The 48,006-nt window shown below is 59.2% G+C and carries 43 protein-coding genes and 4 pseudogenes; 35 read left to right on the top strand and 12 right to left on the bottom strand.

Annotated elements, in window-relative coordinates; genetic code table 11:
• Positions 1–262 precede the first annotated feature (262 nt).
• Positions 263–433, bottom strand: coding sequence for a hypothetical protein (locus AC1DPR_RS25120; protein WP_477817370.1), 171 nt, complete (start codon positions 431–433; stop codon positions 263–265).
• A gap of 39 nt (positions 434–472) precedes the next feature.
• Positions 473–607: pseudogene (locus AC1DPR_RS25115) on the bottom strand (helix-turn-helix domain-containing protein); the annotation flags it as partial.
• An 82-nt stretch (positions 608–689) separates the two neighbouring features.
• Between AC1DPR_RS25115 and AC1DPR_RS25110 the strand changes: the two are divergent.
• From AC1DPR_RS25110 to AC1DPR_RS25035, 16 genes and pseudogenes are all read left to right on the top strand, one after another.
• A pseudogene (locus tag AC1DPR_RS25110) lies at positions 690–1,337 on the top strand (LysR family transcriptional regulator); the annotation flags it as partial.
• Between the two features lie 138 nt (positions 1,338–1,475).
• The gene (locus AC1DPR_RS25105; protein ID WP_062369244.1) at positions 1,476–1,730 is read left to right on the top strand and encodes a type II toxin-antitoxin system Phd/YefM family antitoxin; all 255 of its coding nucleotides are present in this window, start codon (positions 1,476–1,478) and stop codon (positions 1,728–1,730) included.
• A complete protein-coding gene (locus tag AC1DPR_RS25100) occupies positions 1,730–2,164 on the top strand; it encodes a type II toxin-antitoxin system VapC family toxin (protein WP_113164193.1) in 435 nt (144 codons plus the stop codon). Before AC1DPR_RS25105 ends, AC1DPR_RS25100 begins: the two co-directional genes overlap by 1 nt.
• 379 nt (positions 2,165–2,543) lie before the next feature.
• Positions 2,544–3,299 (top strand): FadR/GntR family transcriptional regulator, encoded by a 756-nt coding sequence (locus tag AC1DPR_RS25095; RefSeq protein ID WP_018858188.1) that lies wholly within the window; start codon positions 2,544–2,546, stop codon positions 3,297–3,299.
• Positions 3,300–3,358: 59 nt separating this feature from the next.
• A complete protein-coding gene (locus AC1DPR_RS25090; RefSeq protein WP_477817369.1) occupies positions 3,359–4,867 on the top strand; it encodes an ABC transporter substrate-binding protein in 1,509 nt (502 codons plus the stop codon).
• Positions 4,868–4,941: 74 nt separating this feature from the next.
• Positions 4,942–5,889, top strand: a complete 948-nt coding sequence (locus tag AC1DPR_RS25085; RefSeq protein WP_477817368.1) for an ABC transporter permease — start codon at positions 4,942–4,944, stop codon at positions 5,887–5,889.
• Entirely contained in the window at positions 5,886–6,758 is an 873-nt protein-coding gene (locus tag AC1DPR_RS25080) for an ABC transporter permease (protein WP_477817367.1), read from the top strand. Before AC1DPR_RS25085 ends, AC1DPR_RS25080 begins: the two co-directional genes overlap by 4 nt.
• 21 nt (positions 6,759–6,779) lie before the next feature.
• Positions 6,780–8,561, top strand: a complete 1,782-nt coding sequence (locus AC1DPR_RS25075) for a gamma-glutamyltransferase family protein (RefSeq protein WP_477817366.1) — start codon at positions 6,780–6,782, stop codon at positions 8,559–8,561.
• A gap of 5 nt (positions 8,562–8,566) precedes the next feature.
• Positions 8,567–9,328: a DUF1028 domain-containing protein gene (locus AC1DPR_RS25070; RefSeq protein WP_477817365.1), complete on the top strand. Its 762-nt coding sequence runs from the start codon at positions 8,567–8,569 to the stop codon at positions 9,326–9,328.
• A 20-nt stretch (positions 9,329–9,348) separates the two neighbouring features.
• Positions 9,349–11,199 carry an ABC transporter ATP-binding protein gene (locus AC1DPR_RS25065; protein WP_477817364.1) on the top strand — a complete coding sequence of 617 codons (1,851 nt, stop codon included), beginning with the start codon at positions 9,349–9,351 and terminating at the stop codon, positions 11,197–11,199.
• A gap of 628 nt (positions 11,200–11,827) precedes the next feature.
• On the top strand, positions 11,828–12,568 hold the full coding sequence (locus tag AC1DPR_RS25060; RefSeq protein ID WP_477817363.1) for a helix-turn-helix domain-containing protein: 741 nt from the start codon (positions 11,828–11,830) through the stop codon (positions 12,566–12,568).
• 145 nt (positions 12,569–12,713) lie between these two features.
• The gene (hemA, locus tag AC1DPR_RS25055) at positions 12,714–13,928 is read left to right on the top strand and encodes a 5-aminolevulinate synthase (RefSeq protein WP_018858180.1); all 1,215 of its coding nucleotides are present in this window, start codon (positions 12,714–12,716) and stop codon (positions 13,926–13,928) included.
• A gap of 51 nt (positions 13,929–13,979) precedes the next feature.
• Positions 13,980–15,236, top strand: coding sequence for a condensation domain-containing protein (locus AC1DPR_RS25050; RefSeq protein WP_477817362.1), 1,257 nt, complete (start codon positions 13,980–13,982; stop codon positions 15,234–15,236).
• A 119-nt stretch (positions 15,237–15,355) separates the two neighbouring features.
• A complete protein-coding gene (locus AC1DPR_RS25045) occupies positions 15,356–16,306 on the top strand; it encodes a catalase family peroxidase (protein ID WP_477817361.1) in 951 nt (316 codons plus the stop codon).
• Positions 16,307–16,347: 41 nt separating this feature from the next.
• Positions 16,348–17,244: a helix-turn-helix domain-containing protein gene (locus AC1DPR_RS25040; RefSeq protein WP_018858177.1), complete on the top strand. Its 897-nt coding sequence runs from the start codon at positions 16,348–16,350 to the stop codon at positions 17,242–17,244.
• Positions 17,245–17,427: 183 nt separating this feature from the next.
• Entirely contained in the window at positions 17,428–18,147 is a 720-nt protein-coding gene (locus AC1DPR_RS25035) for a helix-turn-helix domain-containing protein (protein ID WP_477817360.1), read from the top strand.
• A gap of 71 nt (positions 18,148–18,218) precedes the next feature.
• On the opposite strand, the gene AC1DPR_RS25030 is transcribed toward AC1DPR_RS25035, so the two are convergent.
• On the bottom strand, positions 18,219–18,458 hold the full coding sequence (locus tag AC1DPR_RS25030) for a hexameric tyrosine-coordinated heme protein (protein WP_018858175.1): 240 nt from the start codon (positions 18,456–18,458) through the stop codon (positions 18,219–18,221).
• A 218-nt stretch (positions 18,459–18,676) separates the two neighbouring features.
• On the opposite strand from AC1DPR_RS25030, the gene AC1DPR_RS25025 reads away from it, so the two are divergent.
• Complete coding sequence (locus AC1DPR_RS25025; protein WP_477817359.1) at positions 18,677–19,678, top strand: catalase family peroxidase; 1,002 nt, start codon at positions 18,677–18,679, stop codon at positions 19,676–19,678.
• A gap of 576 nt (positions 19,679–20,254) precedes the next feature.
• On the top strand, positions 20,255–20,680 hold the full coding sequence (locus tag AC1DPR_RS25020; protein WP_113471654.1) for a pyridoxamine 5'-phosphate oxidase family protein: 426 nt from the start codon (positions 20,255–20,257) through the stop codon (positions 20,678–20,680).
• Between the two features lie 197 nt (positions 20,681–20,877).
• Here the strand turns inward: AC1DPR_RS25020 and AC1DPR_RS25015 are convergent.
• The 7 genes and pseudogenes from AC1DPR_RS25015 to AC1DPR_RS24985 all read right to left on the bottom strand — a co-directional run.
• Positions 20,878–21,006 (bottom strand): annotated as a pseudogene (locus tag AC1DPR_RS25015) (IS30 family transposase); the annotation flags it as partial.
• Positions 21,007–21,077: 71 nt separating this feature from the next.
• Entirely contained in the window at positions 21,078–21,614 is a 537-nt protein-coding gene (locus AC1DPR_RS25010; protein ID WP_477817358.1) for a cytochrome b, read from the bottom strand.
• Positions 21,611–22,657: a catalase family peroxidase gene (locus AC1DPR_RS25005; protein WP_477817357.1), complete on the bottom strand. Its 1,047-nt coding sequence runs from the start codon at positions 22,655–22,657 to the stop codon at positions 21,611–21,613. Before AC1DPR_RS25005 ends, AC1DPR_RS25010 begins: the two co-directional genes overlap by 4 nt.
• Positions 22,658–23,167: 510 nt before the next feature.
• Positions 23,168–23,998, bottom strand: coding sequence for an alpha/beta hydrolase (locus tag AC1DPR_RS25000; RefSeq protein ID WP_026371920.1), 831 nt, complete (start codon positions 23,996–23,998; stop codon positions 23,168–23,170).
• A 14-nt stretch (positions 23,999–24,012) separates the two neighbouring features.
• Positions 24,013–25,500 (bottom strand): NAD-dependent succinate-semialdehyde dehydrogenase, encoded by a 1,488-nt coding sequence (locus AC1DPR_RS24995; protein ID WP_018858170.1) that lies wholly within the window; start codon positions 25,498–25,500, stop codon positions 24,013–24,015.
• An 18-nt stretch (positions 25,501–25,518) separates the two neighbouring features.
• Positions 25,519–26,745: an iron-containing alcohol dehydrogenase gene (locus tag AC1DPR_RS24990; RefSeq protein WP_018858169.1), complete on the bottom strand. Its 1,227-nt coding sequence runs from the start codon at positions 26,743–26,745 to the stop codon at positions 25,519–25,521.
• The gene (locus AC1DPR_RS24985; RefSeq protein ID WP_477817356.1) at positions 26,742–27,776 is read right to left on the bottom strand and encodes an Ldh family oxidoreductase; all 1,035 of its coding nucleotides are present in this window, start codon (positions 27,774–27,776) and stop codon (positions 26,742–26,744) included. The genes AC1DPR_RS24990 and AC1DPR_RS24985 overlap by 4 nt, the downstream gene beginning before the upstream one ends.
• Positions 27,777–27,865: 89 nt before the next feature.
• Here AC1DPR_RS24985 and AC1DPR_RS24980 point away from each other — a divergent pair, with 89 nt between their 5' ends.
• From AC1DPR_RS24980 to AC1DPR_RS24955, 6 genes and pseudogenes are all read left to right on the top strand, one after another.
• Positions 27,866–28,567: a GntR family transcriptional regulator gene (locus AC1DPR_RS24980; protein WP_112648121.1), complete on the top strand. Its 702-nt coding sequence runs from the start codon at positions 27,866–27,868 to the stop codon at positions 28,565–28,567.
• A 10-nt stretch (positions 28,568–28,577) separates the two neighbouring features.
• Positions 28,578–30,158, top strand: a complete 1,581-nt coding sequence (locus tag AC1DPR_RS24975; protein ID WP_245267970.1) for a sugar ABC transporter ATP-binding protein — start codon at positions 28,578–28,580, stop codon at positions 30,156–30,158.
• Positions 30,155–31,147: an ABC transporter permease gene (locus tag AC1DPR_RS24970; RefSeq protein ID WP_018858165.1), complete on the top strand. Its 993-nt coding sequence runs from the start codon at positions 30,155–30,157 to the stop codon at positions 31,145–31,147. Before AC1DPR_RS24975 ends, AC1DPR_RS24970 begins: the two co-directional genes overlap by 4 nt.
• 57 nt (positions 31,148–31,204) lie before the next feature.
• The gene (locus AC1DPR_RS24965) at positions 31,205–32,155 is read left to right on the top strand and encodes a substrate-binding domain-containing protein (RefSeq protein WP_037089991.1); all 951 of its coding nucleotides are present in this window, start codon (positions 31,205–31,207) and stop codon (positions 32,153–32,155) included.
• A gap of 58 nt (positions 32,156–32,213) precedes the next feature.
• The gene (locus tag AC1DPR_RS24960; protein WP_018858163.1) at positions 32,214–32,828 is read left to right on the top strand and encodes a DJ-1/PfpI family protein; all 615 of its coding nucleotides are present in this window, start codon (positions 32,214–32,216) and stop codon (positions 32,826–32,828) included.
• 398 nt (positions 32,829–33,226) lie between these two features.
• A pseudogene (locus AC1DPR_RS24955) lies at positions 33,227–33,439 on the top strand (PIN domain-containing protein); the annotation flags it as partial.
• 85 nt (positions 33,440–33,524) lie between these two features.
• On the opposite strand, the gene AC1DPR_RS24950 reads toward AC1DPR_RS24955, so the two are convergent.
• Positions 33,525–35,117, bottom strand: a complete 1,593-nt coding sequence (locus AC1DPR_RS24950) for an ABC transporter substrate-binding protein (protein ID WP_477817355.1) — start codon at positions 35,115–35,117, stop codon at positions 33,525–33,527.
• A gap of 230 nt (positions 35,118–35,347) precedes the next feature.
• Between AC1DPR_RS24950 and AC1DPR_RS24945 the strand changes: the two genes are divergently transcribed.
• The 8 genes from AC1DPR_RS24945 (at position 35,348) to AC1DPR_RS24910 (ending at position 43,997) form a co-directional block, all read left to right on the top strand.
• Positions 35,348–36,163 carry an NAD-dependent epimerase/dehydratase family protein gene (locus AC1DPR_RS24945; protein ID WP_477817354.1) on the top strand — a complete coding sequence of 272 codons (816 nt, stop codon included), beginning with the start codon at positions 35,348–35,350 and terminating at the stop codon, positions 36,161–36,163.
• A 6-nt stretch (positions 36,164–36,169) separates the two neighbouring features.
• A complete protein-coding gene (locus AC1DPR_RS24940) occupies positions 36,170–37,249 on the top strand; it encodes a mandelate racemase/muconate lactonizing enzyme family protein (RefSeq protein ID WP_018858160.1) in 1,080 nt (359 codons plus the stop codon).
• Between the two features lie 422 nt (positions 37,250–37,671).
• On the top strand, positions 37,672–39,267 hold the full coding sequence (locus AC1DPR_RS24935) for an ABC transporter substrate-binding protein (protein WP_026371916.1): 1,596 nt from the start codon (positions 37,672–37,674) through the stop codon (positions 39,265–39,267).
• Between the two features lie 67 nt (positions 39,268–39,334).
• The gene (locus AC1DPR_RS24930) at positions 39,335–40,351 is read left to right on the top strand and encodes an ABC transporter permease (RefSeq protein ID WP_018858158.1); all 1,017 of its coding nucleotides are present in this window, start codon (positions 39,335–39,337) and stop codon (positions 40,349–40,351) included.
• A gap of 67 nt (positions 40,352–40,418) precedes the next feature.
• A complete protein-coding gene (locus AC1DPR_RS24925; RefSeq protein ID WP_112667743.1) occupies positions 40,419–41,261 on the top strand; it encodes an ABC transporter permease in 843 nt (280 codons plus the stop codon).
• A 10-nt stretch (positions 41,262–41,271) separates the two neighbouring features.
• Positions 41,272–42,123, top strand: a complete 852-nt coding sequence (locus tag AC1DPR_RS24920; protein WP_018858156.1) for an ABC transporter ATP-binding protein — start codon at positions 41,272–41,274, stop codon at positions 42,121–42,123.
• A complete protein-coding gene (locus tag AC1DPR_RS24915) occupies positions 42,120–42,878 on the top strand; it encodes an ABC transporter ATP-binding protein (protein ID WP_018858155.1) in 759 nt (252 codons plus the stop codon). Before AC1DPR_RS24920 ends, AC1DPR_RS24915 begins: the two co-directional genes overlap by 4 nt.
• Before the next feature lie 60 nt (positions 42,879–42,938).
• Positions 42,939–43,997: a dienelactone hydrolase family protein gene (locus AC1DPR_RS24910; protein WP_018858154.1), complete on the top strand. Its 1,059-nt coding sequence runs from the start codon at positions 42,939–42,941 to the stop codon at positions 43,995–43,997.
• Positions 43,998–44,025: 28 nt separating this feature from the next.
• Here the strand turns inward: AC1DPR_RS24910 and AC1DPR_RS24905 are convergent, their stop codons facing one another.
• The gene (locus AC1DPR_RS24905) at positions 44,026–45,174 is read right to left on the bottom strand and encodes a mandelate racemase family protein (RefSeq protein ID WP_018858153.1); all 1,149 of its coding nucleotides are present in this window, start codon (positions 45,172–45,174) and stop codon (positions 44,026–44,028) included.
• A gap of 275 nt (positions 45,175–45,449) precedes the next feature.
• On the opposite strand from AC1DPR_RS24905, the gene AC1DPR_RS24900 reads away from it, so the two are divergent.
• The 3 genes from AC1DPR_RS24900 to kduI form a co-directional block, all read left to right on the top strand.
• On the top strand, positions 45,450–46,190 hold the full coding sequence (locus AC1DPR_RS24900) for a FadR/GntR family transcriptional regulator (protein WP_026371914.1): 741 nt from the start codon (positions 45,450–45,452) through the stop codon (positions 46,188–46,190).
• Between the two features lie 93 nt (positions 46,191–46,283).
• Entirely contained in the window at positions 46,284–47,195 is a 912-nt protein-coding gene (gene kdgD / locus AC1DPR_RS24895) for a 5-dehydro-4-deoxyglucarate dehydratase (protein WP_018858151.1), read from the top strand.
• A gap of 62 nt (positions 47,196–47,257) precedes the next feature.
• A partial coding sequence (kduI, locus tag AC1DPR_RS24890) for a 5-dehydro-4-deoxy-D-glucuronate isomerase (RefSeq protein WP_477817353.1) occupies positions 47,258–48,006 on the top strand: 749 nt, incomplete at its 3' end.

The following is a 48,006-nucleotide window of genomic DNA, read 5'->3' as shown; positions in this document are numbered from 1 at the left end:
TGCGCAAAGGGTTCTGCTTTTTTACGAACGAAAGTTCAGGCCCGCTAGGACCAACCGCTCTGCGCATCGTCACTGCGGTGTTGCAATCACCTCAATGGCAAACGAGGCCGGTGCATCATAACCGATGCACCGGCCTCGCAATGTATAAGGTCGCGCTGTTGGATAATCCCGGAGGTCGATTGTAGAGAATACAAGTACCCCGAGTTCGCTGCATATAATCGTCTGCTTTGCCGGATCGACTTGCCATTAAGGTGGCATATCGTTACCGCGAGCCAAATGTGCCGTTTGCTTTCGCCAGCGCTTCGATCATGACAACCAATCTGGAAAGGTCCTCTTGATGCAGTGCTTTTAATGCTGCCGATATCCGTTCTTGAAAAACCTCGTCGGCGCTTCGAACGCGTTCCTCGTTACCAAGCCCGAGCAGTTCGTCCACGGAGGTCCCCAAAATAGTCGCGATCCGGACAAGCGTTGCAAGATCAGGCTCGCGTGCCCCGCTGACGTAGTTCCCGTACCGTCGGTCGCTCAGGCCAGTTCGCCTTGCTACTTCAGCATTTGAGATTCCGAGCTGTTCGGCGCGTCTTTTAAGATTCGCGGAAAATGGTTCCATACCACATTTTGTTCATGACAAGCCCAACGGGTCTATGTACGATATGTTGATATACAATAGAACAATGTGTGGATTTAATTCCATGGAACTACGCCAACTCTCCTATTTCAAAGCGGTGGCCGAGGAACTGCACTTCGGCCGGGCGGCAGCCAGGATGCACATTGCCCAGCCGGCGCTCAGCAACCATGTGATGTCGCTGGAAAGGGAGCTTGGCTGTCCGCTGTTCATCCGCTCGACGAGAAGGGTGGAACTGACCAGGGCAGGGGAAACCTTCTACGATCGCTGTGTGCGGATCTTGAGCGACATCGACCTGACCACCGAACTGACCCGGGCTGCCGGCGGCAGCCGCATCCGCCAGATCCGGATCGGCAGCATCTATCCGGCCACCATGGGCATGCTGCCAACCTTCCTTGCCAAGATCGCCCGCAAGTATCCCGATGTCCGCATCCACATCGCGTCGGGCAATACCGGCGAGATCATCCGCGGCCTGGAGACCGGCCAACTCAATCTAGGCTTCATCCGCCCGGTGGAAAACATCGGCTCGTTGCGCTTCGTCTCGCTTGCGCATGAGCGCTACTACCTGGCAGTTGACCATGCCAATCCGCTGGCAGCCAAAGACGAGATCAGCATCGACGATCTGCGCACCCAGAAGATCATCGCCTTCAACCGGCAGAACCTGTCGTTTTCGGAACGCTACTTCAATGAGAAGTTCGCGGAATACGACCTCACCGCCGTTGCCGACTTTTCCGCTGCTCCGGCGGATTGCCGAGTTTGGCTGTTTTAGTTTAGCCCGAGTGGCCTGCCCCTTGCAATTCCAGTTTACGCGAGCTACATGTGGTTACGTAACCACAAAGTTTGGAGGCTCGTCATGACCGTTACCATGCTTTCAGGCCGAGAACTCAATCAGGACCTTGGCCGCGCAAAGCGCGCCACCAGGGATGGACCTGTGATCATCACCGACAGGGGTCGGCCTGCGCATGTCCTCCTGTCGTTCGATGAGTACAAGCGGCTTATCGGTAAAATGCGGACGCTCGGTGACATGCTGGCCGCGCCCGGAGCGGATGATGTTGACTTGCCGCTCCCGCAGCGCACGGAACATGCCCGGTCGGTTGACCTATCCTGATGCTGTTGCTCGATACCAATGTCGTGTCCGAACTGCGCAAAGTCGCGAGTGGCAAAGCTGATCCCAATGTCGTCGTTTGGAACGAAACGGTCGATCCGGCCGAGACCTTCATTTCATCCGTAGTCCTGCACGAGCTGGAGATCGGCGTTCGGTTGGTGGAGCACAATGATGCCGTCGCCGGGAAGGTGCTGCGCAACTGGTTGGAAAATACGGTTCTTGCGGCATTTTCCGGCCGCATCCTGCCTCTGGACGAGGCGACGGCCGTTCATGCGGCCCAATGGCATGTTCCCAATCCCAAACCAATCAATGACGCCTATATTGCGGCGACAGCCTTCACGCGGCGGATGACGCTTGTCACGCGCAACGTCAAGGATTTTGAAAGCATGGGAGTGGCGCTCGTAAATCCGTGGGATCTCCCGACACAGCATTCTTGAGAAACCACTTTGGCTAGCATGTAGCTCAGGATTAGCCCGCGATCGCGGCGGCGTTCGAACGACTTTATGGCCGCCGCAGCATCGAACGGCGTGCCATCTTGGAACTTTGACACCGTCTGCCTGAGCGAAAGGTGCGTCCGAGACCTAAGCTGCGTGCCCCGAAATCCTCTGTATGGCGTAGACGGTTAGCTCTCGACGGCTCAAGTTGCACGTGATCGGGCGCCCTTCGCTGCCCGCAGGTGAAATGCCAGCTTACGAGCGTAACTACTGCCTTACGAAGTCAAGAAAATTGCGACTTTCATGAATTTTGGCATTGACGCCACCGCGGATTGCGGGGCAGTTTGAACCACTTGGAAATTGGTTCGAACCAATAAGCAAAATGGCAGTACAAGGACTACCCGAAAATTCAACTTATGCTCTCGAGAAGCTCCGAGAGCTGCTGAGCTCTTCCGATCTTCCTGCGGACGGCAAGCTGCCGACCGAGCGTGCTCTCTCCGATCTGTTCGGCGTCAGTCGCCGCGCTATTCGCCGGGCGCTGGAAGTCCTTGATGCCGAGGGCAGGATTTCTCGCCGCCAGGGATCCGGGACTTACGCGGGTCAGCGAGCCGAAGGGCTCAGCCGGCACGTCGGCGCTATCGTCGCCGGAACCAATTTTCTTGAAATCATGGAAGTGCGGCTGCGAATAGAACCGCAGCTGGCGCAACTTGCTGCCGTCCGTGCCAAGCCAGCCGACATCGAGCGCATGCGTGAATTGACGAAGAAGATCGTCGCCAGTGAGGATGCCGACGCACGCGAATTGTGGGATGGCGCGCTGCACCGGCTGATCGCCCAAAGCGCCGGCAATCAGTTCTTTCTGGAAATCTTCGACGTCATCAACCACGTCCGCCAGGACGACGCCTGGCAGGCGATCCGCGAAATGGCGCGCCGCAGCCATAAGACGGAGGAGCGCGCTTATGCGCAGCACGCCGCCGTGATCGACGCAATCGCCGAACGGGATCCGTTACGCGCTGCCGAAGCGATGCGCCAGCACCTGCTGATGCTGCAGGAAAGCCTCATCCGCGTCACCTCCTTCGATCTGCCGGAAGAGGGAAGCGAAGAGAAACGAAAAGCGGACGGAGCCGCTTTGGACGCCTGACAATCGGCCGGCCAGGGAAGCCGGCCCGGAAAACTGGTTCAAACATAAGAGGGAACGAGATGAAAACTGCCAACTTCCTTGCTACTCTTGGCGCAAGCGTCCTGTTAGCGCTACCGACCTTTGCCGCCGAACTGAAGATCGGCCTTGCCGATGACGCTGACGTCTTGGATCCGGCGCAATCGCGTTCGTTCGTCGGCCGTATCGTCTACACGGCGCTATGCGACAAGCTGTTCGACGTCACTCCCGATCTCAAGATCGTCGGGCAGCTGGCAACGGATTACAAATGGTCCGCAGACGGCAAGGAACTGACGCTGACGCTGCGACAGGGCGTGAAATTCCAGGATGATACGCCCTTCAATGCCCAGGCTGTCGTCGACAATATCACCCGCGCGATGACCCTGCCGGAATCGCGCCGCAAGAGCGAGCTTTCCTCCGTCTCCAAGGTCGAGGCGACAGGGGACTACGAGGTGAAGTTCACGCTGAAGGCTCCGGATGTTACGCTGGTCGCAAAGCTTTCCGACCGCGCCGGCATGATGATCTCACCGAAGGCCGCCAAGGAACTCGGCGCCAAGTTTGGTGATCATCCGGTCTGCTCCGGCCCGTTCAAGTTCGTCGAACGCGTGCAACAGGACCGCATCGTGCTCGAAAAGTTCCAGGACTATTGGAACAAGGACAACATCTTCATCGACAAGATCACCTATCGGCCGATCCCGGATAGCGCGGTGCGGCTCGCAAACCTGCGCTCGGGCGACCTCGACCTGATCGAGCGCGTGGCGCCGACGGATGTCGAGACCGTGAAGGGCGATTCCAACCTGGACATGGTCGACAAGGTCAATATCGGCAACCTCGGCATCTACTTCAACGTCGGCAACGGCGCCCGCGCCGACAATCCCCTCGGCAAGGATAAGCGGCTTCGCAAGGCTTTCTCGCTGGCGATCGACCGCGAAGCAGCAATGCAGATCGTCTATGACGGGACGGGTGTCGCCGGCAACCAGCCGTTCCCGCCCTCGAGCCCATGGTTCAACAAAGATCTTCCGGTTCCGGCCCGCGACGTCGACAGGGCCAAGGCCCTGATCAAGGAAGCGGGCTTCGACCGCGTTCCGGTCGAGCTCAACATGGCCAACGATCCGATCATCGCCCAGATGATGCAGATCATCCAGTCGATGGTCGCCGAAGCCGGGTTCGACGTGACCTTGAAGGCCACCGAATTCGCCACGCTGCTCAACGACCAGACCGCCGGCAACTATCAGGTCAGCCGGTCAGATTGGTCCGGCCGCGTCGATCCTGATGGCAACACCAACCAGTTCTACACCACCGGCGCGGGCCTCAACGACATGCACTACAGCAACACCGACGTCGACAAGCTGCTTTCCGAAGCCCGCCAGTCGCAGGACGATGCCGTGCGCAAGCAGAAATACGATGCGGCCGGCAAGATCCTCGCTGAGGACCTGCCGATCGTCTACATCGGGCATCAGGCCTGGATCTGGGGCTACAACAAGAAAGTCACCGGCTTTGTCCCGTCACCGGACGGCATGATCCGCCTCGTGGGCGTGAAGAAGGCCGACTAACAGAAAACGCCGCGCGGGGGCTGTCTCTCCCGCGCGGCGCCTGCAACGCGACTGACAAGCATCGGGATCTCCTCATGTACACCTACATCGGAAAGCGGCTGCTGCTTGCCATACCGACGCTGCTGATCATATCCGTCTTCGTCTTCTCGCTGCAGAAGCTTCTGCCGGGTGATCCGGTCCTGGCCATGGCCGGCGAGGACCGCAGTCCGCAAGTGCTGGAGCTCTTGCGCGAAAAATACCGGCTGAACGATCCGGTGGTCTACCAGTACGGCTACTGGCTGGCGGGTGCGGTGAAGGGCGATCTCGGCATCTCGCTGAGGACGAACCAGGAAGTGACGACGCTGATCGCCGAGAAGCTGCCGGTGACGATCCAGCTCGCCGTGATGTCGATCGTCTTTGCACTGTTGATCGGCATCCCCATGGGCATACTCGCTGCAGTCAAGAAAAACACCGCGCTCGATCTCGTCGCCAATTTTATCGCGCTCTGCGGCCTGTCGATCCCGAACTTCTGGTTCGGCATCATGCTTATCCTCTTCATCTCGGTAAAGCTCGGCTGGCTGCCGGCCTTGGGCTACGCACCCTTTTTCGAAGATCCACTGCATTCGATCGAAACAATGATCATGCCGGCGTTCGTTCTCGGCAACGCGCTCGCAGCCACGCTGATGCGCCATACGCGCTCCTCGATGCTGAGCGTGCTCAGCGCCGACTATATCCGCACCGCCCGTGCCAAGGGTCTGTCGGAGGGGGCGGTCGTATTGCAGCATTCCTTCCGCAACGCACTGCTTCCCATCGTCACCGTCACCGCACTTCTCTTCGGCGAGCTGCTTGCCGGTGCTGTTCTGACCGAGCAGATCTTCACCATTCCAGGCTTCGGCAAGCTGATCGTCGATGCCGTGTTCAACCGAGACTATGCCGTCGTGCAGGGCATCGTGCTCTGTACCGCGACAGGCTTCATCCTGATGAATCTCGTCGCCGACGTGCTTTACGTCCTGCTCAACCCGCGCATGAGGACCGCCCTATGACCGCCATCGAGCAGTCGGCCACTGCAGTCGAGCCGCGTTCGCAAAACCGTGCCTGGCGCAAGATGAAGGCCAACAAGGGCTCGCTTGCGGGCCTTGTCATCGTCCTCTTCTTTGCGGTCGTCGCGATCTCCGCGCCGCTGCTGCCGATACCCGACCCAGCGGCGACGAGCTGGTCGGCGATCCGCAAGGCGCCGTCGCTTGCCCATCTTCTCGGCACCGACGATCTCGGTCGCGACATCCTTTCTCGCATGGTCTGGGGTGCCCGGGCATCGCTGCTGGCCGGCATCTTTTCGGTGGCGATCGCGGTTGTCGTCGGCGTGCCCTTCGGCCTGATCGCCGGCTATTTCGGCGGTTGGATCGACCATGTGATTTCGCGCATCATCGAGGCGTTCCTGGCGATGCCGTTCCTGATCACGGCGATCGCGCTCGCCGCCTTCCTGGGGCCAAGCCTCTCCAACGCGATGATCGCGATCGGGCTTTCGGCCATGCCGATCTTCGTGCGGCTGACGCGTGGCCAGACGCTCGCCGTCAAGACCGAGGAATTTGTGGAAGGCGCGCGCGCCATCGGGCTTCGCCACTTCAATATCATCAGACGCTACATCCTGCCGAACGTCTTTGCGCCTATCCTCGTGCAGGCGACGCTGACGATCGCCACCGCCATTATCGCCGAGGCAAGCCTGTCCTTCCTCGGTCTCGGCCAGCAGCCGCCTGCGCCGAGCTGGGGTTCGATGCTCAACGTCGCCAAGAACTTTCTCAACCAGGCGCCCTGGATGGCGCTGTGGCCGGGACTGGCGATCTTTCTCGTCGTCATGGGTTTCAATCTTCTCGGGGACGGCCTGCGCGATGCGCTGGACCCTCGGGAAACGTAATTTCTTCGAAAGGAAATTGAGATGAGTACGTTCACGACCCGCCCCGAAATTCTCGGCACCTTCGGCGTCGTCACCTCGACGCACTGGATCGCCTCGGCCGTCGGCATGAGCATCCTGGAAAAGGGCGGCAACGCCTTCGACGCGGCGGTCGCGACCGGTTTCGTACTCCAGATCGTCGAGCCGCATCTGGTCGGCCCTGGCGGCGACCTGCCGGCGATCATCTATTCGAAGAAGAAGGACAAGGTCGAGGTCATCTGCGCCCAGGCGCCGGCGCCGGCCGGAGCCACGATCGAGCACTATACGAACGAGGGACTGAAGATGATCCCCGGCGACGGTCTGCTCGCGACCGTCATTCCGGGCTCCTTCGATGGCTGGATGCTGATGCTGCGCGACTACGGTCGCTTGAGCGTCCGCGATGTTCTCGAACCGGCGATCTATTATGCTGAGAACGGCCATCCCGTGCTGCCGCGCGTCTCGGCCACCATCGCCGGCCTTGCCGACTTCTTTGCAAAGGAATGGCCGACCTCGTTCGAAACCTGGTTGCCCGGCGGCTCTGCGCCGGCACCCTGGTCCAACTTCAAGAACCCCGTGCTTGCTAAGACCTGGAAGCGCATCGTCTCGGAATCCGAGAGCAAGTCCGGCCGCGAGGCGCAGATCGAAGCCGCGCGCGACGCCTTCTATCGCGGTTTCGTCGCCGAGGCGATCGACACTTACCTGCGCAAGGCGGAAGTGATGGATGCGAGCGGCAGCCACCACAAGGGCGTGCTGAGCGCGGACGACATGGTGAACTGGCAGGCGACCGTCGAGGCGCCCGTCACCTATGACTATCACGGCTGGACGGTCGCAAAGACCGGTCCGTGGGGACAGGGGCCAGTACTCCTGCAATCGCTGTCGCTGCTGAAGGGTTTCGATCTTGCCTCCATGGATCCGGCCGGTCCAGATTTCGTACACACCGTCGTCGAGGCGATGAAGCTCGCCTATGCCGACCGCGAGGTCTATTATGGCGATCCTGATTTCACCGACGTACCGCTTGATGAGCTTCTGTCGGACGCCTATGCCGCCGAGCGCTGCAAGCTGATAACGAACGAAGCCTCCTTCGATCTGCGCCCCGGCCGTCTTTCCGGCTTCGAGGCACAGTACGATGCCACCATGGCGCTGCTTGAAGGCGCCAAGACGGGTGCTGTCTACGAGCCGACCATGGCGCATCTGAGCGAGAAGCGCGGCGACACCGTGCATATCGACGTCATCGACAGCGAAGGCAACATGGTGTCGGTGACGCCTTCCGGCGGATGGCTGCAATCCTCGCCGATCGTTCCCGGCCTCGGCTTCTGCCTCAATTCGCGCGCTCAGATGTTCTGGCTGAAACCGGGTCTGCCGTCGTCGCTCGCCCCGGGCAAGCGTCCACGCACGACGCTAACGCCTTCCATCGCCCTCCATGAAGGCCGGCCGACACTCGCCTTCGGTACGCCGGGCGGCGACCAGCAGGACCAGTGGCAGCTCGCTTTCTTCCTGCGCTATGTCCATCATGGCATGAACCTGCAGGAAGCGATCGACCAGCCGCTCTTCCACACCGCGCATTTCCCGGGCTCCTTCTATCCGCGCACCCGGGCGCCGGGCGACCTGACGGCCGAAGCCAACTTTCCCGCGGCAGCGCTCGAGGCGCTGCGCCAGAAGGGCCATCAGCTCACGGTTGCCGATCCATGGACCGTCGGGCGCCTGACAGCGGCGCGGCGCGATGCCGACGGACTGTTGCGCGCGGCCGCCACGCCGCGCCTGATGCAGGCCTACGCGGTCGGGAGATAATCGCCATGACCTGGTCCATCGTTGCCCGCGAAGCGGAAACCGGCCATCTGGCGATCGCGGTCGCCACCCGCTTCTTCGCCGTCGGCGGCGTCGTGCCGCACATTCGCGGCCGTGTCGGTGCGGTCGCGACGCAAGCCTTCGTGAGCCCGCTCTACGGCACCGATGGCCTCGCCATGCTCGCCGCCGGCAAGTCGCCGGAGGAGATCATTCCAGCTCTGACTGGGCGCGACGAGGGGCGGGACCAGCGCCAGCTGCATCTCGTCGATGCCAAGGGCCGCAACGCGGCCTTCACCGGCGCCAAGTGCATCGACTGGGCCGGCCATCTGGTCGACGACAACGTCTCGGTCGCCGGCAACATGCTGGCGGGGCCGCAGGTGATCGCCGAAACGCTCTCCACCTTCAAGAAGACAGCGGGCAGACCCCTGGCCGAACAGCTGCTCGAAGCCATGCAGGCCGGCGAGGACGCCGGCGGCGACAAGCGCGGCAAGCAGTCGACAGCGCTCATCATCTATCGCGATCAGGATTTTGCCTGGCTCAATCTGCGTGTCGACGACCACGCCGATCCCTTGGGCGAACTCAACCGGCTCTATGCCGTTGCCCAGGAGCGCTACCTGCATGTCGCCGAGACCATGCCGACCCGGGACAATCCGAGCGGCATGATCGACCGGCGCGCAATCGACGAGCGGATCGCAGGGCTGGAGGCGGAACGCGTGGCGGCCGGAAGACCGTCCGCCTCGTTCGCCACGCCGCTCAAACCCGCGACCTGATGCAAATGGAAGGTGAGCCCATGACAACCGCAGCCGCCGTCAAGCCCGCCGCAGGCCTGGCACCCGTCCTGTCGGTCTCCGGCCTGACGACGTCGTTCAGGGTGGATGGCGCCTGGCGGCCGGTCGTGCGCGACGTCTCCTTCGACGTGATGCCAGGCGAGACCGTCGCCATCGTCGGCGAAAGCGGCTCAGGCAAGAGCGTTACGTCGCTCTCGATCATGCGGCTGCTTGCGAAAGGCAGCAGTCGGGTCGAAGGCCGCATCCTGCTCAATGGGAGGGATCTCCTTTCGCTCTCCGACAAGGAGATGCGCGGTGTCCGCGGCAAGGACGTCGCGATGATCTTTCAGGAGCCGATGACCTCGCTCAATCCGATCTTCACCATCGGGCGGCAGATCTCCGAAGCACTGACCTGCCATGGCAATCTTTCGGCGGCGGAAGCCAGGGCTGAGACGATCCGTCTGCTCGAAAAGGTCCGCATTCCGAATGCGGCCTCCCGCTTCGACGAATATCCCCACCAGTTTTCCGGCGGCATGCGCCAGCGGGTGATGATTGCCATGGCGCTGGCCCTGCGTCCGAAGTTGTTGATTGCCGACGAGCCGACGACCGCGCTCGATGTCACCATCCAGGGCCAGATCCTCGATCTCATAAAGACGCTGCAGGAAGAGGAGGGTATGTCCGTCCTTTTCATCACCCACGATATGGGCGTGGTAGCAGAGATTTCGGACCGCACCGTCGTCATGTATCGTGGCGAAGCCGTTGAAACAGGAAAGACGGAAGAAGTTTTCCACCGCGGTCGGCATCCCTATACCCGCGCCCTGCTTTCAGCGGTGCCGCGTCTGGGTTCGATGACGGATCGTGCAAGCCCGCTTCCATTCCCGGTAGTCGACGCTGCGACCGGCCAGCTGAAAGAGGCCGCAGAGGCTTGCCGAACCGTTGACGATAACAGGAAGCCGATCCTCGAAGTCAAAGGGCTCGTCACCCGCTTCGACATTCGCGGCGGCCTGCTCGGGCGCAAAACCGGTGCGATACACGCGGTCGAGAACGTTTCCTTCGACCTTCACCAGGGCGAAACACTCTCGCTCGTCGGTGAATCCGGCTGCGGCAAGTCCACGACCGGCCGCTCGATCATGCGCCTTCTCGATGCGCGGGCCGGCAGCGTCCGCTTCGAGGGAAAGGACGTGCTGAAACTCGACGGCGCCAGCCTGCGTACCATGCGCCGCAACATCCAGATGATCTTTCAGGATCCCTTTGCCAGCCTTAACCCGCGCATGAGCGTCGGCACCTTGATCGCCGAACCCTTCAGCGAACACGGCCTTGGAACGCGCGCTCAGGCACGCGACAAGGCAGCCGACCTCATGGAACGGGTCGGGCTGAAGGCGGAGATGATGAGCCGCTATCCGCACGAATTCTCCGGCGGCCAACGCCAGCGCATCTGCATTGCCCGTGCACTGTCACTTGATCCCAAGGTCATCGTGGCGGACGAGAGCGTTTCGGCGCTCGATGTCTCGATCAAGGCGCAGGTCTGCAATCTCCTGATGGACCTGCAGAAGAGCCTCGACCTGGCCTATCTGTTCATCTCGCACGACATGGCCGTCGTCGAGCGCCTCAGCCACCGGGTCGCAGTCATGTATCTTGGCGAGATCGTGGAAATCGGGCCGCGTCCGGCGGTCTTCGGCAATCCGCAGCACAGCTATACGAAGAAACTAATAGCTGCAGTGCCGGTCCCCGATCCCGCCCGCCGCGGTATCCGGCGAAACCTCGCGGCTGACGAGCTGAAAAGCCCGGTTCGTCCCCTCGACTACGTCCCACCCACACGCCAGTATCGCGAAGTCAGCCCCGGCCACCTGGTTAGGATCGACCAAGACGCTTAGGACCGAGGTTTGTGCCCTTACGGTCGTGTTCTTCGACGTTTGGTCGGGGATCGCGGGCGGACGGAGCGGGATGCGAGATTCCCACCGGTCTGTGGCCCGCTTCTGTCCGGAAAAACTCCTTAGCCTGCATCAGCAGGATATAGGCGATCGCTTCGCTGGAAATACTAGATCCGAGGCCCTTCATGGACACCATTGCCGATTAATGGAAGGATGACGGCAAGCAAAGTCGTTTTGGGATGGATATGTTGGTCATACGCATGAAAATCCTTGCAAACGGGGCTTCATGCCGCAAATGGATCACAACCTCACGCGTGATTGACTGGTCGGCCAATGACGGCCGTGCACCCTGGCAAAGTGAGCGATCCGAGCGTTTGCGATAGGCACATTCTTTTACGACATATTGCATCGCCGAATGGCTGTCATATTATGCGCATCCATTCGAAGTGATCGTGGTGACTAAATGCGCGATAGCGGTGGCTACGGGGAAGGCTTCGGCAAAAGGCTTGGCGCGCAGGCAACGTCCTTTGTCAGCAGAGCGCTTCGAAAATCGACGATCGCCGCAACCGAACTCCGATATGATAGTCCGAGCTTTGAACTCTCCACTCCTCCAAAGGAGGAAGATGCGTTCATGGTCGGGCACTATCTTGTCGACTGTCCATCCTATCTTTACTGGGAGAGTGGTCGTCCCGCTCCGGCCTCGGCAATAGGTCAAGGGCAGACCATCATTTATGACCTCAAGCGACAGCCGACATTTCTCCTGAATCACGGCTTCCACACTGTTCACTACTATTTCTCGCGTGCTGCCCTAAGCGCCATCTCAGAGGAAGCAGGTGCTTCTCCTATCGATGAGCTGCAATACAAGCCGGCATTGGCCACCGATGATCCTGTTATGCGGAATATGTCAGCCGGATTGTTGCCGTTCTTTGGGCGCCCCGAAGAAGCGAGCGTGCTCTTTATGGACCATGTGATGCTTGCGATCGGAATCCACGTGGCCGCTCGCTATGGCGGCATGAGGCTTAGGCGGGAAGGCGCGCGCGGCGGGCTTGCACCTTGGCAGGAGAAGCGGGCTAAGGAAATGATCGTGTCTAGACTTGGTGAGGATATCTCGCTCGCCGCAGTCGCCAGCGAATGCGGGGTGTCGGCCCGTCATTTTTCCCGGGCGTTTCGACAATCGACCGGTATTTCGCCGCACCAGTGGCTGACGCAGCAACGCGTGGAGACTGCGAAGCGGCTTCTCGCCGCCAACGAACTGAACCTCACCCAGGTGGCCCTGGCTTGCGGCTTTGCTGACCAGAGCCATTTCACACGAGTTTTCGTGGCGCTAACCGGAACGAGCCCAGGGTTATGGCGGCGGAATAACGCCATATGAGCGTTGTCAGGGCCGAGAGAACAGCGATCCGCCCTTAAACTTATTCCTGTCCGAATCAAACAATAGATGACCCGTCGCTTCCAGCGGCCTTCCAGTTCATCGCTTAGGATGATCCCGTCTTCAGTCGGAAACGCGGGAGAAAAAGATGGACTACGAGGCATTTTTCAATGAACGGTTGTCAGACCTTAGGTCTGAGGGCAGGTATCGGATTTTCGCCGATTTGGAGCGCACCGAGGGCACATTCCCCCGAGCTATGATTCATTCGCCGGACGGATCACGTGAAGTGATCGTGTGGTGCTCCAACGACTATCTCGGCATGGGGCAGCACCCTGCTGTCGTCTCCGCTATGAAGGAGGCCGTGGATGCATATGGGGCTGGAGCCGGGGGCACCCGCAATATCGCCGGTACCAATCACCTTCATGTCCTTCTTGAGAGCGAACTTGCCGCCTTGCATGGCAAAGAGGCGGCTTTGACATTCAGTTCCGGCTATATGTCGAACTGGGCCACTCTGACGACATTAGGCACGCATATACCCGATCTTATTGTCTTCTCGGACGCAGCTAATCATGCTTCGATGATTGAAGGCATCCGCCATTCGAGGTGTGAGCGCATTGTCTGGCGGCACAATGACGTCCGCGATCTGGACGACAAGCTCCGTGCAGCCGATCCTCACGCCCCAAAACTGATTGCCTTTGAATCTCTCTATTCGATGGATGGTGACATTGCTCCCATCCGTGACATCTGCGACCTCGCCGAGAACTATGGTGCGATGACCTACCTTGATGAGGTCCATGCCGTCGGAATGTACGGGCACACCGGCGGCGGTATTGCCGAAAGTCAGGGTTTATCAGACCGTCTGACGATTATCGAGGGAACGCTGGCCAAGGCGTACGGGGTCATGGGCGGTTACATCGCCGCGTCGGCAGCGCTCTGTGATTTCATTCGCTCGTTCGCCTCTGGCTTCATTTTTACGACAGCGTTGCCACCGGCGCTTACCGCCGGGGCATTAGCCTCGATAAGACATCTTAAAAAGAGTCCATTCGAGCGCGTCCGGCATCAGGATCGGGTCGCCCGATTGCGCGCGCTTCTCGATCGAGCCGCCATTCCTCACATTGATAATCCCAGCCACATTATCCCGATCGTCATTGGCGACGCGGCCAAATGCAAGTGGGTATCCGACCTTCTCGTTCGGGATTTCGGCATTTACGCGCAGCCAATCAACTATCCGACTGTCCCCCGTCGGACCGAGCGTCTCCGGATCACGCCTACACCACTTCACACCGATGCGGACATCGAACACCTCGTTGGCGCACTCTCGTCCTTGTGGTCGCAGTGCGCGCTTTCCAAAGCGGCAGCCTGAGCCCGAGTATCCCGGCAATCGTTGCTGGCCGTCCGAACAAAGGAATTCGTCATGGAACAGCAGGTAAAGCCATCAGTCGCCCCACAATCCAGCATTCCACTTCGTCCCTTAGGCGCTGTGGAGCAATACTTCTGGCTTAGCGACCAAAATAGTCCCAAACACTTCTGCATGACGCTGCAGGTGTCGGGTGAAACGACAATTGAATCCTGGAAGAGCGCTCTCGAGGCTACCCGGTTGCGGCACCCACTCCTGCGTTCGAAGATCGCAAGGAATGAGTTCGGCGTTCCAAGTTTTTACATGGGCAGTGGTCGCCCGATCCCGCTAGAAGTCATCAGGTCCGAGCCGCCACATGCGTGGAAGACAGTGGTGTCGGATGAACTGATGAAGCCGTTCGAACAAACCGATGCGCCGCTCGTTCGCGCAGTTTTGTTTCACTCACCTCGCTATGCGACACTGGTCGTCACTGCGCATCACGCAGTAGCTGACGGCATGTCGATCGCATTTGTATTGCGAGACATGCTAGAGGTGATGAGTGGCGGTCACCGCGGACAGCTCGGGCTGGCCCTCGCGCAAGAGAGCATCGCCTCTGAATGGGACGTTAATTCCGTCGGGGCAGCCCAGTCCGCAACGGCGATCCCGGCGCGAATGCTTGATAGGTCAAAGGGCTGGCCCGTCATTTCGAGCCTGCAACTGTCGCAAGAATTCTCAGCGCAGCTTAGGGTGGYTGTGCGGCGTCATGCGACGACCGTCCATGGCGCGCTCCTGTCGGCCATCATTCTGGCAGGTCGGCGGCTTTCAAAAGCATGGTTCGACGCGACAATCCGCGCCGTATCCCCGGTCAATCTCAGGCCGACGCTCGGTATCACAGACGACTGTGTTGTCTCCATCGTCTTCCCGATCGGCGGATACGCGCCGGGCATCGCGACCGGGCTCTGGGATCTGGCCAGGGATATCCGCCAAGACCTGATGCCGATGAAGACTCGAGAGGCAATTGTCGAGTCCTTCGGTGCGTTTCAGCGTATCTTCGACGCTTCGCCCTCGGTCGAGGAGCTCGCCGCCATCGAGTTGCAGGCTTGTGCTTGCGAAATGATGCTCTCGAACCTTGGGGAAGCGCCCTTGTCTGACGCGTACGGCGCTGTCCGTGTCGAAGCCCTTTGGGGACCATCGGTTTTTGTCGGCATCGAGGGCGAGCAGATGATCGGTGTAGCGACAGTCGGCGGCCGCATCCATTTGCTCCACACGAGCTTCACACCGATTCCCGGCCTTCTGAAGGCTGCCGAGAACCTGCTCCGGGAAGCCGTTGATTGATCATGAAGCGCAGACGATTTTGTCCTTTTTAGACAAAACATCGCCGCCCAGTTCACGACACCCGAGATGCCGCTACTAAACTCAACGAACACCAACGCGGTTCGCCGGAGGTATAGGCGATGTCTGATGTGATCGAAAACACCGAATTTGTCCCGACCGAGGGAGCCGCGACGCCGGCGTCGATTGTGGCGGCCCTCAAGGCTGTTGCGGGCAATCCTCCAAAGGTTCGAGCGAGTTTCGCAAAGGGTCGGTGCGTACGGGGCCGCTACGTGCCTTCCGGGCGCGCGGCGGAAATTACACGTTCTGTGAATTTCACGAGACCAGGCCGTGTACTCGCGCGGTTCTCGATGGGTGGCGGCAACCCGAATGTGCCGGATACGAACAGGTTGGTGTTGCGCGGGTTCAGCTTTCGCATCGAGACCGACGGCGAGACGTCGGACATCCTTGTCGAAAGCGCACCGGTCCATTTCGCTCGCACTCTCGACCAGATGCTTGCCTTCCTTAAGGCCCGCATTCCCGGGCCGGACGGCAAACCGGACCCCGCCAAAGTCAAATCCTTTTCGGACGCCAATCCCGAGACACTCAACCAGGCGAAGTACATTGCGGCCCGTTCGCTCCCGGCGAGCTTTGCGGGAACCACGTACTGGGGAGTTCACTCATTCCCCGTTATCAACGAAGCAGGCAAGACGAGATTCATTAAATTCAAGATCGTGCCACGGATCGGAGAGATCGTTCTGACCGATGAAGAGGCGAAAGAGAAGGCTGTGGACTTTCTCCACCATGACCTTGAGGATCGCATCCGGAACGGCGGGATAGAGTTTGACATTCTGGCGTTGCTCGATCGACCAGGCGATCCGACCATGGATGTTACCGCTCGCTGGCCCGGAGAAGATGAACGTGAAACAGTTGTCCTCGGTACGATCACGATCGATGCGATCGATAGTGATCATGCCTGCGATGTCTCGATTTTCGATCCGGGTACGTTGGCCCACGGAGTTGGCTATCCGCCCGACGAAATCTTCGCCGCGCGTCTGAAGGCCTATCGAATTTCCTTGGCAAAGCGCCAATAACGACCGATGGAACTACGAGAGCTGCCCGCGAGGAAACTGAGATGCGCAGTCAGGGAGTTTATGGACAAAGTCTCGGAGACCACTTTCACCTGGACGACGCTCCGGCCATCGTGACCAAGACGCTGAAGCGATCGGAAGTGGCGGTCACACACATTAAGTGTCGGAAACCTAGCCTGACGTCATCGATCCCGCCCGAAGATGCCTATCTGGTGGCGTATCAGATCGAAGACTGCATCGAGCACGAGCTTTGGATCAACGGCAAGGGTACCGGCAGGCTTCCCTTTTTCGGCGGCCAAACATCCTTCTACGATCTGCGTGAAGACCCAACGTCCTTCATCGGCGAAACTTCGAATTGCATGATGTACTACCTGCCGAAAAGCGCCATGGATATGATAGCGGAGGAACATGGCAAGCGATTTGGAGAGCTGGAGATGCGGTCCGATAAGCCCGCTGATGATCCGGTCATCGCCGCCCTTAGCACAACCCTGATGCCCGCTTTTGCAAATCCCGAATATGCGAGCCAACTCTTCCTCGATCACACGACGCTTGCCGTCGCCAATCATATCGCCCACCGTTACGGCGGTCTGCACGTGATTGCGCGGGCTGTCGCTGGAGGTCTCTCCGCGAAGAATGAACGGCGCGCGAAGGAAATCATCGACGCCAATCTTACGGGAGAGATTTCCCTCGCGGAACTTGCATCGCACTGCGGACTGTCGCCCCGCCATTTCGCGCGCGCCTTCAAGCAATCTACGGGAATGCCCGCGCATCACTGGATGGTGGTGCGGCGTTGCGATCGGGCAAAGCACCTGCTTCGGGATACTCGATTGCCGATTTCCGACATCGCACTCGCCTGCGGTTTCGCAGACCAAAGTCATTTCACCCGCACCTTTTCCCGCATTGTCGGCATCTCGCCCGGTGCGTGGCGCAGGCGCGCTTAGGAGAACGATATGGAAGAGACCGGTGCTTACGGTGAGCGGTTGAGAAAGACTTTCAAAGTCGCCCGCGCGCCATCCCTTGTCGCCAAAACCTTGAAGAACGCCCGGATCGCCATCACGGAAATCCGTTGCGATAAGGCAAACACGGGCCTGAGCGAGCCGATCGCAGTCGAGGACGCGTTCCTCATGACCGTGCAGTTGCGCGACGTTCCCGCTCACGACCTGTTCCTTGATGGCAAGCAAATGAAAACCGCGTTTCTGCCTGTGGGGACAACGAGCTTTTACGATCTGCGCTCGTCTCCGGTGGCCAATAGTATAAGCGCTTTTAACCACATCAGCTTCTATGTGCCCCGAACAGCATTGACGGCTATCACCGATAAGGAAGGAATTTCGTCGGTCGACGCTTTCAATCACAACCCGGGCGTTGGCGTGCAGGACCCCGTCATGCATAATCTGGTCCGTGCCATACTTCCGGCGTTCCGTTCCCCTGGTCTCGCCAATCAGTTGTTTGTCGACCATCTGACAGTTGCTGCAACCGCCCACGCTGTGCGCCATCACGGATGTGCGTTTCGACAAAAAGCGACGCGGCGCAAGACCTTGTCGGACGGAGAGGTCTCAAGAGCACAGGAAAAGCTCTCAGAACATCTGGACGGTGACCTCAGGCTGGAGGAACTTTCGGATGAGTGCGGCATGTCGCCACTAGAATTTGTGTCCGCCTTCGAGGAAACCGTCGGCGGCTCCGTTCACGCCTGGAGGGACGACCTCAGGATTGAGCGTGCGAAGCGCCTGTTGGTCCGCGGCTACGAAGCAGGAGAAGTGGCCGCGCTCCTTGGTTATGAGCAAGTTTCCGACTTCGTCGGCGATTTCATCCGAAAAGTCGGGACCGACCCGCGTGGTGTCCACTGACTATCACTACCGGTCGCTCTTTTGCACTTTCGTACGGATTCAATTTGCTCTTTGTTTGCCTCCTCTCCGCTCTATGCAATGGGTCGATCGTGCCAATAGTTGTTCGCCGCAGCGATGGCTTGAAAGTTCATCGCAATGATTTGGCAGGCCATTAAAATGGTTTCGGCATCGTCCTCGTAGATCACCACCAGCCGGTCCCGTATGCTCTTCGAAGGCTGGACCTTCCTCACCATTTCCCATGCAAGCCTGGCGGCCAGATCGACGCCTTCGCGGGGCGTTGCGGTTTCAAGTGATGCAGCGAACTCTTTCACGGATGCCTCCCAGCTTCTTTTGCCGTTGCAGGATAGTTCACTCAGGTTCGCAGGTATTGGACGGTGGCGCCGCTGCTTGCACTATCCGGCCATTCCGTACTGCACCTGAATGTTCAATTTGATGGCCCGATTTGGAAAAGAATGACAGTTGCGGAAAATCCGGATTGTGGCGTCTCGGGCAAAATTGCGTGGTGAATATAGCGAAAAGGAGCAATCGCATGTCGAACCTCACTTCCGCCAATTTCCGGATCAAACGTTGCCTGGCGGCATCAGTCTTTTGGGCCGCCGTGATAACGTCGGCCGCCTGGGCGGACGGGCAGAAAGAAACGCCGCAGGACCTCATAAACACACTCCACGGGACATTTGGTGCGCACCACGAACGGGCGGTGCACACCAAGGGCGTGATGGTCGTTGGTACATTCACGCCGACCAGGGACGCGAGTAAACTCACGAAAGCTTCGGTGTTCTCCGAAGGAAAACTCCCCGTCGTTGCGCGTTTCTCCCTTTTTGCCGGCGTGCCCGACATTCCAGATACGGCGAATGGCGCGGCACCAACCGGCCTAGCGATCAAAATCAAGGCCAAGGACGGGACTGAGTTTGATTTCGCCACCGATCAACACAACGGATTCGTCGTCGCGACGAGTGACGAATTCGCCAACTTTCTACGTTTGGTAGCCGCGAGCGGTCCGGGCGTGGAACATCCGACGCCGTTGGAAAAGTTCCTCGATAGCCATCCAATCTCTAAGCATTTTGTCGAGACACTCACGTCCCCCGCATCCTACGCAACTGCGACCTTCTTTGGGATCAACTCATTCAAATTTACCAATGGTGACGGAAAGTCGGCGTTTGTGCGCTATCGCTTTGTGCCGAAAGCCGGAGAGCATTACTTGAATTCCGAGGAACTCAACAGGATGGGACCGAACTATCTCCAAGAGGAAATCGTGTCGAGGATTTCCAAGAAGCCGGTCGTATTCGATTGGTATGCGCAGGTGGCCGAAGATGGCGACAAGATCGAAGACCCGTCTATTGCATGGCCGGAGAGCCGCAACCTCGTAAGGCTTGGCACATTCAACTTCGATGGCTTACCGCGCGATAAGGCCGTCGCCGACAAGCAAACGCTTTTCCTCCCGGGTACCAGTCACCCTGGTATCGAACCGGCTGACCCCATGCTGACGTTTCGCAACCACACCTATCCGATATCGTTCGGAGAGCGGCAGTAGGAAGCGCCAGTTGCCGGCCGCCCTGTTGCGCCACGAACATTGAAAACAAAGCGCTTTCTTTCGGGCGCGGATGGGCCGCGTTTCGCATCCGTTCCCATCTGCGCCCATGATTATTTTGGGCGCAAGGGCAGGGCGATGTGTCTGCTTTGCGGCAAGAGCGATCATTCCCGTGCAAGTGAAGCAACGTCCTGTCGGCGATCTTGCGTTCTTTTAGAACCTTGACCTTCATGATGTTCGGCGCAGGACCCTGCCGGCAGATGACGTGGGAGAGCACCTCGGCAACCACTTCCTCGCTTGCATGCAGTCTGAACTGCTGAGGCGCGCACGAAGCGGAACAAAACCACAATCAGTCCGCTCGAGGTCCAGGTCACGGTCTCGACGACCATCGAACGAGGGCGAGCAATGTGTTAATCGTCCTGGAAGGCATGAGATTTGAACGGACGCATCAATGGCTGGATCGGGCGGTGAACGCATATCTCGCAAGTTCGCGGCGCTGGCGGCCAAACTCCGGTGAAGCCGGCGGGCTGTCGAATGAGACTGCACAAAAATCGTGAATACTCACTGAGGGATGAGGCAATGGACGAAGATCATACGAAACGCATGATCCTTGAATTCCTGAGGAAGCACACTTTGGCGGTCATTGCGACATGCCACGGCAATGGAACGCCGGAGGCGGCTACGGTCGACTTCTCGGTGCGGGACAATCTTGAGATCGTGTTCGACACTTTCAAGGACACCCGGAAGTTCAACAATCTCGCGGAGCGTCCCGGCGTCGCGTTCGTTGTCGGATGGGACGACAACATCACGGTTCAATACGAGGGTGAGGCCACAAGGGTTCCTGCCGCAGATATCGAACAATACCAGGAAGCCCATCTCAACAGCGTCCCGGCGGAAAGGGAGTTCATCGAGAGAGGGGCCGAGATGTTCAAAGCAACGCCGCGGTGGATTCGATATTCCGATTTCAACAAGGAGCCTCCCGAGCTCATCGAGATTCAATTCTGACAGACGCAACGGCTTCGGGTCGCCGTCCGAGGGCGTCGGCTAAATCGTGACACCCGCCTTGAGGGCACGATAACCTAGAGGATCGCGGAGGCTCAGCAAACCCGATCATCAAGATAAATGTGGGCGCTCCCAACGCTCGCGAATCGTGCGCTCGGCGACGTGTTTCGTTCTCGGAACGGCTGCTTTGGGCAGTGGGTTCAATTGATCGCCGCAACACATTCTGCAAATTTTTCCGCGGGCGTCTGATAAAGCAAGGTCTTTCTTGGGCGTTCGTTGAGCTGCCTGGCGATAGCATTGAGCTGGGCTTGGCTATGCACGGACAGGTCCGGCGGAAAAATGGCCTTCGGGCCTCACGAACGAAGTCCTTTTGCAGGGCGACCTCGTCGATGGAGCGAGCTTACTTGCCAGACAGCATCGTTTGCAGGACCCCATCGCGTCGAACTAAACCATGGAAGAGCGCTGCCGCCAGATGCACCATCACGAGGGCAAAGAACGCGAAGGCGAGATAGAAATGCGCGCTCCACAGCATTGTATGGAGGCTCGCGCTCTGCGGTAGGATCGGCGGAAGGCGGAACCCACCAAAAAGCACGATGGGATAGGCGGCTGCGGACATCATGGCCCAGCCGATCAGGGGCATGCCGATCATCAGCGCGTACAAGCCAACATGGGAAAGATGCGCAGCGAGTCTCATCGGCTCGGGAAGGTCTGCGGGCAGTGCTGGTGCGCCTGATACGAAGCGCACCAAAAGACGAACCAAGGCGAGAACGAGAATGGCGATTCCCAGCGTCTTGTGGGTTGTCACCAGCGGTACGTACTGCCGTCCGATGGTCGAGACCATTCCGACGCCGATGAATAGCATGGCCAGAATTCCGATCGCCATCAGCCAATGCAACAAACGCTGAACGGCGGAGAAGCGTGTTTTTATGTCCGTCATGGCTTTGCGCTCGCTGCTGTTCGAGGATAGTGGTTCGCCTCACTGGTACGCAGATCATAGGATCTGGCATAAGCTGCCGATCGGGCTGCCGGGAACGGATCATCGCCAACCTTGATACCGTCAGGCAAAATGGTCGGGTCAAAATTGATATCCCGGCAGGGACCATCGACCTCCGGCTCGATGTTCTGCACCACGAGCGTTCCAGCTTCGACAGTACGCCGCTCGGGCGGCCAGGCCCTCGTCGGATCCGATGTTGGATCTGAGGGGTCGGCAACTGTCAGCACGAGTGTCCAGCGCTGCGGCGATTTGGCAACGCGCTCAGTAATGTCTTCTTCGAGATGATTGGGGCCGAGTTTCGCGAATTCCGCGCCGGAGAGTGGCATGGCCTGCGTTTCTGGGCGCAATGACCAACGCACTGCGTTCTTTGTACCCGCGGCATCCGTGAAAATGAATGCATTGAGACTGTTAAAAGTCACCTCCGCGTAGCTGGCTGTCCAGGGAGCCTTGGTTGCCCACTCGCCAAACGCAGCGAATTCTGGATGTGCTGCCACGAAGCCTTTCATCGCTTCGGGATCCTTACTCTTCGAGGCCTCGAGCAGGTCGTAGAATCCTTGAGGCGTCGAGACCGCGAAGACGGGTGGGTCAATTAGTGCCATGCGCCAGACGCTGTTGTCAGGCGCTGAGATTTGCACGCCGACGCCCCGCACCCGCACCGTCGGATCAGCGGCGTTCGGATCAGGCGTTGCCAAGTTGAAGCGCCCGAGAACGGGGTAGTGCCCTGCGGTGAATACCGTTGCCTTCGAAAGCGCCACAGCGGTCCCATTCGATTCAAAGGTGCCAGTGAAGCAGACGCCCTTTGCGTGATTCCGCCGATGTCCCAGCGCGGGTCCGCCCGGAGGCGCCAGGGCGCTGACAAGTTCTGTTGAAGAAAGGCGACCGGGCGAAAGCCATCCGGCAGTGTAGGCAAAGGCGCCGACGCTGAAACCGACCACCGCGGCAATAAGCACCAAGGATCCGAGAGCGGAACGCTGCGAGCCCGGCATACAAGCCTCTCCGTCTTTAGCAGTTTCTCTGCGATGCTAGGAAATCAAAGCCAGTGCGTCGACAGGCGACGACGCGGGTTTCAGCGCTTCTCCTGTTCTTAGGCCACGGAGGATGGCATTGTTGTTGAGCGCGGTCAAATCGGACTTCATAACGGGAAACGCATCCTCAATGGCCGGGATGGGGTACCTGGAAGAGGTGGCGAATCCGTGCGGTGATCGATGTTGGATGGAGCTGAGCGCCTCAAGTCATTCGACAGGTGAACTCGCTCTCCACTCGCAGTACCACGCTGTCAGCACGGATGAGCGTATTGGTGAGCCCCGGTCGGTAATCACGTCGGCGTGCCGCTGGGGCGGCTCGCGAGAACGGTATTGGTCGCTTTCATGGCTCCTTCCTTTTTCGAGGATCAAGCGGGCAAATCCCGATTCGGCGCCATCATCGGGCAACAGTGATGGGGCCTTGATGTTCACGCGCGTTGCAAGCATGGATCGAAGCATCGAAGCATCGAAGCCTCAGGCGGGGCACGGCTCGCCAGTCACTAATCGGGCGAGAAGATCTCCAGCCTCAGAGCCAGGGACACCGAGGTCGCGAACTGAGTCCATGTGGTTCCGAGCTGCCAGGATCTTCCGGACTGCCGGGAGCCCTTGCCCTCGCAAGGTAGACAGAAACGCATTAGATTGCGCATGAAAAGGATCTGTCTCTTTTGCGCCAACCGCTAGGATAACGCGGCAGTGCGGGTCGTGGTGGTGAGAGAGAGGTGTGAAGCGCGCCACCTCTTCATCCGATAGCGCAATCTCGTTTTGAAGAAACGACCGCTGCAACGGAGCGAGGTCGTAAAGACCACCGAGCAAGAACGCACCTTCGATGCGGGAGGGGATGGTACTCCCATGAAATAGGAAGCTTGCCAGGTGTGCGCCTGCCGAATGCCCGCTCACCGTTAGTGTCGAGGGGTCGCCTCCATACTCTGCGATGCGGTCAATCACCCATCGTTTGGCGCGTACGACTTGGTCGACAAGGACCTCCATCCTGTGGGCAGGCATTAATGCATAGTCGACGATGACAGCGATCGCGCCTGCCTGGGTGACGGTGTTTGCAACACAGGAATAGTCGCGCTTGGAAAACATCCGCCAATAGCCCCCATGGATGAACATGTGGACCGGAAGGTTCTTTCGTGTCCCTTCCGGATAGAAGATATCCAAGCTTTCGGAGGGACCGTCGCCATAGACGACGTTCCCAGTCATTGATAGAGTTTCGCGAGTTCTTTCACTCGCTTTCACGATCTCGCTGACAATGCTGTCGAAGTGCGCAACATGATCACGTATGCGAAATGGGTCCGTTTCCACGATTGCTCCCCAGCTCAGAAACTTGTTGCGATATATTTCGCTTCCATGAATTCGGCAATGCCATGATGCTGACCACCCTCGCGGCCAAGGCCGCTTTGCTTCACACCGCCAAACGGGGCTGCAGGATCGGATACAAGACCACGGTTTAAGGCAATCATCCCAGCCTCGATGCCGTTGGAGACCCGCAGCCCGCGTGCAAGGTCGCGCGTGTAGACGTAGGCAGCCAGGCCGTATTCCGTGTCATTGGCTCTCCGGACGGCTTCTTCCTCGGTTTCGAAGCGATAGAGCGGCGCGACCGGCCCAAAGATTTCCTCTGAGGCCATCTCTGACTCAAATGGCACATCCGCCAGAACAGTCGGAGGATAGAAATAGCCGTCACCTGCCGGGACGTCGCCGCCACAGAGCGCACGGGCTCCTCGGACCTTTGCATCGGCCACGAGGCGTGCGATCTTGTCGACCGCCTTGCGGGTGATCATTGGACCGCATTCGGTGTCCCCGGAAACTCCCGACCCCATAATGAGCGCGCCCATGCGCCTCGTGAGGCCTTCGGCAAATGCATCGTATATCCCCGACTGGACGTAGAAGCGGTTGGCCGCGGTGCAGGCTTCGCCGGCGTTTCGCATCTTGGCGATCATCGCACCGTCAAGGGCCGCTTCCAGGTCTGCGTCGTCGAACACCACGAAGGGTGCGTTGCCGCCCAACTCCATGGAGCAGGAGATGACATTCTTCGCAGCCTCCGCCAAGAGGCCGCGACCGACACCAGTCGATCCTGTAAAAGAGAGCTTTCTGACACGTGGATCCGCGAGAACCTCTGCCGTTAATGGTCCGGGGCTGGTCGTCGTCAGTACGTTTACGACACCGTTCGGCACCCCGGCCTCCTCATAGATGGCAGCCAATGCGTAAGCAGTCAGCGGTGTTTCGCTGGCGGGCTTGAGTATCACGGTGCAACCAGCAGCAAGCGCAGGCGCGATCTTCCGGGTAGCCATCGCCGCCGGAAAATTCCACGGCGTGATCAGCAGGCAGATGCCTATCGGCTGGTAGTCGACGATGATGCGATTGGTGCCTGATGGCGCTATGCCGAACTCGCCCGTAATGCGGACAGCTTCTTCCGCATTCCAGCGGAAGAACTCGGCTGCGTAGGCGACCTCACCACGCGCGTCGCGCAACGCTTTGCCATTTTCCAGCGAGATAAGTGTCGCCAGCATCTCGGAGCGCTCGATCATAAGCTCGAAGCACCGGCGCAGGATCTCGGAGCGCTTGCGTGGCGGCGTAGCCCGCCATCCCGGCGCTGCAGCGGATGCAGCTTCGACACTGGCGCGGGCATCCTCGATCGTGGCATCCGGCACGGTGGCGAGAACCTCGCCCGTCGAAGGGTTCACGACGTCGATTGTCCGACCGGACCGAGATGGCTGCCAGGCTCCATCGATGTAGAGGCCGCGTGCGGTCGCCGTGAGATCCGGCAGGTGGTGGTCGACTTGAGGTATGTGGTGGGCAATGGTCATGATGCTTCCCCGATTCTCTTAGATGGCGGATGCGGCGAGATCGCCTTCGTAGGCCGCTCTGACGAGACGCTTCATGGCGTCGAGGTCAAAAGACCGCGGATTGTTTTTGATGAGCCTGTCGATGCCGAAGGCCTGTTCAGCGGTCCAGTCCAGCTTGTCGGCGGCAAGGCCCAGATCCGCGAGCGTCCGTGTAATGCCTATTGTTGCAAACAGTCTGCGGATCTCTTCGATGGCGGCCAGTGCAAGTTCTTCCTCGCTACCGTTCGCGTTGTCGAGGCCGAGTGCGGTGCCGATTTCGGCCATCTCGGCAGCAGACACGGATCTGTTGTAATTCATCACATAAGGCATCATGGTAGCGACACCGAGACCGTGTGCTGTGTGGGTCAGCGCTCCGGCCGGATATTGGATTGCGTGAGCTGCAGCGGTCCCTGCAGTCCCAAAGGCACATCCGGCCGCCAACGCACCCATCATGACATCGGCCCGTGCGTCTTCATCGGAGCCATTCTTGCAGGCCCTCTCCAGGCTGCGGCCGAGAAGCTTGATCGCCAGCAACGCGAAATGATCGGTAAGAGCGCTCTTTCCGATGAATACATGGTTCTGAGCAAGCAGCGGATCGGTACCGCGTCGCGCCGCGGTGAAGGCCTCGATTGCGTGGGTGAGGGCGTCGGCCCCCGCAACCGCCGTCAGTCCGGGCGGGCAGGTCATCGTAAGTTCGGGATCGCAGATGGCGGTTGTGGCGATCAGATAGGGACTGGATATCCCGACCTTGAGCGTGCGTTCGGAATCGGAAATGACAGCGACGGGCGTGACTTCGGACCCCGTCCCCGCCGTCGTCGGCACAGCGATGATCGGAAGCGTCGGGCCGGGCACCTTGTACTCGCCGTAGTAGTCCTTCAACTGCCCGCCATGGCTAAGGAGCAAGGCGGCACACTTTGCCATGTCCAGGCAGCTCCCTCCACCAATGCCAATCACCATGTCCGGGTGAAAGGTTCGTGCTTCCTCCACGCAGACGGAAACTGTCTCGATGGGAACGTCCGGCTGGACACCATCGTGGATCAGTACTGCGATCGAGGCGGCCTCGAGCGCCTTCACGATATCCGCGAAGACGGGCGTAGCAGCGAACCGCTCGTCAGTGCATAGCAACGCACGCTTGCCCAGCCTCGTGGCAATGTGCGGGAGGGCATGACGTTGTCCCTTGCCGAAGAGAATTTCCTGGGGAAGCCGAATGGCGGCGAAAAGGGTCATTGTGCATGTCCTTTAACAAGTGCTTCGTTTGAGCGGGAAAGGGCGTTAAGTTCGTCCCAAAGCCTTCCAGGAATCTCGATTCCGTCGCAGAGCGCCTGCTGGCGGCGCGACCAGGTGCCGTCGCCAGGGACCGTTACTGGTCGTGTGGGCTCGGCTGGACGCGATTTCCGGATGCGATCGAGGTAGGTACTGAAGCAAGCGAGGAGGTCGGGCTGCTTGCCGGCGTCGATGGCAATCAACACGTCCCCCTTGTTGCAGATGGCATCGGCATCCAGCGTTCCCCGGACGTCAGGCGCAGTCGATGAGTCCGCAATCGAGGCCACCAGCAATTCAAGTGCCATACCAAGAGCGTATCCCTTGGCGTCGCCGAACGGAGCGATCGACCCGTTCATTGCAGCGGCGGCGTCGGTCGTCATTTCTCCGTCGCTGTCGCGTGCCCAACCCTCCGGGATCGCGCATCCGTTTGCCGCATGGTGATGGATCTTCCCCATTGAAACCACAGAGGTCGCGAGATCGACGACCAGCGGTCGGTCCGCAGTCGGCACGGCAATCGCAAGGGGATTGGTACCGAGGAGGGGCGTTGTTCCGCCATATGGGTGGACGAGTGCCTCGCTCGAAGATAGCGCGATCCCGATGAGGCCTTCTTTCGCGAGGTGCTCTACGTAATAGGCGAGCATCCCCAGGTGGTTTGAGTTCCTGATGCCAGCAAGGGCCACGCCTGTCGAAGAAGCGCGTTCAGAGAGCATGTTGCATGCCTGGAGCGCGACCACTGGCCCCAGTCCGCGCAGCCCGTCGATCTTCAGGAATGACGGCGTTCGCCAGTGTGATTTCCCTTGGGTGCGTGGATCGATGAGACCATTGCCAATTCTCTGAAGAATCCTCGGCAGCCTTTGAAGGCCATGCGATGGATGACCTCTCAACTCTGCTTCGACGAGAACGTCGGTTTGCTGCAAAGCGTATGAACGAGGGGTCCCTTTTTCCTCGAGAAGGTTCCGCACCAGGTCCGCCGCTATCTCCCTCTTTACTCTCACGACAGCTCCAAATAAAATCCTATAGGATATAGTATTGAATATCGGCGAGCATCGTGTTAGCGATTGGTTCTGTCAAGAGGCAATAGATGATGCAGAATAGAACACCCACGATCCTTAACGATGCGCCGGACACGGGCGCGTTCATCCCGAGGGCCAATAGTCTTGCGGGAAGCGTCTATGAGGCCATCTTCGCCCAATTGATGGCTTTGAAGATTCCCCCAGGCGCAAGGATCAATGTCGATAATCTGGTGCGCGAGCTGAATGTTTCGCAGACTCCCATCCGCGAAGCGCTTGGGCGGCTGGAAGGGGAGGGACTGGTAGTCAAGACCCACCTAATCGGTTACAGCGCGGCTCCCCAGATCGCGCGACGCCGCTTCGACGAGCTTTATCAGCTTCGTCTCCTGCTTGAGCCGGACAGCGCAGCCAGAGCGGCCCTCGCGATGGACGATGAAAAGCTTGCAACGCTTCGCGAAGCAGCCGGAGTGATGGGGCGACGTGATGGCACCGATGAGCGCCTTCGCTATTCGACATTCGCGCGCCAGGACGCAATGTTCCACGACCGTATCCTCGAATATGCGGGCAACGAGCTCATCCGCGAGACGCTCAATCACCAGCACACGCATTTCCATATCTTCCGTCTGATGTTCCACTCACGGGTGACCGAGGAGGCTCTCGACGAACACGAAGCGTTACTGACGGCATTCGCCGCAGGCGACGCCTCCGCCGCCGAGAAGGCGATGCGCGTCCACCTTGAGCATTCACGGGACAGGCTGCTCCCAGCTTTCGATTGAGGAATCTGCGATGTCGAGCGTTGTCAGCATTCACAGAGATGGAAGAGCGCCCGTGGTTCAGGCCGATGACCTCGCACGTCAGCCGGTGTTGCGTGCCGAAAACCTTTCCAAGGAATATGGCCCGGTCACGGTTCTTTCGGATGTGACACTCGACATCCATCCCGGCGAGATTCACGCGATCATCGGCGAGAACGGTGCCGGCAAATCGACTTTCATGCGGCTTCTGTCCGGCTACGCCGAACCTACAGCAGGTTCGCTGAGCATGGACAAGGGGGTGGTCCGTTTTGTCGGGCCTGAGCAGGCCCAGCAGGCTGGTATTGTTCTGGTCCACCAGGAAATTCTGCTTGCCGATGCCCTGACTGTCGCGGAAAACCTGTTCCTCGGCCGCGAATTGATGCGCAACGGAGTCGTTGACGACCGGACGATGCGCCGTCTCGCCGCTGAGAAGCTGGCTGAACTCGGAAGCATGGTTTCCCCCAATGCGCTGGTGCGAAACATCTCGCTTGCCGACCGCCAGCTTGTCCAGATCGCTCGGGCGCTGCTGGATGATCATAGGCTGGTGATCTTCGACGAACCGACAGCCGTCCTTACGGGGGACGAGGTCGAGCGATTGCTCTCGATTATCCTGCAACTCAAGGCGCAGAAGATTGCTGTCCTCTATATCAGCCACCGTCTCGACGAGGTGCAGCGAATTGCCGACAAGGTAACGGTGCTGCGCGACGGCAAACTGGTCGGCACGCACCCGGGCCACAGTCTCAGTCAGTTGGACATGGCGCGTCTTATGGTCGGACGCGACCTCGCGGCGCTCTATCCGGAAAAGTCACCCGCGGCCGCGGGTGAAAGGATGCTTTCAGTCCGGAACCTGTCAGTTCCGGGTTTTGCAAAGGATATCACCTTTGACGTTCGCAAGTCCGAGATCCTCGGCTTCGCCGGAATGATCGGGGCGGGCCGGACGGAGCTATTCGAAGGCATCATGGGGTTGAGACCGGCAACTGGCGAGGTCGAGCTCGAAGGCAAGTCGATCAACATTCATTCGGCGCGGGCGGCGATCGACGCCGGGATCGGTTACTTGACCGAGGACCGGAAGGGAAAAGGCCTTCTCCTCCAGGAGCGGCTTGCACCCAACCTCACCCTGTCCGCGCTTCAACGGTTTCATCCCGGTTTGTTGATGCGGCGACGCCGCGAACAGACCGCTCTGACACAGGCCGTCGATCAATACGACATCCGATTGAAGAGTTTGGGGGTGAAAGCAGGACAGCTATCCGGTGGCAATCAACAAAAGCTTCTGCTTGCAAAGATATTGTTGGCCGCGCCCTCGGTCGTCGTCATCGACGAGCCGACGCGTGGCATCGATATCGCCAACAAGGCGCAGATTTACGCATTCATCCAGCGGCTCGTGATGGAGGGGAAGGCGTGCGTCGTGATCTCCTCCGAAATGCAGGAACTGATCGGGATCTGCGATCGAATTCTTGTGATGCGGGAAGGGCGCATCGCGGGGGAGGTCTCAGGAGACGAAATGACGGAGCACAACGTCGCGCTTCTGGCGACAAGCGACGTTGCTCCGGGAAAAGGCGAGGGAGGAAACAGATGACTGTCATTACGGGTTCGACCCCGGTCAAACCGGAGCGGGAATGGAATATCGGATGGGCGGATGTGGGACCATTTGTGGCTCTGATCGCATTGCTGGCAATCGGTTTTGCGGTCAATCCGGATTTCCTCTCCGCGACCAATCTCGGCAACGTCATCACCCGCAGCGCCTTCATTGCGATCATCGCGGTCGGAGCAACCTTCGTCATCTCTTCGGGGGGCCTTGATCTCTCCGTGGGCTCCATGGCCGCATTCATCACCGGGATCACGATCATGTTCATGAACCGGATGGCACCCGACTGGGGTGTTTCGGCAATCCCGGCCGGGATGGTGGTGGCGATTGCCGTGGGTCTCCTCTGCGGATTGATGAACGGCATTATTGTGACTGTCGGCAAGATCGAGCCGTTCATCGCGACGCTCGGAACAATGGGCATCTTCAGGGCACTGATCACGTACATGTCCGACGGCGGCACGATCCCCATCGATCGCACTCTCCGCGACGCGTACCGCCCCGTGTACTTCGGCACCATCGCGGGCATCCCGTTGCCGATCCTGATCTCGATTGCCGTCGCTGTCGTCGCCTCGTTCATTCTCTACAAGATGAAGTACGGGCGCAAATGCGCCGCGGTCGGGGCCAACGAGGACGTTGCCCGCTATTCCGGCATCTCGATAATCAAGACCCGCACGATCGCCTACGCCATCCAGGGGGCCTGCGTTGCGATCGCCGCGATCTGCTACGTGCCGCGTCTTGGCGCGGCCACCCCGACGACTGGCGTTCTCTGGGAACTCCAAGTCATCACGGCAGTTGTCATCGGCGGAACCGCACTCCGCGGCGGCAAGGGTCACGTCTGGGGCACGGTTGCCGGAGCGGTCATCCTTGAACTCATCGCCAACCTGATGGTGCTATCCGACTTCGTTTCCGAATACCTGGTGGCGGGCGTCCAGGGCGTGATCATCATCATCGCGATGCTCATTCAGAGGTTCTCGAAATAATCCGCGTCCGGACCGCGCGGCGAATGAATTTTGTCGGTCCTATTCTGGGAGGAATGAATGTTGAAGAGGAAATGGGTTGTGGCACTCGCCGCAAGCACGGTGCTGCTCGCGGGTCACGCATTGGGCGCCGACAAGAAAGTGGTCGCCGTGTCGATCCCGGCTGCCGACCACGGTTGGACGGCAGGCATCGTCTATCACGCGCAGGCCGCAGCAAAGGAAATCAATGCCGCGTTTCCGGACGTGGAGGTGGTGGTAAAGACCTCGCCTTCGGCTACGGCGCAGGTGAGCGCGCTTGAGGATCTGTCGGCCGGACGCAAACTCGATGCGCTGGTGATCTTGCCTTACACGTCCGAGGAACTGACGACCCCCGTCAAGGCGGTGAAGGATGCGGGAACCTTCATCACGGTCGTCGACCGCGGCCTGAACGATCCAACGATCCAAGACCTATACCTGGCTGGCGATAACATCGCCGTCGGACGCAACACTGCAAAATTCATGATCGACAAGCTGGGCGGCAAGGGGAACCTTGTCGTGTTGCGGGGAATTCCGACAGTGATCGACGACGAGCGCATTCAAGGATTCCAGGACGCGATCAAGGGCACTGACCTCAAGGTACTCGACATCCAGTATGCGAACTGGAACAGTGACGAGGCCTTCAAGCTGATGCAGGACTATCTGGCCAAATACCCTCAGATCGACGCCGTATGGGCAAACGACGACGACATGCTGCTTGGGGTGCTCGAAGCGGTCAAGGAATCCGGGCGCAAGGATATCAAGCTGGCACTCGGCGGCAATGGCATGAAGGACATCGTCAAGAAGGTCATCGACGGAGACGCCATGACCCCGGTCGAAACGCCTTACCCGCCAGCGATGATCAAGACAGCGATCTACATGACGGTCGCCAACTTGGTCGGACAGGCTCCCACCAGAGGAAACGTCAAGCTCGACGCGCCTCTCATCACGCAGGCGAACGCGAAGGAATACTACTTCCCGGACTCGCCGTTCTAATAACAGAAACAGGGGTGGCAAGGAGCCACCCCGCCGCATGGACAAAGAGGAGTAAATCATGCCAGGCAAGAAGATACTGATGCTGACCGGCGAATTCACCGAAGAGTACGAGATCTACGTTTTCCAGCAGGCGATGGAAGCAGTTGGCCATACGGTCCACGTCATCTGCCCTGACAAGAAAGCCGGAGATCTTATCAAGACCTCGCTTCATGACTTCGAAGGCGATCAAACCTATACCGAGAAGCTCGGGCACTTCTTCACCATCAACAAGACATTCTCAGAAGCCGAAGTGCAGCTAGACCAATATCACGCCGTTTATGCTGCCGGTGGCCGCGGTCCGGAATACATCCGCACCGACAAACGTGTGCAGGCCATCGTCCGTCATTTCCACGAGAAGCAGAAACCGATCTTCACGATCTGCCATGGCGTGCAGATTCTTATTGCGGTCGACGGCGTCGTGCGCGGGAAGAAAGTCGGTGCGCTCGGCGCTTGCGAGCCGGAAGTCACACTCGCAGGCGGTACCTATATCGACCTTTCGCCGACCGAGGCCTACGTTGACGGCACCATGGTATCCGCAAAGGGATGGACGGCGCTCGCCGCATTTATCCGGGAATGCCTGAAAGTGCTCGGGACAGAGATTCACCACCGGGATGATGTTGCACAGGCAGCGTAAGCTCCTGCGACCTCTCCATCAGGGTCGCCGTCACCCGGCGGCCCCAAACCAGAAGTTTCACTGCTTCCGATGCACCATTCGTTTGCGGCCAAGCGTGAAGGGGTGAGGCCCTCTACGGTCTGCATGGGATCTGTCGAGCCTCCCCTGGTCGTTTTGAGAAGTCAAAGGTTCGCAACGAAACTTCGACTGCACCGCCATCAGATGTAACGGCAGGTTCAGAAGCGACGGCCTGATCAATCCTACTTCGAAGGCAACGATGGAGCGACATATCACTCTTCTCGTTCGGCGCGCGATCGCTGCCGCCATCGCCAGGAAATATAGGAAGCCTCGGATGCAACATTCACCGGATCTGGGCCGACCGCGGCCAATGATGCAGTCATCAACAACGGCGGGGCCGCCTCGCTACGTCGCAGTTTTACTCGGAACTGATGGTGCGCGCTCGAGTATCCGGAAAGGCTATCGCTAAGGCGGATGGATATATTGCAGCCACAGCAGCGGCCAACGGCCTTTCGGTTACAACACGCGATACAAGCACCTTCGAAGCCGTTGGATTGAAAGTTATTAATCCATGGCTTTTGCATAGCCGCGCTACCTTGAAAAATGCGCCATGACGTCAGGCAGGTCCTCGATCATTCGTGCCCTATAGAGGCGCCCGCAGCGGTGACCGCGGGCACGTCCTGGAGGAGCTTATGGGGATCAGCGCTGCTTGGAGACAGTGCGGAGACGAACGGTCCAGCCGTAGTGGGTTWCGTAACCCTTGACGTCAGCGCGGTAGACGACGCTGTCGACGACCGCCGAAATCGGCTGCAGGGTCGGAACGAGGTCCTCGTAGCGCTTCTGGATGTCCTCATACATTGCCTTCTGCTTCCCCTGGTCGCGTTCCACCAAGGCTTTGGCCGACATGTCGTTCAGCTGCTGGTCGAAGAAAGAGGTCCGCCAGCCGATAATTCCGCTGAGCTTGGCATCGTCGGCATTGTTTGGATTGATGACTAGTGCTCGTAGGTTGGAATGCGGATGCGGCTCCTGACCACCGCCGCCGCGGCCGACGATCATCTCGAACTTGCGTTCGCGCATCGGGCCATAGATCTGGTCTCCGGCCCCCTGGACGATCTCGGCCTTGATGCCAGCCTGGGCCAGCGTCGCCTGGATCGCGGTGGCGGTGTCGGCAAACGGCGGCTCGTTGAGCGTCAGCAGCTTGACGGCGAAACCGTTCGGATAACCCGCCTTGGCGAGCAGTTCCTTGGCCTTGGCGACATCGACCTTGTAGTCGGGATCCGGCAGGGCGCCGATCACCCCCTCTGCGACTGGGCGCAGACGCTTGGCGCCGTAATTCGGCATGATCGTCTTGTTGATGCCGTCGTAGTCGATGAGATAACGGATCGCCATTCGGACATCCTGGTTCTTGAACCGTTCGTCCTTCATGCTGACTGCGAGGAAGTAGAAGCCCGAGCTTGGCGTGCTCTGGACTTCGACATCCTTGTTCTTGCTGAGTGCGGCGATATCCGGAACGGAAAGACCGATCGCGACATCGACGTCACCCTTTTCCAGCATCAGGCGTTTGGTCTGGGACTCCGGAAGGTGACGGAAGATGACCCGCTTCATCTTGGGTTTTTCGCCCCAGTAATCGTCGAACCGCGTCAGTATGAGCATTTCGTTGGAGGACCAGCGCGTCAGGTTGAAGGCTCCGGAGCCGGCGGCATTGACCTTCAGCCAGGCCGCGCCCCTGTCGCCATTGGTCTCGTGGGACATGACGGTCTTCATGTCGACGACTGCGCTCGCATCTGGCTTGCCGAAGATATCGAGGGTGAGCTGCGGATCGGTCGCTTGGGCGGGCTTGAGGGTGATCTTGTTGCCGTCCGCCGTCAAAAGCGAGTCGATATTGTTGCCCCTGTAGCCAAAGGACGACCAAACGCCCGCGCCGACAAGACCAAGGCCGATGTTGCGCTTAATTGACCAGACGACGTCTTGCGCTGTCACCGGGTTGCCGGAGCTGAACGTCGCGCCGTCTCTCAGCGTAAAGGTGATCGAACCATCGTCGGCGATCGTCCAGGAGCTCGCAAGGCCCGGATTAAGGGTCTTCTTGTCGGCGCCCAGTTCCACCAGCGTGTCGTAGAGATTGGTGATGACGCCGGTCGCCTCGCGCCCCGAGATCGCAGCCGGATCTAGAGTAAGGATATTGTTCATGCTCAGGCCGACGATCAACTGGTCGGCAGGCGTGTCCGCAAATGCGACCATCGGCGCGGACAGCGTCAAAGCCGTGGCGAGCGCCACATGCCTCATCCATTTCATTGGGGTTCCTCCATTCTGGCGCTCACGGTAAGACATCATATGAGCTGATGTCTTGTATGAAGACCTAAACAGCTTCCTTCGTCAACATATGCTGGCAGTATCGCGTAAATTTGTCTAAATACGGAAACCACGGGGCTTCGATGGAGCCTTGGCATCGTATTTCTGACGCCTTGTCATATGATAAGATTGCTGTTACCCGACATGGGTTCGGTCCGAATAGGAGGAGTAGGATGAAGCGGCTTCTGATCACCGGAGCTGCCGGCAGTATGGGCATGGCCATGCGGCAACGACTCGGCCATTTGGCCGAAACCATTCGCGTTTCCGATATCACCCCGCTGACGGCGATGACGCCCAATGAGGAACCGGTCAGCTGCGACCTGATGGATGCTGACGGTGTGATGCGAATGGTGGAAGGCTGTGACGGTATCTTGCACTTCGGCGGCATCCCGTCGGAAAACACCTTCGACAGTATTCTGGAGGCCAATATACGCGGCCTCTACAATCTCTACGAAGCGGCACGCAAGCATGGCAAGCCGCGCATCCTGTTCGCCAGCAGCAATCACACGGTTGGCTTCTATCGCCAGGACCAGTTCATCAGCGTCGACCAGCCGGCCAAACCGGACGGCCTCTACGGCGTATCGAAATGTTTCGGCGAAGCTCTGGCGCAGATGTATTTCCACAAGTTCGGTCAGGAGACGGCGATCGTCCGCATCGGTGCATGCTGGCCGAAGCCGACGACGGTGCGAATGCTGGCGATCTGGCTGAGCTTCGACGACATGGCCTCGCTCGCCGAGCGAGTGTTCAAAGCGCCCTATCTCGGTTGTCCGACGATCTGGGGCGTTTCCGACAACCAGGCGAAATGGTGGGACAATTCGGCTTCCGCCTATCTCGGCTGGAAACCGAAGGACAATTCTGAGACCTATCGCGCCGAACTGGAGCGCAGCCCCGGCATCCCGGACAAGGACTCGTCCCAGGCAAAATGGCAAGGCGGTGGTTTCGTCGACGAGCCAATCTATATCGAGCCTCCGCGCTCCCCGATCCGGTAAAGTCTCATGAAAATTACCCACCTCACCACCACCGCCGTCAGCCTGCCTCTCGCCGAACCGCTCGGCAATGCCACCGCCACCATTCGCCAGCTCTCCTGCATCGTCGTAGACCTCGGCACCGATGAGGGATTGCGGGGTGAAAACCTCATCTTCACCATCCGGCCGGAGCAGGTAAAGCTTCTGGACGCCATGGTGCATGTGCTGTCCGACGCTGTGATCGGCCTTGATCCGGACGATACCGGCGCATTCTGGGCGGATGCCTGGCGGCGCATCAACTTCATCGGCTTCACTGGCGTCTCGATCATGGGTATTTCGGCCATCGACGGAGCTATGTGGGACCTCAGAGCCAAGCGCGCTGGTCTTTCTATCTCGCGGATGCTCGGCAGGTGCCGGGAGACAATTCCAGCCTATGCGAGCGGCGGGTTGTGGCTCACCCAGGACATCCCGGCACTGGTGCGCCAAGCCGAGGGTTTCGTCGCGCAGGGTTTCAAGGCGATGAAGCTGCGACTTGCCGGAAGGATCGAAGTCGACCTGCCGCGGGTCAAAGCCGTCCGGGCGGCGATCGGCAGCGAGATCGCGCTGATGGTCGATGCCAATCAGGTGCTGGATGCGGATGCCGCCATCAGGCTCGGCGATGCGTTGGCGCCATTCGACATCGCCTGGTTCGAGGAACCTGTACCGGCGCATGCCCTCGAGGCTTCGGCCAAGGTGGCGAACGCCCTGCGAATACCGATCGCCTCAGGGGAGAACGAATACACTCGTTACGGCTTTCGGCGGATGATCGAAGCAGGCGCCGCCTCTATTCTCATGCCCGATCTTCAACGGGTCGGTGGTGTAACCGAATTTGCGCGCGTCGGCGCGCTGGCGGCGAGCTTCGACTTGCCGATTTCGTCACACCTCTTCCCGGAAATGAGCTTACAGCTCCTTGCTCATGTGCCTACGGCTCATTCTCTCGAATACATGGATTGGTTCGCTCCGCTCTATCAGGAGAAGATCGATCTTATCGACGGTCTGGCGCGGGTTCCCGATGCGCCGGGTTGGGCAATGGCATTGGATCGCGCTGCTATTCGGTGCTACAGCCTGTGACAACAAGCACTGCGGAACGGCGGGAGCCTTCCCAAGGAAGCCGCCTTCGCCGTTTGCGTTTCCGGCGAAGATGAGAACCGGCGTTCCTGTCGTGAACGAGACACTTGAAGGACGCGCCGGCTACCTGAAGGCATTCACAATTGCAGTCGGCGTCTTTGGACGCTACGCCTCAGATCGACGCGGCTCACCTCTTCGAGGACATCGGTTTAAGGAGCTCCTTACGGGCCAGTGCCCGGGAGTTGCTCTCCATGGGCTCTTCCTATCGGGAGGTGTTTCTGACCGTCAGGGCAATTGCCGCCCGCTCGCGAAAATAAGGATCGCTGCCGCGTGGGCATATCATACAACTTGACTAATGAGATATTATGACAGATAGTATCACCAGTCGATCGGGAGTCGGCAAAGGAGGATTTTCGATGTATCACATGAAGGCAATGATTGCTGCAGCGGTTATCGGCGCAGCATGCTGGAGCGCACCGCTTCGTGCCGAAACGCCGCCAAATATGCTTGTTGTTGGCTTCTCGATGAACAATATCCTGACATTGGATCCGGCGGCCATTACCGGCAAGGAGACGGTCCAGGTTCTCGCCAACATATACGACAACCTGGTTTCACTCGATCCTGTCAACAGGTCCGAGGTTACACCTCAGCTCGCGGAGAGCTGGGTCGTCAGCGATGACAAGTCGAAGATCACTTTCACCTTGCGAGACGGGGCGACCTTTGCTTCCGGCAACCCCGTCACGTCCGAGGACGTCGTCTGGTCGTTGAAGCGGCTGATGTCATTGAACCTGGCCCAGGCGTCGTTCTTGAAGACCCATGGGTTCACTGCCGACAACGCCGAGGCAAGCTTCACCGCTCCGGACGTCAAGACCGTGGTCATCACGCTTCCCAAGAAGGTTGACCCGGAACTTATCATCATGACGCTGGGCATCGTTGGCCCGGGATCGATCTATGACAGCAAGACTGTGCTGGAAAATGAAAAGGACGGTGACAAGGGTGCCGCCTGGCTGACCACGCATTCAGCGGGGTCGGGACCATTCGTCCTTGGTGAATGGCGCTCGAACGAGCGCGTCGTTCTTGATCGCAACGACAAATATTGGGGCGATAAGCCGGGGATGCGCCGCATCATCATGCGTCATCTGGCAGAATCGCAGAGCCAGCGCCTGATGCTGGAGAAGGGCGATATCGACATTGCCTTCTCGATGTCGGCGGCCGATCTCAAGTCGCTGGAAGCCAACAAGGACGTCAAGATAGAAACAATCGGTGGCAGTGGCTTCTATTATCTTGCGGTGTCGATGAAAGATGAGAAGTTCAAGAACCCGAAGGTTCGAGAGGCACTTCGCTATCTGATCGACTATCAGGGTCTCGACAAGACTGTCCTGCCGTATTTCGGCAAGCTACGCGATCGGCCGATCCCAAGCGGCATCTTCGGTGCATTGCCTGATGCCGGCTACAAGCTCGATGTCGAGAAGGCGAAGGCGCTGTTGGCCGAAGCAGGCTATCCGAACGGTTTTTCGACGACGCTCCGCGGTATTTCGGACGCGCCGTTCTTGAACCTCGCAACGGCTCTCCAGGCAACACTTGCCCAGGCGGGCATCAAGGCCGAAGTCATCACCGGGTCCGGCGATCAGATCTACGGCGCGATGCGCGAACGCAAATTCGAGTTGCTTGTCGGCCGCGGCGGCGGCGGACAGTTGCCGCATCCTGACTCCAATCTGCGCGCTATCGCCTACAACCCGAACAATTCGGATGAGGCAAAGCTGACAAACTTCCAGGGTTGGCGCACGTCGTTCTTCGACGAAAAACTGAACAGCATGATCGATGCTGCGCAGGTTGAAGGCGACAAGACTGCTCAGACTAAACTCTACGGCGATATCCAGGGGTATTATGCCGACCTCGTACCGGCGATCCAGCCTTTCTCCGAGGTAGTGGATACCGTGGGCGTGCGCGCCGATATCAAGGGGCTGGCGCTGAATCCGTCCTGGTCGACGCAATTGCGTACGGTCACCAAGGAACGCTAGGCCGCCAACACGTGCGACGGGTGTGTCCCGTCGCATATGCCATTTTGTGACTATGAAAGATCCAGCAATGAGCCATGATCGCATCTTTGCCGCCGCGCGGCAGGCCGGCACCATTATGGTGACCTTGCTCGGCCTCCTCATCCTGACGTTTTGCATCGGTCGACTGATGCCGGTGGATCCGGTGAGAGCGATCGTCGGGGAGGAGGCGGATCGCGCCACCTACGAGTTGGTCGCAGAGCGGTTGGGGGTCAATCTGCCGCTTCACACTCAATTCATCCGCTACGTCGGGGACGTGGTGCGCGGCGACTTCGGAGTTTCTATCCGCACGGGACAGCCCGTCATCAGCGACATCGCTCATGTCATGCCGGCTACGATTGAACTTGCCACCTTCGCCATTCTTTGTGGGGCTGGTTTCGGGATACCTCTCGGTATATTCGCGGCGATCAATCGTAATCGGCCAGCCGATCACATCATCCGCTTCCTGACGCTGATCGGGCATTCGATGCCGATCTTCTGGACGGGCATGATCGGCCTCATTATTTTCTATGCGGTGCTTGGGCTCGTGGGCGGCGGCGGGCGGATTTCCGACTACTATATCGGCCTTGTGCCGGAGACGACCGGCTTCATGCTCATTGACGCGGCGATCGCTGGCGACTGGGAGGTCTTCGGCGACGCGCTCAACCATCTCATCCTGCCCGCCAGCATTCTCGGTTACTCGTCGATGGCTTACATCACCAGGATGACGCGAAGTTTCATGCTCGACCAGCTTGGGCAGGAGTATATTACGACGGCGCGAGTGAAGGGATTGTCGAAGGGCCGGACGATCTGGCATCACGCCTTTGCCAATATCCGGGTTCAGCTCGTCACCATCGTTGCCTTGGCATATGGCAGCCTACTCGAAGGGGCGGTGCTGATTGAGACGGTCTTCTCCTGGCCGGGCTTTGGACAATACATCACCAACAACATGCTCATCGGCGATATGAACGCGGTCATGACCTGCGTGCTGCTTGTGGGCGTTATCTTCATCGCGCTGAACCTGCTTTCAGACGCACTCTACAAGATCTTTGATCCAAGGACGCGGTGACATGGCACCAGGACATCTTGAAATGGGCAATCTTGTTTTGACTGAGCGTCGCAACGGACCTGTTGTCATGGCGGCCAGACGTTTCGCCGCGGTCATCGGCGAGTTGCTGGCGAACCCAACAGCTGCCTTCGGCGTCATCGTCATCGCGATACTGCTGTTGACTGCGCTGCTTGCTCCCGTTCTCGCCAGCCATGACCCCAATGTCGTCGACCTCGGCAACGCTCTGGGCCGACCGAGCAGCCTTCATTGGTTCGGAACGGACGAACTGGGAAGGGACGTCTACAGCCGCCTCGTCTATGGAAGTCGGATCAGCCTGACATTCATTTTCATCGTGTCTATCATCGTTGGCCCGGTCGGACTTCTGGTTGGAACGACAGCCGGATACTTCGGCGGCTGGTGCGATACGGTGATGATGCGCATTACCGATATCTTCCTGTCGTTTCCGAGCCTGATCCTGGCGCTTGCCTTTGTCGCGGCATTGGGCGCGGGCCTGGAGAACGCGATCATCGCCATAGCGCTCACTGCCTGGCCACCAATTGCCCGCCTGGCACGAGCCGAGACGCTGACCTTTCGCGGGGCGGACTATATCGCTGCCTCGCGCATGCAAGGCGCCTCGCCACTGCGAATCATCGTAAAGTCGATCATGCCCATGTGTCTGCCCTCGGTCCTCGTCCGCATTACGCTGAGCATGGCGACGGTGATCCTCACTGCTGCTGGCCTCGGCTTCCTCGGACTTGGCGCGCAACCGCCCTTGCCCGAATGGGGTGCGATGATGGCGACGGGCCGGCGCTACATGCTGGACAACTGGTGGCTCGTTGCGTTTCCAGGCGGCGCGATCCTGCTCGTCAGTCTTGCTTTCAACCTGTTGGGCGACGGTCTTCGCGACGTGCTCGACCCGAAGCAGAAGTGAGGAACGTCACATGGCCAATCTCCTCGATGTCCGCAATCTGCATGTCAGCTATCGCGGCCGCAAAGGTGACAACCCGGTTGTCAAGGGAATCTCGTTCTCGCTCGGGCAAGAGAGGCTGGGGATCGTTGGTGAATCCGGATCGGGAAAATCCACCATCGGTCGGGCGCTACTGAAGCTTCTGCCGACGGCCAATATTACAGCCGAGCGGATGCAATTCGGTGAAACCAATCTGCTGACCTGCCGCGAGAAAGAGATGTTGCAGGTCCGCGGACGCCGTATGTCGATGATCTTGCAGGACCCGAAGTTTTCTCTCAATCCAGTCCACCGGGTCGGCGATCAGGTTGCGGAAGCCTATCGCATACACAGTGGCGCCTCACGCGGCGCGGCCAAGCAACGCACGCTGGAAATGCTGGAGGCAGTGCAGATTCGTGATCCTGAGAGGGTGTTCAGTCTTTATCCGCACGAGGTCTCGGGCGGAATGGGGCAGCGCGTCATGATTGCGATGATGTTGATCCCCGAGCCTGAGCTGATCATCGCCGATGAGCCGACCTCGGCGCTCGATGTCACTGTACGCATGCAGGTGCTGAAGATCCTCAATGACCTGGTGATCAGTAAGGGCATTGGGCTGATCATGATCAGCCATGACCTCAACCTGGTCCGCAATTTCTGTGACCGCGTTCTGGTGATGCGGTCGGGCGAGTTCGTCGAGGAACGGCAGGCGCGCGACCTGAAGAACGCAGAGCATCCCTACACACGCGGATTGCTGGCAGCGCAGCCTCACATCGGCGGTGACCGCCGCCCACTGCCTGTCTTGAGCCGCAGCCAGACCATCAAAGTCGCAACAGTTGAGGGTACACCATGAGCGCGATCGAGATTGAAGATCTATCCATTTCGCTCGGCATTGGCGTGCACGCAAAGCGCATTCTCGGGGGCGTGAACTTCAGCGTCGACAAGGGCGAGTCCTTCGGGCTAGTCGGAGAATCTGGCTCGGGCAAGTCGACGGTCCTACGGTGTATCGCCCGCCTGCTGAACGCGTGGGATGGTAGGATTGCCATCAACAACAAAGCCGTCCGCGATACGCCTCAGGACGAATACTGCCGTACCGTCCAGATGGTCTTCCAGGACCCCTACGGATCGCTTCACCCGCGCCAGTCGATCCAAACCGCGCTTCAGGAGCCCCTGCGCATTCAGCGTATGGATCGCCATCAAGAACGCATGGAACAGGCGCTGATTGAGGTCGGGCTCACTCCCGCCTTTCTCCAGCGCTATCCGCACGAGCTCTCCGGCGGGCAGCGCCAGCGCGTCGCCATCGCACGCGCACTCATCCTCGATCCTTCCGTCCTGCTGCTCGACGAGCCCACTTCGGCCCTCGATGTGTCCGTTCAGGCAGAAGTGCTGAACCTCCTCTCCGAGCTTAGAGCACGCAAGGGGCTGACCTATCTCCTCGTCTCGCATGATCTCGCGGTGATCGACCATATGTGCGATCGGCTGGCGGTCATGCAGCATGGACGCATCGTCGAGATCCTGGACCGTGCGGTCCTTTCGACGGGGCGGGCGACCGATCCCTACGCAAGGGAGCTGATCCGAGCCAGTGTCGAGTACGACCAGGCAGTTTGAGCTGGCGCCAAGCGGCGCAATCGTGAGGTTGGCAGCGCCGGGCAATATGGATGAAGGCCGATGATCGACCGCGACAATCTTGCCTCCATCGCTCGACGGCATCGCGATGCGTCAGCATTTCCGTTGAGATTCGGCGGCTCTTCGGTCGACTTCGTGACGTGGCGTTCCTCGACATTGGACCATGTCGTGCAGTCGATCGATCCTGACGCATGTCATGTCGACGGGGTCGAAACGATGGAGCAATGGGATTGCTCGTCTTTTGCCGGCAAACGGTTGAGCCTTCGATTTTCCAATGGCGAGGTGGCTGAGGCCCTTCTGCTCCTGCCACACCAGCAGACACCTGCACCAGCCTTGTTGATGTTGCATGATCACGGTGCGACCTTCAATATCGGCAAGGAGAAGGTAGTCCCTGCGCCGCCAGATGGTCCGACGCGGGAAGCCGCGCGGGCGTGGGCAGATCGTTTCTATGGCGGACGTTTTCCTGGAGAAGAGGCGGCGCGGCGTGGCTATGTCGTTCTCAGCGTCGATGCGCTCGGCTGGTCAAGCCGTTGCGGCAACGGGTACGAAGCGCAGCAGGCGCTTGCCGCTAACCTGATGCAGTTCGGTGTCTCGCTTGCCTCAGTCGTTGCCATGGAGGATATCGCAGCCGCCAAATTTCTTGGCGAGTTGCCAGAGGTTGATCGGAAGCGCGTGGCAAGTTTCGGATTTTCCTTTGGCGGGTACCGCGCCTGGCAGGTCGCAGCCCTTTCTGCCGACATTGCGGCCTTCTGTGCAATCGGCTGGATGGGCACCCTGGATGGGCTCATGCAGACCGGCAGCAACCAGTTGCGCGGCCAATCGGCATTCTACATGCTGCATCCACAGATCGCGGGCAAGCTAGACTATCCCGACTTTGCCGGCCTTGCAGCGCCGAAGCCGGGCTACTTTCTGAGCGGGCGCGAGGACCGGCATTTCCCTCCAGCCGTCGTTGAGGCTGCGTTTGGCCGTCTGCGTGAGCTCTGGTCGGCCGGAAAGGGGATGGAAAACCTGAAAACGGCCATCTGGCAAGGCGGCCACGAGTTTCCCATCCCAGAGCAGGACGCTGCGCTCAACTGGCTCGATGCGGCTCTCAGGGGCTGACGAACGACGCTTCGCCAGCCCCTCTTGTTCATGCCACCAAGTTCGCCTCGATGAAGGCGAAGTTGATGTCTTCTCCAAGACCCGGCTTATCGGAAAGGTGGACATAGCCATGTTCGTCCATGGGATCGACAAGCGCGTTCAGATACTCGAAGCCGTCATCATACTCGAGGAAGGGATGCAAGAGGCCTCGTTCGTACCACTTGGCATTCTTGCTGCAGGCGGCGACGATCAGGTTCGGGGCGCCGTTGCCATGAATTTCGCAATACATGCCGAAGGACTCCGCAAGGTGCATCGACTTCATCGCAGGGCTGATGCCGCCGACATCGTGCACGCCTGTCCGCAGGATGTCGCAGGCATTCGAGGTGATCCACTCGGCGCGACTGAAGTGCTTTCCACCAGCGCTCTCCGGGCCAAGAACGGGAATGTCGAGATTGGCCGCAAGCCAGGCGTAGGAGGCCGAGCTTTGCTCGTCCATCGGCTCTTCGATCCAATCGAAGCTCAGCTTCTCCAAGCCCTTGCCGAGTTCGAGCGCCTCGGTTCGGCTATACCAATGAAACGCATCGATCATCAGGTGGATATCGGGACCAACGGCCTCCCGCACGGCCGCGCAGGCCTTCAGATCCATTTTCACATCAGGTGCCCATGACACCGGAGGCATCCAGGTATGCAGCTTGATACCCTTGTAGCCGCGCTTTACCAGCTTTTCGGCGAAACGCCCGTAGTCTTCCGGCGTCGCAAGGCCGCCCTCGAGCTCGTCGCCACACATGATCGATCCATAGGCCCGCACCTTGTCGCGATAGCCGCCGATAAGCTTGTGGACGGGGATAGCCAGCTTGCGTCCGGCGAGATCCCACAGCGCGCAGTCCACGATAGCAAGCGTCCGGTCGGTCAGTTGTGCAGCGCTGCCACGCTGCCAATGGGCGAGTTCCTGCCAGAGTCTCTCGCGATCAAATGGATCCTGGCCGATCAGTACCTTTTTGATGAACTTGTCGAGGACATGCGGACGAACGATTTCGGGCGGGGAAAAGCAGTAGCCCTCGGTGCCATCGTCTGCGACGATCGTCAGCAGCGCAAGGTTGACCTTGTGAGCCGGCCCAGGATGGGCATGTCCTGCCGTGTCGGCGTGGCGATAGGTTGTGTGCGCAAAGACGCGCACGTTAATATCAACGATCTTCAAGTTTTCTCCTCCAGGTTCTTTTTGTGTCCGGCCCGTGGCCGAATACGGCAAATGTCGAAGGCTCGATCCACAGTCCTGTCGCGTCATCGCCTGGACTGTTTCGGTGCTGACGTGCGCGGCGATCCCTTTGCCGAAGGCCTCCGGATGCTTACTTGTAATACGGCGTCACTAATGTCATAATATGTCTGACGCGCTCTGGTCAATCGGATTTTTGCAATCACTTGACAGGTGAGCGTCGTTCGGGATGTCTAGATCGACAGAGGGCGGGGACAAATATGGGGCAAAATGTGGTTCAGCAGACAGGGACAGAGCAACGCAAAAGCGGTGAGACGTTAGTGGAAATGGTGGCGCGCCGCCTGCGCGATGCGATTGCGTCAGGGGCCTTGAAGCCCGGCGATCGGTTGCCAACGGAAGGTGGTTTGACGCAGGAATACGAGGTCAGCCGAACGGTAATCCGAGAGGCGATCGCTTCCCTTCGTGCCGACGGACTGGTCGAAGCGCGCCACGGGGTCGGCGTCTTCGTCCTGACGCCTCCGGCCGGCGCCTATGACGGGTTCAAAAGCGCCGATCCCAATAAGATCTCCTCGTTGCTTGAAATGCTTGAGCTGCGGGCCGCGATCGAAATCGAGGCCGCCGGGCTTGCGGCCATACGGCGTTCGCCGGCCCAGGAAGAGGCCATTCTTGAGGCCTATGACGAGATTGAGCGACTGAAGCAGGATCAAAAGCCGACAGTCGAGGCAGACAGGGCGTTTCACCTGGCGATAGCTGATTCCACCAGCAATCCCCGTTTTCGTGAGTTTTTACAGTTGGTCGGCAAGCAGATCATTCCTAGGGGCGTCTTGGCTGAGGGTGATACCGAGAGATCCTCGCAGGAGTACCTGCAGCAGATTCAGGCCGAGCATTTGCGAATTGCCCGGGCGATATCGGACCAGGATGAGGCCGCGGCGCGAGAGGCGATGCGTCTCCACCTGAAGGGAAGCCAACAGCGCTACCGGAATTTCATCAAGCGCGGCTGAGTGATCTCAATTATCGTATGATGAGTTATTGACAGTCATCATATCTCTGCTAGTTTCACTGCCATCGACTCTCGTTCTGTCCGGAGGATATCCATGGCACTGGACCCCATTTCTTTGAAGGCAGCTCTTGGAGCTGGCCTTCTTTCTTTCCCCGTCACCCCTTTTAACGACGACGATCGGTTTAATCGGTCTGTCTACGAAGACCATGTCGGCTGGCTTTCCGGTTTCGGCGCGAGTGTCTTGTTTGCAGCCGGTGGTACCGGCGAATTCTTCTCGCTGACGCCCGACGAGCTGCCGGAGGTGGTGCGTGCTGCCAAGGCATCAGCGGGCGCAACGCCGATCGTGTCGGGATGCGGATACGGCACGAAGATGGCCGTGCGGATCGCCAGATTGGCCGAAGAGGCGGGGGCCGACGGCATTCTGCTGCTGCCGCAATATCTTATCGATGCCAGCCAGGACGGCCTGTTTGCACACGTGAAGGCGGTTTGTGACGCGGTCGACATCGGCGTTATGGTCTATAATCGCGACAACGCCATCCTGTCGGCCGATACCCTTGCACGGCTCTGCGAGGTTTGCCCCAATCTGGTCGGATTCAAGGATGGCTCAGGCGAAATCGGGCTGGTACGACAGATCACAGCAACCATCGGCGACCGGCTCACTTATCTCGGCGGCATGCCGACTGCCGAGCTCTTTGCGGATGCATATCTCGGTGCGGGTGTGACGACCTATTCGTCGGCGGTTTTCAACTTTGTGCCGGCTCTGGCACAGGAATTCTACACGGCGCTAAGGGCCGGGAAGACCGAAACTACCAATCGCATCCTGCGTGACTTCTTCTTCCCGTTCATGGAGATACGCAACCGCCGCAAGGGCTACGCGGTATCCGCCGTCAAGGCAGGCGTGCGCCTGCAGGGCTTTGATAGCGGTCCAGTACGCGCGCCCCTGACAGACCTTACAGTGGACGAGGTCTCGATGCTCGAGAAGCTGGTAGCTCCGCACCGCAGATGACAAGCGGCACCGTCAGTATGTCGCTGACGAACTGAGAAAACACAGACGGAAGGACGGCTTTGATGAGCCACACTGATTTTACCAACCGCTATGCGATCGATCCGAAGACTGCGGCACGGTTCAGTACGGAAGAGCTTCGCGAAAACTTCTTGCTGCCACCGCTGTTTCTGGCCGGCCGCATCCAGCTTCACTACACGAATTACGACCGAATGATCGTCGGTGGTGCAATGCCGACTTCTGCGCCGCTTTCACTGGAAACGATCAAGCCTGCCGGGACCGACACGCTTCTGGCCCGGCGCGAGCTGATCGCTGTCAATATTGGTGGTGCCGGCATCGTCAGCGTCGATGGCGAAGAGTTTCAGGCCGGTACCCGCGACATGGTCTATGCCGGCATGGGGGCTTCGGTGACGTTCCGGTCCGTATCGGCCGAACAGCCGGCAAAATTCTACCTGCTCAGCGCCCCCGCGCATGTCCGTCACCCTGCAAAGCATATCGGCATTTCAGATGCCAAGCGCGTCGATCTCGGCTCTCAGGCAACCAGCAACGAGCGTTCGATTTTCCAGTTCATCCATCCGGACGGTGTCAGAACCTGTCAGCTCGTCGTTGGCATGACGACGCTTGCTGAAGGCTCGGTGTGGAACACCATGCCCTGCCACGTCCATGACCGGCGGATGGAGGCCTATCTCTATTTCGATCTGCCGGAAAAGGCCCGCGTCGTGCATCTGATGGGAGAGCCGAACGAAACGCGCCACCTGATCGTCAAGAACGAGGAGGCGATCCTGTCGCCGGGTTGGTCCATCCATTCCGGTGT

This window comes from Rhizobium sp. 01T417 (assembly GCF_056398905.1).
The sequence above is the reverse complement of the archived record's forward strand: the minus strand, read 5'-3'. Positions and strand labels throughout refer to the sequence as shown.

What these genes read in the sequence shown, in the direction of transcription:
- AC1DPR_RS25105 (WP_062369244.1), top strand. Translation starts at nt 1,476, where the DNA reads ATGACCGTTACCATGCTTTCAGGCCGAGAACTCAATCAGGACCTTGGC.
- AC1DPR_RS25100 (WP_113164193.1), top strand. Translation starts at nt 1,730, where the DNA reads ATGCTGTTGCTCGATACCAATGTCGTGTCCGAACTGCGCAAAGTCGCG.
- AC1DPR_RS25095 (WP_018858188.1), top strand. Translation starts at nt 2,544, where the DNA reads ATGGCAGTACAAGGACTACCCGAAAATTCAACTTATGCTCTCGAGAAG.
- AC1DPR_RS25090 (WP_477817369.1), top strand. Translation starts at nt 3,359, where the DNA reads ATGAAAACTGCCAACTTCCTTGCTACTCTTGGCGCAAGCGTCCTGTTA.
- AC1DPR_RS25085 (WP_477817368.1), top strand. Translation starts at nt 4,942, where the DNA reads ATGTACACCTACATCGGAAAGCGGCTGCTGCTTGCCATACCGACGCTG.
- AC1DPR_RS25080 (WP_477817367.1), top strand. Translation starts at nt 5,886, where the DNA reads ATGACCGCCATCGAGCAGTCGGCCACTGCAGTCGAGCCGCGTTCGCAA.
- AC1DPR_RS25075 (WP_477817366.1), top strand. Translation starts at nt 6,780, where the DNA reads ATGAGTACGTTCACGACCCGCCCCGAAATTCTCGGCACCTTCGGCGTC.
- AC1DPR_RS25070 (WP_477817365.1), top strand. Translation starts at nt 8,567, where the DNA reads ATGACCTGGTCCATCGTTGCCCGCGAAGCGGAAACCGGCCATCTGGCG.
- AC1DPR_RS25065 (WP_477817364.1), top strand. Translation starts at nt 9,349, where the DNA reads ATGACAACCGCAGCCGCCGTCAAGCCCGCCGCAGGCCTGGCACCCGTC.
- AC1DPR_RS25060 (WP_477817363.1), top strand. Translation starts at nt 11,828, where the DNA reads ATGGTCGGGCACTATCTTGTCGACTGTCCATCCTATCTTTACTGGGAG.
- hemA (WP_018858180.1), top strand. Translation starts at nt 12,714, where the DNA reads ATGGACTACGAGGCATTTTTCAATGAACGGTTGTCAGACCTTAGGTCT.
- AC1DPR_RS25045 (WP_477817361.1), top strand. Translation starts at nt 15,356, where the DNA reads ATGTCTGATGTGATCGAAAACACCGAATTTGTCCCGACCGAGGGAGCC.
- AC1DPR_RS25040 (WP_018858177.1), top strand. Translation starts at nt 16,348, where the DNA reads ATGCGCAGTCAGGGAGTTTATGGACAAAGTCTCGGAGACCACTTTCAC.
- AC1DPR_RS25035 (WP_477817360.1), top strand. Translation starts at nt 17,428, where the DNA reads ATGACCGTGCAGTTGCGCGACGTTCCCGCTCACGACCTGTTCCTTGAT.
- AC1DPR_RS25025 (WP_477817359.1), top strand. Translation starts at nt 18,677, where the DNA reads ATGTCGAACCTCACTTCCGCCAATTTCCGGATCAAACGTTGCCTGGCG.
- AC1DPR_RS25020 (WP_113471654.1), top strand. Translation starts at nt 20,255, where the DNA reads ATGGACGAAGATCATACGAAACGCATGATCCTTGAATTCCTGAGGAAG.
- AC1DPR_RS25010 (WP_477817358.1), bottom strand. Translation starts at nt 21,614, where the DNA reads ATGACGGACATAAAAACACGCTTCTCCGCCGTTCAGCGTTTGTTGCAT.
- AC1DPR_RS25005 (WP_477817357.1), bottom strand. Translation starts at nt 22,657, where the DNA reads ATGCCGGGCTCGCAGCGTTCCGCTCTCGGATCCTTGGTGCTTATTGCC.
- AC1DPR_RS24995 (WP_018858170.1), bottom strand. Translation starts at nt 25,500, where the DNA reads ATGACCATTGCCCACCACATACCTCAAGTCGACCACCACCTGCCGGAT.
- AC1DPR_RS24990 (WP_018858169.1), bottom strand. Translation starts at nt 26,745, where the DNA reads ATGACCCTTTTCGCCGCCATTCGGCTTCCCCAGGAAATTCTCTTCGGC.
- AC1DPR_RS24980 (WP_112648121.1), top strand. Translation starts at nt 27,866, where the DNA reads ATGCAGAATAGAACACCCACGATCCTTAACGATGCGCCGGACACGGGC.
- AC1DPR_RS24975 (WP_245267970.1), top strand. Translation starts at nt 28,578, where the DNA reads ATGTCGAGCGTTGTCAGCATTCACAGAGATGGAAGAGCGCCCGTGGTT.
- AC1DPR_RS24970 (WP_018858165.1), top strand. Translation starts at nt 30,155, where the DNA reads ATGACTGTCATTACGGGTTCGACCCCGGTCAAACCGGAGCGGGAATGG.
- AC1DPR_RS24965 (WP_037089991.1), top strand. Translation starts at nt 31,205, where the DNA reads ATGTTGAAGAGGAAATGGGTTGTGGCACTCGCCGCAAGCACGGTGCTG.
- AC1DPR_RS24960 (WP_018858163.1), top strand. Translation starts at nt 32,214, where the DNA reads ATGCCAGGCAAGAAGATACTGATGCTGACCGGCGAATTCACCGAAGAG.
- AC1DPR_RS24945 (WP_477817354.1), top strand. Translation starts at nt 35,348, where the DNA reads ATGAAGCGGCTTCTGATCACCGGAGCTGCCGGCAGTATGGGCATGGCC.
- AC1DPR_RS24940 (WP_018858160.1), top strand. Translation starts at nt 36,170, where the DNA reads ATGAAAATTACCCACCTCACCACCACCGCCGTCAGCCTGCCTCTCGCC.
- AC1DPR_RS24935 (WP_026371916.1), top strand. Translation starts at nt 37,672, where the DNA reads ATGAAGGCAATGATTGCTGCAGCGGTTATCGGCGCAGCATGCTGGAGC.
- AC1DPR_RS24930 (WP_018858158.1), top strand. Translation starts at nt 39,335, where the DNA reads ATGAGCCATGATCGCATCTTTGCCGCCGCGCGGCAGGCCGGCACCATT.
- AC1DPR_RS24925 (WP_112667743.1), top strand. Translation starts at nt 40,419, where the DNA reads ATGGCGGCCAGACGTTTCGCCGCGGTCATCGGCGAGTTGCTGGCGAAC.
- AC1DPR_RS24920 (WP_018858156.1), top strand. Translation starts at nt 41,272, where the DNA reads ATGGCCAATCTCCTCGATGTCCGCAATCTGCATGTCAGCTATCGCGGC.
- AC1DPR_RS24915 (WP_018858155.1), top strand. Translation starts at nt 42,120, where the DNA reads ATGAGCGCGATCGAGATTGAAGATCTATCCATTTCGCTCGGCATTGGC.
- AC1DPR_RS24910 (WP_018858154.1), top strand. Translation starts at nt 42,939, where the DNA reads ATGATCGACCGCGACAATCTTGCCTCCATCGCTCGACGGCATCGCGAT.
- AC1DPR_RS24900 (WP_026371914.1), top strand. Translation starts at nt 45,450, where the DNA reads ATGGGGCAAAATGTGGTTCAGCAGACAGGGACAGAGCAACGCAAAAGC.
- kdgD (WP_018858151.1), top strand. Translation starts at nt 46,284, where the DNA reads ATGGCACTGGACCCCATTTCTTTGAAGGCAGCTCTTGGAGCTGGCCTT.